This is a genomic window from Nitrospira sp. (assembly GCA_024998565.1).
GTDB lineage: Bacteria > Nitrospirota > Nitrospiria > Nitrospirales > Nitrospiraceae > Nitrospira_A.
This window is the reverse complement of the sequence record JACOEM010000002.1, coordinates 115,344-173,014: the sequence shown is the minus strand read 5'-3', so window position 1 is coordinate 173,014 and position 57,671 is coordinate 115,344. Positions and strand designations below refer to the sequence as shown.

Genomic DNA, 57,671 nt, shown 5'->3' with positions numbered 1-57,671 from the left:
GTCGTAATATTTTGAGACGTGAAAAAGTTGAATCATGGATGGTGACAAGAGCAGCCGCCGGATCGGAGTGACTTCTCGGGCCCCCGCCGCCCGGCACGGCACACAGTGACCGGATGAATCAGGAGTGCGATTCCCATCCTACCATCGCAGATCATCCCCCGCGACGTCGAATGCATTCGCAATATGCTGCACGGGTTCAGCCGTCCCGGAATCATCCTGTATCAAGACGACATCAAATCGGCACGCACGATCATGAATGCGGTGTTGCGCCAGGTACTGCGCCGCGAGCTGAATCAATTTGGCACGTTTGCGGGCATCCACCGCTTCAATCGCACCGCCGTAGGTCCCGGTCCGCCGCCGTTTGACCTCGACAAACACCAGCACCCCCTGGTCATCGGCAACCAGGTCAAGTTCACCCAATGGGGAGCGCACATTCCGTCCAAGAATTCGAAACCCCTGGCGTCGCAGATAGGCCTCCGCTCGCCCCTCTCCCTCATCCCCTAGCAATCGGCGTCGGTCGCGCATCGGTCCAGCGGGCCCTCAGACCTGGTCGACAGCGGAACACAGTTTTCGAGCATCGCCGACAAAGAGATGCTGCACAGGAGCAAAACTCCGGCGATGAATCGCACAGGGCCCGTGCTCCCGGAGCAGACGGAGATGCTCCGGAGTCCCGTACCCTTTATGCTCGGCGAAATTATATTGGGGATACCAACGGTGGTACTCAACCATCAACCGGTCGCGCGTCACCTTGGCGATAATCGAGGCGGCCGCAATGGAGCAGGAGAGGCCATCACCCTTGATGATCGAACGTTGTGGAATTGAGAGCCCGGAAAGAGTGACGGCATCCAACAGCAAAAAGTCCGGTTGGAGCGGCAATGCCTCCAGAGCACGCCGCATCGCCAACCGGGTTGCGTGAAGGATATTCAACTGATCGATCTCCGCCTCCGTCGCAGCGCCAATGCCGACGCCGGTTGCCCGGCGAACGATTTCGGCAAACAGCCGAACTCGGTCTGACTCGCCGACCTGCTTGGAATCATTGAGTCCGGGTAGGCTGCATCGGCGCGGCAACACCACAGCAGCCGCGACGACAGGACCGGCAAGAGGTCCACGCCCGGCCTCATCCAGCCCGGCTATATGCCGGTACCCGCGACACCGAGCCTCCACCTCAAACTCTTCGGTGGGGCCCCCTGTCGTCGGGTTCGGAGTACCAGCCAAACGTGCGCCTCTGTCCTGGTCTCAAGCGGAACACAGCACAAACGATCAACCAGCAGGATGCTGAAAAAGTCCGCCAGCAGCGTTCTCGCATCGTTCAGACCCTCAACGTACCCAGAGGGTACGCGTCGGCCCTTCACTCGCTGCGGCCTTGCTGGACGGCCTTTTTGAGCATTCTGTGTGACCGTTCATTTTCGCCTGACATCTCGAAGCATCTGACGACTACAGGGGCGAAAAAAGCTTTTCTGCAACCTGCTAAGCCTTTGCGGCTGCTGCTGCCGCCTCAAGCTTGGCCGCCGACTGTGCCTTGCTCTCGACCTTAAATTCGCGATCTTCCACCTTGGCGAACTTACCCTTCTTAGTGCGCAGATAGTAGAGCTTGGCTCGACGAACGCGACCTTGACGGACGACATCAACCTTGGCCACATTGGGCGAGTGGATGGGGAAGGTCCGCTCAACGCCGACGTTGTAGGACAGCTTGCGCACAGTGAAGGTTTCGCTATTGAGCGTGCCTTTCCTGGCGATGACCGTCCCCTCATACACCTGGATACGCTCTTTTTCACCCTCGACCACCTTCACGTGGACACGAACAGTATCCCCGATCTCGAACTTGGGCGTCGTCTTCTTGGTTAAGGATCGTTGGATCCGTTCTAGCCGATTCATAGTCCTTCTCCTCCTCTCAACGAACAGGTACCTGTACAAGACTCTCTTGCATCACTTCGCTTAACAACCGTCGATCTTCCGATCCAAGCTCGCGATCCCGCAGGAGATCCGGCCGCTTCAGATAGGTGTTCCGCAACGCTTCCTTCCGGCGCCACAACCGGATCGCCTCATGGTGACCCGATACCAGTACCTCCGGAACCGCCATCCCGCGCACCTCCGCCGGTCTGGTGTAGTGCGGATACTCCAACAATCCCTCGGTAAACGATTCCTCGGCCGCCGACGCCGCATCGCCCAACACGCCAGGGACCAGGCGCGCCGCCGCATCGATCATCACCAACGCCGGCAGCTCCCCTCCGGTCAACACATAATCGCCCACGGAGATTTCTTCGGGTTGCAGCGCCAACCTGACGCGCTCATCCATCCCCTCATAATGCCCGCACACAAACACCACCACCCGATCATCCTGCGCTAGTGACTGTGCGAGTTCCTGCGTAAAGGGCCGCCCTTGCGGAGACGGAATAATCACCCGCAACGTCGTCTCCGGATGAGAAGCCTGATAATGGGCCCGCAGCGCATCGACGGCCTGGAGCACCGGTTCGGCCTTCATGACCATCCCGGCCCCCCCGCCATACGGCACATCATCCGCGGTCTTATGCCGGTCGAAGGTATGGTCGCGCAGGTTCTGCACAGACACCTCCAGCAACCCCTTTTCCTGGGCGCGCTTGAGGATACTCTGACCAAGCACCGGAGCCACCATATCCGGGAACAATGTCAAAACGGCACACCGCATCTTATAGATCTCCGAACCCTTCCGGTAGCCGCACCGTCATGACCCGCCCCGCTACGTCGACCGCAACCACGACTTGCTTCGCGGCGGGAATCAATATTTCCTTCCCATCCTGCCGTACCAGAAAGTTCTGGTTGCCGGACATCGCCACGACCTCCTCCAAGGAGCCCAGTACGGTTCCGGCTTCATCCTGCACGACCATCCCGATCAAATCACATTGATAGTATTGATCGGCCGGCAGCGCCGGCGAGTCTCCGCGGGGAACTTGAATGAAGGCTCCACGAAACTCGGCGACCTGCTCAGGGGTCGTAAACGCTTCGAACCCCATGATCCATGTCGGCCCGCCGGGCCGCGCGTGGGTCACACGGGTATCGAGCGTCTTCCCGGCAGGCCCGAGAATCGTTACCTGCCCGAGGGACTCGAACCGTCCAGGCACATCCGTGAGGGAACGCACGCGCGCCTCACCTCGAACCCCGAACGATCGCTCGATCCTTCCAACAGTCACCAGCTCTTCTTGATCGAGCGTCGCCATGTGATGCCGGCTACTTCTTGCTCTTCGCGCTCTTCTCGGTCTTCTCCGCCTTTGCGGACTTTTCGGTCTCGAACTCTTTCCAGACCCCATGCCGCTTCAACAGCGTCCGAACGGTCACCGTGGGCTGGGCGCCATGCCGCAACCATGACAGCACCCGTTCCGACTTCAACACCGGCACCGCCGGGTTCTTGAGCGGATCGAAAATACCGAGAATCTCCAAAAAGCGCCCATCACGCGGTTTCCGCGAATCGGCCGCAATCACCCGATACATCGGCCGCTTATGTCGCCCTGTCCGTGCCAATCGTAAATGAACCGCCACTAGAACCTCCTCAGAGTAATGAGCGTTCAGCCCTAGACTGTGTCCGCTCGGTTAGGACTCTCTTCTTCACCTCGAATCGATACACACTCGAAACACTCGTGGCCTACTACATGCCTCGAAGCATTTGAGCCAACTGACGCCGGCCTCCCGCGCCACCCGACATGACCTTGGCAATTTTCCTGGCCTGCAAAAATTGCTTGATCAGGCGGTTGACCTCCTGCACACTTGTTCCGCTGCCGCGCGCAATCCGTTTCTTCCGGCTCCCGTTGATCAGCGTATGGTCGCGCCGCTCACGCGTGGTCATGGAGTCGATCATGGCCGCAACCCGCTTCATCTCTTTTTCGGGCAGTCCGCTGTTCGCGAGATCTTTCAACTTTTGGCCGCCGGGCAGCATTCCCAGAATCTGCTCGAACGAGCCCAGCCGATTCATCTGCCCGAGTTGTGACCGGAAATCCTCCAGCGTAAAAGTGCTGCTGGTCAGTTTCTTTTGTGCCGCTTCGGCTTCTTCCCGTGAAAACGTCTCCTGCGCCTTCTCGATCAACGAAAGCACATCGCCCATCCCGAGAATCCGTGATGCCATCCGGTCCGGATGGAACGGCTCCAGGGCGTCGAGCTTTTCACCCATGCCGAGAAACTTAATCGGCTTGCCGGTCACAGCCCGGATTGACAGCACGGCGCCACCACGCGCGTCGCCCTCGACTTTCGTCAGGATGACCCCGGTGAGGCCGACCTGCTGATCGAACTGCCCGGCCATATTGACCGCATCCTGGCCGGTCATGGCATCGGCAACCAGAAGCACCTCGTGGGGGTTCACCGCCTGCTTGACTGCCACGAGTTCGGCCATCAATTCATCATCGACATGCAACCGACCGCCGGTATCGAGCACAATCAGATCGTAGCCCTGCTCTTGGCCGCGCTCTACCCCGCGCTGGCAGATCCGCACCACATCGGCGTGTGAGGCATCGATCTGATCGAATCGATGTACATCGATTCCAAGATCACGCCCGAGGCTGGCCAACTGATCACCTGCGGCAGGACGACGCGGGTCGGCCGCCACGAGTAACACGCGCTTCCCCTGGCTCTTAAACAAGCGGGCGAGTTTGCCGGAGGTGGTCGTTTTCCCGGCTCCCTGCAACCCAACCATCATAATAATGGTCGGGGGCCTTGAGGCGAGACTGATACCGGACCGCTCACCACCCATCATGCCGCGGAGCTCGTCCCAGACAACTTTGACGACCTGGTGCCCGGGGGTCAGGCTTTTCAGGACTTCCTGCCCGACCGCCTTCTCGCGAACGCGGTCTAGGAAATCCTTGACGACCTTAAAGTTGACGTCCGCCTCAAGCAACGCGAGGCGGACTTCCTTCAACGCCTCAGCAATATTGTCTTCGGTGAGCACACCCTGCCCACGAAGCTTCTTGAGGATTCGTTCGAACTTTTCGCTCAACGCATCAAGCACGAGTCACCAAACAAAAAGGCCATCGAAGCCGGGGTCGAGCCAGAGCTCCGATCGCCTCGAAAAACATCACAAAAAATAGCATCGGGCAGTCTATAGAAGGGGTGTGCGTGAAGTCAAGATATTCGGCAGGGATTCCACGCGATGCCCTCCGACCGTTTCATCGCACCACTGTTGAGACACGTGACACAGGGCGCCAGACTCAGTTGCATCAGAACTATGATCGGACGTTCTCCCTGAGTCACGCCCAAGCGCCGAAGGTGCCCGCTATGCGCCCACCCATCTCTAGAAGAGGAGCTTTGCAATCAGCCACATGCATCTACAGCGGCCTCTGGCATGCATTTTGTTGACATCATTTTCCGCTTCCGATATGGTGCCTCAAGTCGACACATGCACCCCGACCAGCGGGAACTAGGAGAGATATCGGATGAGAAAATCGATCGGCGTGCTGCTGATCTTTATCCTGATCGGCGGAATGCTGGGCGGGATTTTCGGGGAAATACTTCGTGTGATGGCCCCGAATGGCGCCATTCAAAACATCTTTGCCAGCAATTTCTCTCCCGGAATCAACCCGCCACTCACCGTCGATCTGGTCCTCCTCAAACTGACGTTCGGCTTCAGCATCAAGGTGAGCCTGCTCAGCGTGTTGGGGATGTTTCTCGGGGCCTATCTCTACAAACAGATGTAGCAGAATTTTTGGAGTAGGCGGAACCGCTAGCCGCCGCTATTGCGCTAACTCCAATGCCTTCAACCTCAACGTTCGAATCCGATTCCGTAACTCCGCCGCCCGCTCAAACTCCAATTTCTTGGCTGCCGCCTTCATCTCAACCTCAAGCCGGCGAACCAACTGCTCCGTGTCGCCCGTCGTTGTATACTCGCCCACTGACTCCGCCGCCAGTTCGAGTTGCCCCTCATTCCCGCCACCCGTTGCATAGTCCAGCAGGGGAATCTGCTTCTTGATGCTCTCGGGTGTAATGCCGTGGGCCGCATTATAGGCTTCCTGGATGTGACGCCGGCGCGCCGTCTCGTCCATGGCGCGCCGCATGGAATCGGTGATCGTATCACCGTAGAAAATCACGCGCCCCTCCAGATTTCTGGCGGCGCGGCCCGCCGTCTGAATCAGCGACCGATGCGACCGGAGATAGCCTTCCTTGTCCGCATCCAGGATCGCAACCAAACTGACCTCAGGAAGATCGAGCCCCTCCCGTAACAGGTTGATCCCGACCAGCACATCAAACACCCCCCGCCGGAGATCGCGGATGATTTCCGCTCGCTCCAGCGTCTTGATGTCCGAATGGAGATAGCGCACCTTCACGCCGAGGTCGTGATAATACTCCGTGAGGTCTTCGGCCATTCGCTTGGTGAGGGTCGTCACCAGCACCCGATTTCCCTTCGCCGCCTCCGCCCGCACTTCGGCGAGCAGATTGTCGACCTGCCCCTTCGCCGATCGCACATCGATCAGGGGGTCCATCAGTCCCGTCGGACGAATAATCTGCTCGATGACCTCGCCCTTGGCATGCTCCAGCTCATAGGGGCCGGGCGTCGCCGACACATAGATCACTTGCTTCAGCATCCGCTCGAACTCGGCAAACTTCAGGGGGCGATTGTCGACGGCGGACGGCAGCCGGAACCCGTAATCCACCAACGTCCGTTTGCGTGAAAAGTCGCCCTCGAACATGCCGCCGACCTGTGGCACCGTTGCGTGCGACTCGTCGATGATCAACAGGAAGTCCTTGGGGAAATAATCCAACAGGGTCGGGGGCGGATCGCCCGGCGCGCGCCCGCTTAAGTGGCGCGAATAGTTCTCGATCCCGTGGCAATACCCCATGGCGCGAATCATTTCGAGATCGAACTTGGTGCGCTGCTCGATCCGTTGCGCTTCCAACAACTGACCGTTCTTCTTGAATGCCGCCACGCGGGCGTCCAATTCTTCTTCGATGCCCGTGATCGCCCGTTCATACCGGTCCGGCGCAATGAGATAGTGGGTATTCGGGTAAATGGCAATCTTCGGTAATTTGCCCAGCGACTTACCGGTCAACGGATCGATCTCATGAATGGCGTCCACCACATCGCCGAACAATTCGATACGCACCGATTTCGCTTCCGACGAGGCTGGAAAAATCTCGATGACATCGCCGCGCGCGCGAAAGGTGCCGCGATGAAAATCTACGTCGTTGCGGGCATACTGAATGTCGACCAGCTTCGCCAGAATTTTCTCCCGCCGCGTCTCCATCCCCTCTTCCAGATAGACCAACATGTCGTGGTACACCTCCGGCGATCCGAGGCCGTAGATGCAGGAGACCGAGGACACGATCAGCACATCGTTGCGCTGCAGCAAGGATGTCGTCGCCGCATGGCGCATCTGATCGATCGCATCGTTGATCGAGGCATCCTTGGCAATGTAGGTGTCGCTCTGCGGGATGTAAGCTTCGGGTTGGTAATAATCGTAATAACTGATGAAGTACTCGACGGCATTGTGGGGGAAGAACTGCTTGAACTCCTGATACAGCTGGCCGGCCAGAGTCTTGTTATGCACGAGGACGAGCGTCGGCTTCTGGACGCGTTCGACGACATTGGCCATCGTGAAGGTCTTGCCGGAGCCGGTGACCCCGAGCAACGCCTGATGCTGTTTCCCGGCCAGGATTCCGGATGTCAGCTTCTCAATCGCCTGCCCCTGATCCCCGCAGGGTTTGAACGGAGCTTCGAGCTTGAACGGAGGCATATGGACTAGATCAACTTTCTAAATCTGCATTCTGTACGTGGTGGATGCGGCGTAGCTATCGATCATCATACCATTCCAGACCTTGATTGGAGGACGACTTCCATGTGAGGGCCGGGTAATAGTGGCGGGCAATCCAATCATGGAGCGCGTTCCGGCAGAGTGGAAGGCGATAGGTGTTTCTATGTCCCGGAAGGGGCCAGCGGACATTCCTAAAGTTTCGTATAGACTGAGCCGGTGGGACGCAGGTCGCTCTTCATGAGGACAATTGCTCCGAGCAGCAACGTACCGATCGTCACCGGCCGCTCCAACAACCCGTTCTGAGCCAGCACCTGCCCGACCTGCCGCTCCCCTTCCTTGATCCGCGCGAGGGTCAAATGCGGACTGAACGGCCGCTCATCCGGCGCGAAGTTCGCAGCCCGGCAACAGGTTTCCACCTCACGATGGATGGCGGCGAGCCGCTGCGCATCACGGCCCTGCTCCCAACTCGCTGATGGCCCCACCCACAGCACCCGCGGGGCCTGCGGGCGCGGGAAAGTGCCCAGTCGTTCGAGAGGAATGGGAATCGCCTGATGCGCTGACATGGACGCTTCGATAGCTACCCGGAGCGGTTCGATCGATTCGTCGGCGGTGTCGCCGAGAAATCTGAGGGTAAGGTGCATCGAATCCGGCCGCACCCAGCTGATCCTCACATGGCGATCAACCGTTCGTTCGAGTTGTCGCTTCATGTCCTGCTCAATGGCGGCGAGCGTCGTGCGCAATTCCCATGGCAACTCAATGGCCAGGAATGCCCGGACCATTAGCATCCTTTCCGGATCAACCAGCGACGGAGCAGATCGAGCGCCGCCTGCGAGGACCGTTGCTTGATCACGGCACGGTCACCGCCGTGAAACCGAAACTCTTTCGTCATCGCCTCGCCCGGCCCGCCGTCGAGCCCCACATAGACCAGCCCCACCGGCTTGCTCTCGGTCGCGCCACCGGGCCCGGCGATGCCGGTCACGCTCACGCCGACGGAAGCGCCACTCCGCTCACGAATGCCCCGAGCCATCGCTGCGGCGACGTCCGCGCTGACTGCCCCATGGCGTTCGATGACTCCTGACGGCACACCCACCATCTCAACCTTGGCACGATTGCTATAGGTGACCGCCACCCGGTCAACGTATGCCGATGAGCCCGGCACCTGCGTCAACCGATGGCCGATCAATCCACCGGTACAGGATTCGGCAACGGCGAGCGTCAGCTTCTGCTCGTTGAGCAACCGGCCGACCACCGATTCCATCGTCTCATCTTCTTCTCCATAGACAATGTCGCCAAGCCGTGTCCTGGCTTCCTTCAACAACTGCTCGATGGTACCAACCCCCTCTGCTCCAGCCGGTCCCGTCAATGACACCATGACTTCCATTGGGGAGGCATAGATGCCGAGTTGAATCGTGCAACCTTTGGGAACAAGCCCGACCAGGGCCTGGTCTACGACCGATTCCGGCACACCGGACGTGTGGAGCACCCGACGAATCATGGGAGTCGCGCTGATCCTTTTCTGTGTGCGCATCCAGGCCTGCAACTGCGGCAACACGCCATCACGCACCATCGGTTCCATCTCACGCGGCACCCCGGGCAAGGCGGCGAGAAACGTGCCCTTCCAGACAAGCGAAAACCCCGGCGCCGTTCCGACCGGATTGGAGAGAATCTCCGCAGCGGCGGGAATCATGGCCTGTCGAAACTGCGACGTGCTCGGGGTTCGACCCCATTCAGCCAACCGTGCGGTCATGGCATCCAACGCGGCCTTTCGTCGGCGCAATCGATGCCCCGTTGCCTGCGCGACTGCCTCACGGGTGAGGTCGTCGATCGTCGGGCCCAACCCACCGGTGAGAATCACCACGCGGACGCGTCGTAACGCGGTCTTCAATACAGACACCATGTCGGAAAGATCGTCACCGACCGTTGTCTTGTAGCGAAGCTCAACTCCGCAGGCGGCGAGGCGCTCGGCAATAAAGAGCGAATTCGTATCGAGACGGCCGCCGAGCAGCAACTCCGATCCGACGGCAATGGTTTCAGCCGTCCAGGTTTTGGTCTGACTCATTCGGGATATACCTTTGCGATAAGCAGAGCGATGAAGAGGGACCGATACTATTCGATCCGCGAGAAGTCCAGTTCGAAGCCGACCTGGCCGCCGCTTGAAGGAAATACCGTGAGCATCGTCTTCGCCCGAGGGTCGAGTTCCGCATAGGGGAATTGTGCGATCACCTTCGCACGATAGGCAGGCTGCTGCGGCCACACCGTCGTACGATCGCCTCTGGCGTCAAATCGAACGGTTGAGGGCTTCACCGTCCTGCCGGCCTGCTCCAGCACAATGTAACTGTCGGCGGCAAAATTGACACGGTCTCCATACAACATCACATTGACCAACACATGCTCGTTTGCCAGGACCTGGGCAATATCCTGTTCGGTCGGCGATAACGCGCGCAGGGCCAGGTGATTGGCCATCACCAGCAGGCTCCCCAGCTTCGTCATGATGAACCCGCGCGGGGCAAGGTCTTCAGTCGCACCGAACCAGGTGTGCAGCTGATCCGGAGAGACACCTTGGCCGGCGGCCAGTTTTCCACGCTCCAGCGTCGCCTGAATCTGTTCGGCCGTCGGCTGGACTTCGATGGCATGGGATGATCCGGCGATCCCCCAGAGGACCATGAAGACGCTTCCTACGAGCCAGATTCCAACCGGCAATCTTCGAACAGCACGCATCGTATGCAGGCAGTATCAGATCGATTTAGGCCTGTCAATTCGAGCCCCGGGCATCCCGCACTCTGTTGACAGCCCCAGAGACGAAATGCTAAAGAGCTAACTCTTATTCTTTTACATTATCAAGAAGTTGCCTGGAGGGTTCGTCATGTCCAGCCCCGAACAAGCACCCCGCCGTCAATACGTCAATTTTACCTTCTATAAGATCGATCCCGCTTGGCGTCGGCTTCCGGAAGACGAACGCACACGCGGAAAGCAGGAGTTTCTCCGTGCCGTCGAAGAGTATCAGGGAAAGGTGCTCGTCATCGCGTACACCACGGTGGGTATTCGAGGTGACTGTGATCTGATGCTCTGGCGCATCAGCTACGAGCTTGAACTGTTCCAGGAAATGAGCACGAAGATCATGGCATCCGGATTGGGCAAGTATCTGTACAATCCCTATTCGTATCTCGCGATCACCAAACGGTCTATTTATGTCGATCACCACACGCATGAGAACCAGGAAAGCAAGCGGCTCACGGTGGTTCCCGGTAAGGCCAAGTACATCTTCGTCTATCCGTTCGTGAAAACCCGCGAATGGTTCCTCCTGACCAAGGCGGCCCGGCAGGGCATGATGGACGAGCACATTGAAGTCGGCCATCGCTTCCCCTCGGTGAAGCTCAACACCACCTATTCCTTCGGTCTCGACGATCAGGAATGGGTTGTGGCCTTCGAGAGCGACAAGCCGGAAGACTTCCTGGACCTCGTCATGGCGCTCCGGGAAACCGAAGGCAGCCGATACACCCTGCGCGACACCCCGATTTTCACCTGCATCCGCAAGAGCCTGAAGGAAGCCTTGGACACCCTAGGCGGCTAACAACGGTTGAGCAGCAGTCTGTGGGCACGGCCTTCGGTCCCTTGATCGAAGGCCGTGCCGTTTCTACCACATGCGCAGGTAGCCCCCACGTTCCTCACTCATGTCCACTCAGGCCCCTTCTTCCGCAATCCCGGATCGCATCGCAGCTGCCTACTCAGCCCTACTTCCCGGACTTGGACAACTCATTCGCGGACGATATGCGGCAGGACTCTTCTACGGCCTGGGTACCGTTCTCCTGATCCTTCTGAGCCTGGCGCTCGGGAGAGTCTCCGGTCGAGCCGCCGAAGTTTTTTTCTTTATGTTGTTGGCCCTTCCCTGGTGGGCCCTTCAGAGCTACGACGCCGCTCTCGGGCCGTCCGAGAGCGGTTCGGACCTTGCCCGCAGCACCCGCACCGCCTGGGTACAGGGACACGATATCCGGTTTCTCGGACTTCTCTTCCTGATCAGTGCTGGGAACGATGCCCTCTTGATCGCAAGAAATCCCGATTACCTGCTGCCGTTTTTTTGTACCAAGTTAGACGGCTCGGCCGGGTTCATCACCAAAGCGCTGTCACCGTTTCTCCATACCCTGGTCGGGTATGGCTTCTTGCAGATCAAGAAATGGTCCCTCCTGATCTATCTGGTCTATGCCGCCTACGGCACCATCAATGCCCTCGTCAATCTGGCCTGTTTTGGCCCCGGCCGGATCCGGAACACCCTCCTCATCGCCCTCATCGTCTTTACGAGTTACGTGATCGCGCGGAGACGGGTCTTCCGACTTTGAGCGCCCCCATTTCAAGCCTCCGACGCGTTTTGACACTCAGGCTGGGGCTGTGTTACCTGTAATAGCCATACCGTTCCACAACATCAGACGGAGCAGCCTCCATGGCCGAAAACAGCGCGGTCTATGCCATCCGCTTTCCTGACGGTTCCGTGACTCTGTATATCGACGAAGAATATGCCATCGACCGGGGCGTCGACCCTGCCAAGCTGGTACGGGTGGAGATTCCTCGGGAATTGTTTGCCAGCGGCAGCATCCAGGAAATCCGTGAATATGTCGCGGTCTACCTTGAAAACAGCCATCAAGGCACGGCCTGAGCGAACCTTTTACGTCGCACGAGGGGCCACACTATGACCGCTTTGCTCACCCCAGAACTGATCGCCTCGACCATCGAGCAGGCCCCGATTCAGGGCCGCATCATGCTCAAGTTGTTGCTGTTGCAGCATTTTGACATTACGGAGGAGGAGATCATCCACATCGCAGCTGATCGACCCGATCCGCGTTGCGTCGCCGGCTCGAAACCGATTCACCAGGTTGTGAAACAGGATGCGCTACGTGATGTGACCAGCCGCCGTGATGAATATCGCCGCCGGGTCCGGTTGAGACGAGAACGGGTCTGGCTTCAGATGGAAGCCATGAAGCGCATGATGGCGCTCGCCGAGGGGTTGATTCGCGCCGGGTCGGACCTGTTGCTCACACAGTATAAGGTGGACGCTGCCGCTGTGACTGCCCTCAAACAAGAGGCCCGTGCGGCAGTTCCCAAGCCGGCGATCCGGCTTTTGAACCGTCGCTGGGATGAAGACGACATTTCAGCCGAAGCATACCAGGAAGCCCGGCTTGGCCTTGAAATCCAGACGCAACTGCGTTTGCTAGAAAAGTACCGGAAACGGTTCGAACTCTCGGAACGGGAATGGAAATCGCTGAATGCCGCGCCCTTGCAGGATCACGAAATCGGGCATATCTGGGGCATTCCTGCCGGAAGTCTCGCCGCGAGGAAGGTCAAACATCTCCACCAGTACCTTCAGGCCGTTCAAACATCTCTCCAACGGTCGTCGGCAAAGGATCTTCCTGCAACTGCGCCGCTTGACATCTGGAAAGAAACCCTCGCCGTCCTGGGGGAACGACCGGTGGAGCGGTCCATTGCCCAGTATGACGGATTGGAGCGAACCGAAGACGCGCTCGTGGAGAAGCTTCGAACCTTCGCGTGGGGCACCCTGGGGGAGGACCTCGAAGGAAAATTCTGGCTGTCACTCGTTCATGGCGCCAGTTCGAATGCCGTCCATTCTGAGAATACCCGCTCGCTCTTCGGCCTGCAGCGCCTGATGGCGGTGCTGTCCGAAATCGATACCAGCCCGGACGCGCTCGAGCAGGAAATGGTGACCCGTACGACCCCGATCAGCAAAGAATCCTTGGCGCTGACCGATGAAGCCGCTCAACCGGTCGTCGAAGAAGTCGGGCAGATGAAACAACATGTGCTGACAAGCTTTATGGGTGAGTTGCACGACGATCTGCGGCGATAGTCGCGTGCTCTGGCAGCGCGCCGGCGCCTGCTTACGACGCTGGTTGCACATCGTCCCAGTTGTTCAGAAAAGTTTTTTCACGTCCTCCTTCTCAGCCTGGAGTGAATTTTGTATAATCCAACTATCATGCTGCCACGCAGAGACAGACGGTCTTTCCGACCTACCGCCATTGGCACCCTGTGTCTGCTCGGTACGTTGACGATGATGGCTTGGGCATTGCCGGTCGGTGTCCCATATGCCGCAGCCTTAGTCGAAGTCACAGAACTCCTGGCCCACCCGGATCACTATGATCATCAAGTCGTCACCGTCAGCGGGCGCGTAAGCAGTTTTCAGCTCGCCACCAATCGCGACGGTCACCCGGCATTCGGATTTCTCCTGCAGGACACCGCAGGAACGGTGAAAGTTGTGGGCCTTGGAAAAGCAGATGTGCGGGAAGGTGATTACGTGGTGGTGGAAGGGATATTCAGTCGTCTTCGTCAGGCCGGCCGCGCCATTGTGTATAACGAAATCAAAGCCACGTCGGTCCAGTCTATGGCCCGGATGAACCCGGACCTGGTCGGTTAAGTCTCTTTCTCGCTTCCTCGCGCTCCCTCCGTGACAAGCTGGCGCTCACCACGCTGAATATCCACCACTCTCACATCGAACCGCAACGTCCGTCCGGCAAGCGGGTGGTTGAGGTCAAGCACAATGACGTCCGGCCTGATCTCGGCGACATAAGGGAATACCACTCGGCCATCCGGAGCCGTCGTTTCCAACTTTATTCCGATCCGCTGCGCCTCCGCCGGAACACGTTCTCGCTGCACTTCAAAAAATCCCTCGGGGTGAATCTCTCCATAGGCATCGACCGGCTCAACGGTGATGACCTTGGCCGCTCCACGCTCCATTCCATCAAGCCCGGCTTCCAGTCCCTGCAAGATCTCATTCTGCCCATGGGTGTAGCTCAGCGGCGCCTCACCGACGGTTGTTTCGATCACGCGATCATCGTCCAGGCGGATGGTGTATTCGACTGAAACGAGATCGCCCCTAGATACGTTCATCAGTCAGCCTCCTTGACCGGAAATCGTCCTGTTCGGGAAACGGACCGCAATGCGTTGGAGACGGTATTGAGACGTACCCTATCACGACGGGATCGTGGGGTCATGGGAATAGCGGGAATGATGCTGGGGTCGGCAGTCGATCCGGATCTGCCCCCAGAGAGTAGGCGGTCCGGTGAGCCGTGATACGAGCCGTGAACTGAGAGGGAACAGCAAGAACCAGTCGTTACCAGTGACGGAACGGACCTGAATCGAGATGGACAAACTTGCCACGCGGATAATATCCCACCCCGCCGCAGCCGAGCCGTAGGGCCACCTCGCGCAAGGTCCGCAGCGGCACACCGGGAATCTGCACATCCACAGCCTGCCCCGACACGTGATAGCTGTGACGCGCCGCACGTGTGCCCATTCTGATGAGCTGCTCGTTATATTCGGGGGAGCGGTAACCGGAGACGATAAGCACTTCACGACGGCCGCCGACCCGCTTTTGAACAAGATTGATGAATTCGATGAGCTGCACGTCCATCGTGGTGGTTTCGTTCGTATGGTGGCAGCGCAGAAAATAATTGAGCGCGTTGAGCGCATCCTGATCGTACGCGCCGGCCTCGTCCCGGTAGGTCACCAACAACCGTTCATCGGTATGGAGGTTGTACAAACTCACCCGTCCATCAGGTAACCGTGACGCCCACGTCTCCGATGGCAAAGCCAGGCGAACCACAGCCAGCGCCATCCCGGCCGTCGCCGCGCGCAACAATCCGCGCCGGCTCAAGAGAGTTGGTGCATCGGAAACCATCGATTGCCCATGACTCGAAAACATACGTACCACTTCGCGCCTTCAAGACATTGCCGACAAGGCTGTGCCCATTGATTTCTTAACCCGTCATGCGTGAAACAACAATTCACGCATGACCATTGTCACAGGATGAAACACAAGCCGAGGTGAGGATCAGTGCCTCGGAGAACAGCAAGGTCAGCGGTGCTCGGAGACTGTTGTATGTACCAAATACCCGTACGATGGTCAACCGTTTTACACACCTGTGCGCTCGCTTGACCGGCGAGACTGACAGGGTTGTATCAACACGGCATACCAACCACGATCACAGTCAACCTGCCGCCACATCATCAATGCTCTGACAGCGAGGCGCGCGGGAACACCCCGAGCGTTCGCCGCGCATCAAGCGTCCGGTCCATCCCGTACTGGCGCAGCCGTCGATACAACGTCGAACGACTGATGCCTAACTCCTGAGCGGCTCGACTCAAGTTCCCCTGCGACAGCGTGAAGGCCTTCATGATCAGATCGGTCTCGATCCGCTGTTGATTCACCTTGAGCGAAATCGAGTTGCCGTCCGGTCGCGCCACCTCGTGCGGGATATCCAGATCCGCCGGAGTCACATGCGTGCCTTCCGCCATCACTATCGCACGACCGACTCTGTTCGACAATTCACGCACATTTCCCGGCCAGGCATAGGCACGCATCGCCTCCAGCGCTTCGCGGGTAAAACCTTCCAGATGTTTATCATAGTGCGCTGCCGCCTGACGCAGGAACGCCATGGCCATCAGCGAAACATCCTCACCGCGCTCCCGAAGTGGAGGCACATTGATATGGACCACCCCGAGCCGATAATAGAGGTCCTCGCGGAACGTTCCTTTTTCAATGGCCTCCTTCAGGTTCACATTCGTCGCGGCGATGATTCGAACGTTCATTTCTATCGGCTGATGCCCGCCCACCCGCTCAAACGTGTGGTCCTGGAGAAAGCGCAATAACTTCACCTGCAAGGCATTCGGGAGTTCGCCCACTTCGTCGAGGAAGAGCGTCCCCCCTTGAGCGAATTCAACCTTGCCCTTCTTTTGGCTCACCGCTCCCGTAAAGGCTCCACGCTCGTACCCAAAAAGTTCCGACTCCAGCAAACTTTCCGGAATCGCCCCGCAGTTGATGGGAATGAACGGTCCCTGATGCCGTAACCCTCTCTCGTGAATCGCGCGCGCCGTCAGCTCCTTACCGGTGCCGCTCTCCCCGGTGATCAGGATCGGCGCATCGTTGGTGGAAACCTTTCGTATCGCATCGAAGATACGGTGAATGCTGGCGCTGGTGCCGAGCATGCCGCTGAATTCTTCAGGGCCTCCTCCAACCATGACACCCCGGGCCTCCCGCTCCAGATCAGCCACTCCTGCGGCCCGCCGGATGAGTTGTGTCAGGAGAGTGATATCCAGCGGTTTCGACAACACATCGTATGCTCCAGACTGAATCGCGCGGACGGCGAGACGGCGCTCCGTCTGTTCCGTGCAGGCGATGACCTTCCCGGCATGGCCGGTTTGCCGCACTTCCTGCAGAACCCGCACGCGGTCCTCGACAGCGGGATCGGAGGAGGATCCTAAATCCAGCAGCATGACCAACGGGGCCTGTTCGTGAATCTGAACCACCGCCGTCCGATCCCATGCGGCCACGAACACCTCACACTCGCTCTCGATCGAGCTGCGCACGGCGGCAACGACCGCCTGATCATCTGTGAGAACTAATACCTTAGGTTTCGCCACGATTCGGCTCCTTTCAGCTGGTGAGACACTGGCACGATGGACGGCTGACCATCGTCGCACTGTCTATGCTAGGCGGTGTCTGAGCAAGTCAGGCGTGGAGGCGTACTACGCGAGCGGGGACGGCGGATCCAGCGAATCGCACATAAAGACATCAGCGCCGAACGCCTTGGTCAGATCAGGCGCCACCCCGTCTCGGGCAGCGGTTGATTGATCCACCATCGCAATAATCGGCACCTGCGGGCAGGTCATCTTGAGTCTGGGAACAGTACTGTACAGCGGCGTCGGTGCAGACGACAATCTCACCACAATCACATCCGGACGAAGCTCCTTCAGGTTGCGCTCCAGATGATGGACTGCCGACGTCATGGTGGCTTGGTACCCGTGCAGGGCAAACCAATCGGCGCACTTGTAACCGGTCGTGACGTCTTCGTACACCACAGCGACCGTGGGTCGCTTCACGGATCGCTGTCCGGTTCTGCCGGTCGGTTGCTCCATCAGTTCACCCGCGTCTGGATGGCTTAGATTGTGGTTTGAACGTCTGCGAGTTGCGTCAGTCGGCGTTCCATTTGAGGGCCCCACCAGGCGAGGTCTTGCAACATCGCGGCTTCGACGGCAGTCAACCGGGTGAGGATGCCGGGCCAACCCGGGCGAAAGGCCCCGGTTCGGCGATCGATACCGGAACGCTCTGCCGATCCCTGTCCCTGTGCGGCCTCAAAGACCGCGAGCAATGTCGTCGTAGTGGAGATCCACGGCTTCTGCATGAAGATGAGGATAGGCCCGGGGAGAGGAGGATGCTATCGGCAGAGGTGCCATTTCTGTGTCACAAATAGACAGTGAGTCACCGTCGTGGTTGCAACGACATGGGCCAGGAGAGGAACTCCATTCTTGGCACTTTATACGACCAACCCATGTTGCAACGCATAGCGCGTCAACTCGGCATTATTCTTCAAATTCATTTTATCCAAAATTCTCGCTCGATACGTACTGATTGTCGTCACGCTCAGATGAATGCTTTCGGCAATGTCACTGACGGTTTGTCCCGAGGCAATCAGACACAGCACTTCGTACTCCCGGTCCGACAACCGTTCATGGGCCAACTTGTCGACCCCGGTCCTGACCGTCAAGGCCAAGGCCTCACCCACCGAAGCACTGACATACTGCCCGCCTGCCATGACTTTTTTCGCCGCATGGACAAGCTCTTCCGGCGCACTCGCCTTCGTGAGATACCCTGCCGCGCCGGCCTTAAACATACGAATGGCATACTGGTCTTCCGGGTGCATGCTCAAAATCAAGACCGGCAACGTCGGCGCCAGTTGCTTCAGTTCCTTTAACACTTCCGGTCCGCTCCGCCCCGGCATACTGATGTCCATGACGACGAGGTCATACGGCTGCTCGCGAACTTGATCCAGCATCTCCTGCGCATTTCCACACTCGGCCATGCTGGCGCCCTCGAATCCTTCTTCCAGAATATCCTTCACGCCGCGACGAAACGACGGGTGATCATCGACGACGAGTATCCGCACGGTCCCTGTTGTTCGCATAGTGCCCTCCATCATGTCCTGTTCCTCCATCTTACCGAGGCAGCTGCAGCGCGATCGTCGTCCCGCTGCCCTCCTTCGTCTCGATCTGTACATCCCCGCCGAGCAGTCCAGCGCGCTCCCGCATCCCCAGCAGGCCGAACGATCGGGCATCCGTAAGGCGATCCGATGGAATGCCGCGCCCGTTGTCGCTGACCTGCAACAGCAACCCTTCGCCCTGATCTTCCAAGCGCACGTGCACCTCGGTGGCCTGAGCATGACGGGTCACGTTGGTCAACGCCTCCTGGCAAATCCGAAAAACCGCGGTGGCATGCGCCGGGTCCACCCGCAAATCTTCATGACTCACGGTGCAGTGACAGGCAACGCCGGTGCGGCGTTGAAAATCGCGGCACTGCCATTCGATGGCGGCGACCAAACCAAGATCATCGAGCACGCCGGGGCGCAACTCCGCCACGATACGTTGCACGGAGGTGATGGTACTATCCACCTGCTCCTTCATGCCTCGAATTTTTTCATCGACCTTGGCTCGATCCCGGGGAACCAACCGCTCTCCCAGCAACCCACCCAGACGGGACAGATCGATCTTCAGACAGGTCAGGCCGACGCCCAATTCGTCATGGAGCTCACGCGCGATTCGTCCGCGTTCCTCTTCGCGAATTCCCTCCATCCGCCCCGACAATGTGCGCAGGCGACGCAACGAGTCCTGCAACTGCGCCTCAGCCCGTTTCCGGTCCGTCGTGTCTTTGAACACGACCACCGCCCCGACAATGTCCCCACGCTCGCGAATCGGCGTGCTCACATACTCAACGGGAAAGCTGGTGCCGTCTTTTCTCCAGAATCGGCTGTCTGCCTCTTCGCGAATCTCGCCCCCCTGAATGGTCTCCACGATGGGACTGGGACGTTCACCGGAAGGTCCCTCATGCCAGTCGGGACGATGGACCAAGACAGAAAACGGTTGGCCGATCAATGCCTCCGCCTCCCAATCGAACATTTTCGCCGCCGCCGGATTGACGAACGTCAGCCGCCCGTCCCGATCGATCCCGTAGATGCCCTCCCCGGCTGAATTGAGTACGACTTGATTGTGATGATGCAGGCGATCCAGTTCCTCTTCCGCCGATCGCCGCTCACTGATATCGCGCATAATGATCGTAAAAAAGAGATCCGATTTCCCCTTCCAGGAGGTCACACTCAGCTCAAGAGGAAATTCGCCGCCGTCTTTCCGACGGCCGTGGAGCTCCAGCGTCCTGCTCGTCAGCTGCACCCGTTCAAACAATCGAACCCGCTGAACATTCCGTTCCAACTCCTCATGGTACCGCTCGGGAATGATCGTCGTCACGGGCTGACCGATGATTTCCTCGGCCGAATAACCGAAGGTCGCTTCGGCGCCCTTGTTCCAGAACGCAACTTTCATGAGCGCATTGACCAGCACGATGGCGTCTTTCGTCGACTGCACGATGGAGCGCAACCGCTCCTCGCTGACCCGGAGCGCATCCTCGATCCGGCGACGTTCGGTCACATCACGAATAATGCCTAAGACCCCTATGACACGACCCTGTCGCATTTGCGGGGTCCCGACAAACTCTCCGGTGACGTACCCGCCCTGCTTCGTGCTGATCTGCATCGAGCAGGTCAGCGGCGCCCCGCGTTCAAGAATCGCCTGCAAGACATCCTGACAGAACCCCGCGTCATCGGGATGCAGCAGAGCCACGAGCGGCTCCCCCATCCATTGCGAACGCGACCAGTTGGTCACCGTCTCAAAAGCCGGATTGAGCGAAGTAATCGTCATGTCCGCCGAGAGCGTGAAAATGATATCGCGCGCCCCCTCCACCAAACTCCGGAATCGATATTCCGATTCAAACAAGGCATCCTGCGCGCGCTTGAGCCACGTAATGTCGTGAAACACCATCACGGTCCCGGAGAGCACACCGGCCTCATCTTTGATCGGCCTGGCATTGATACTGATCCACCGGCCCGGCATACCCTGCGAGGCCCGCAGATAGACTTCGAGCCAGTCGATTTTTTCGCCTCGCAGCGCGCGCGCGAGCGGCCACTCCTCCTGCCCGAACGGCGTCACCGTGTCCGCATGCAAAAACTCATACCGCTCGGCCCATGCCGTCAGAGGAACGTGCACGGGAGAAAATCCAAGGATACTTTCCACCGCCGGATTGGCAACGACCAGCCGCCCTTCGGCATCGGTCACCACCACCCCGTCGCCCATACTTCGCAAGACGGAGTTCACGATCCTGGTTTGCTCATTCAACGCCTGTTCGGATCGCTCAAGCGCATCGGCGCGCTCTCGGAGGGCCTGTTTCGCCTGGGCGATTCCCGCCGATTGCGTCCGGACCGCATTTTCATAGACCCGCAGCAATTGTTCGGCCGCAGCCAACCGGGACTGATGCCGAAGGCCGACCTCCTGCTCCGTTGCGCCGGCCACCGGAGCCGACGACGAATGCGCATCGACACCGGCCTCCGAAGGAACGACCTCGTCACAAGCCAGCAACGAGGTTTTCAGGCTGAGAGCGAGCGACTTGCACAGGGCTGCCGTGTCACGGGGCACCGGTGTCCTGGAGAAGAGAATCACGGCGAAGAGATCCCGGGACGGTAACATCCCGCCGAAACACAATACCGATTTTACCCCGTACTTCAGCACGAACCCTTCCTGCACCGGTACGTAGGGGCTCCCCACCGCATCCGGCACATAAAACACGTTGTACGTCTTCTCCTCCAGATCCACCAACCACTCCCCCTCCGGAGCCACTTCAACACTGGAGGAAAGACCGAACTGGTGCAGGAGTTGGGAAAACATCGGAAACTGTTTGACGAAATCGGCGCTGACCATCGGAATCGATCGGTAGCGATGGGAACGCTCGACGTGATTCCACTCCGCCTCCTCACCGGCCGTGGCCATGAGCGTGAGACATTTGAGGTCGGGGGACGGAGCGATGCCCCCGAGCTGTTCCCGAACCCTCTGCTGGGTCATCGGATTCAACCGGTTGTAGGAAACGGTCTTGAAGCAGCGAACCAGGACACAGTCGCGAGCGCCTGTGTCGGGATTGCCGAGGGTGCGGAACAGATAGTCCACCGCTCGCGATGCGGCATCCTGGAGCGAACTCGATTGCTCGCCAAGCTGACGCAACACGGCAGAGCATTCGGTCATTTCCAACAGGGAAAAGCGAGCCAGACTATACACAGGCGGGCCCTCGGGTGAACGATGGGGGAATACGGATCAACGCGCCACTGGTTGACGTTCGTCCGGAGACACCGACTCGTGAGGGAAGGCGCGTCTCTGCAGAACACTGCTTTGCAAGGCGAGGCACAGAGCCACTCTCGTGGCGAGTCTAGTAAAGGGGACCGGCCATGTCAAGGCAGACGGGCGGGCTCAGGCTGCTCCGGAACGCTCGTGCCGTTTCAAGCGATCGCATCTCACAGCCGTCTCACTCGCGGACCATTGCGGCTAACGGGAGGACGGCCCCTGGGAGAGCGCTTGAGACAACAATGCCACGTCCGATGGATACGTCAGACGACCCAGTGCGACTTCGCGATCGACCCACTGCACCTCTTCGACCTCCCCGTCTGGCACTCCCATCTCCTCGAGCGCCGACATCTTGAACCACACGACCGTCTTGCGAAACCGCCGCCCCTCCCGCTGAAACCAATATTCGGTCGTGGAGAGGTCCGCCTCGATCCGGCAGCACCACCCGGTTTCTTCCAACACCTCGCGCAACGCGGCCTGCGCAGGCGTTTCCCCGGCGTCGAGCCGGCCCTTGGGGAACGACCAGACGGGACGCCCCTTCATATCGGACACCCGGATCAGCAACACATCCCGTTGCCGGAACACGACGCCTCCTGCTGATCGCACCAACCCCGCTTCAGGCATAACCCGTTCTTTCCCCCGCCGCACTCAACACTCCGTCTGACTTACCCCATCTAGCCCCGGTGGGGCAATCCTAGAAACCAGGCCAACAGGCGATCTTGAGCACGATCGGGCAGGATCCATTTCAGCATGGCTCTGAGTCGCGCATCCTTGCCGACCAGATAACGCGCACGCGGTCGCGCGACGGTCAATGCCTCGGCCACCACACGTGCCACCACCTCTGGCGGGATCGCGCGCGCGGCGGCCGCGGCCATGACCTCCTGCATGCGGGACAACGGCTGAGCATACAAAGCCAGTGCCTCCGGTTGGACACTGCCGAGTGTGCGCGTAGCCGACATCGTGGCCCGTTGCCATATTTGAGACCGGATCGCACCCGGCTCGACCAGCGACACCGAGATGCCCCACGGCGCCAATTCGAGCCGTAACGCATCACTCATCGCCTCCAACGCAAACTTCGAGCTGCAGTAGGCGCCGAGAAACGGCGTGGCCGCAAGGCCGGCGATCGAACTGATGTTGACGATCCGCCCGCGCGCCAGCCGCAGCAATGGGAGCAGCGCTTGGGTCACCGCAAGGACGCCGATCACATTCACTTCAAACTGAGTTCGCACCTCTGAGAGAGGCAGGAGTTCCAACGGGCCGGCGACGGAGATACCGGCATTGTTCACGAGGCCTCCCAATCCCGTGTCACGCGTAGCCTCGGCCAACATCGTGCGGGCCGCCTCGATCGACGCCGGATCGGTCACGTCCAACAGCAACACACGGAGACGTGAGGAGGCCGGGCGTGTCAGCGCCTCCCCGTCCTGCGCGTTGCGAACACAGGCCCACACGGTAAAACCCAACGCATCGAGATACCGCGCGCACGCCGCACCAATTCCGGAGGACGCTCCGGTGATCACAATCGGTCCCTGCACGGCCATACGTTCTGGTCTCCACGCAACACTGACTGCCATACATGCCCGGGCAAGCGGATGAGCAAGACGCAAGAATATCACGCGCCTGAGGCAAGAGGCATCATGGGGTCCGGACGATCCGCCACCTCACGCATTTCAGTAGGTAATTCCAGAAATCAAAAAAAGAGATGAGTGTTTTCGGACATTTACCCCACTCATTCGTTCACGCTCTCACAGCACACAATGACGAGCGCAGGCCGATTTGACAATCGTGCATCCTCATCTAGACTTAATTCATGCGCGCGCGAACAACATGCCCCAGAAGCGGCACATTTTCAGGCATGGTTGCGGGAGTCGTCTTCTCCCTCACGGCCCTGCTTTCATTGTTCCCCTCTACCGCCTCTGCAAGCCGAACCCTCATAGTCCCCATCTCCATCGCCACCTACACCGACGACCAAGTCGGCTTCCCGACTTTTGTGATGAAATGGGACGAAGGAGCCCAGCCGGATCCCTTGTCGTTGCGATGGGGGCGGAGTCAGGTTCCCGTCAGAGGGACCGGGATGAGTTCCATTCAGCGGGCCTTTCGCTTTGCCGTCGAACGCCTTGCTCCCTCCGTCCGGCCGACCGGAACCTTGTCCCTCTATGCGACATTTTCTGGGCCATTGAACGCGGAGGGCGCGACTGCAGAAGCCGCCTTGGCCATCGGTTTTCTCGCCTTGCTGAAAGGTGACCACCTGAAACAGGATATTACGATCACCGGCACGCTGGAAGGTGACGGCCGGATCGGACAGGTCGCGCAGGTAGCTGAAAAAACAACGGCAGCGGCGAGGGCGGGCTACCACGTGCTGCTGGTACCGCGAGGGCAGTTTTATGCCCCGCGAGTCAACCGGGTCAGCCTGAATCTCGAATCAAATGTCCTGGTACGTGAAGTGGAGACGATCGAGGAAGCCTACGAAATCATGACCGGGAGAAAGCTCTAGCCTATCTCCCTCCTACAGGGCCGTGCACACTTTCCAGCAAGATTCGACTGACACCTGAATTCGCCACAATAAAAGAGCCATCGATACAGGATCGATGGCTCTTGATCATTCGCGCACCAGGAGCTTGAATCCTACCCGCTCACATCCAATTGTTGATCAAAAGGAATGCGGCCCAGAAACTGGGGTGCGTATGGCCACGCTGGGAAAGGATCTTTTGCTGGGCCCGTTGCAAGGCGACGGCCTTTGACAGCGCGGGATCCTGCAATTGCCTGTAGAATTCAGATACAAGGTCCGTGGTCGTTTCATCATCCGAGGTCCACAAACTCGCCAACGCCGTCCGTGCCCCTGTCTTGACGGCCACCCCGCTCAACCCGAGCGCTGCACGATCGTCCTCGGCAGCAATCTCGCAGGAACTGAGCGTCAACAGATCCAATGGCTGCTGCCGATACTGCTGAAGCCCCACCAGCTGCGACAACCGGTCCATCGTGATCTTGCCGTCATGGGCCAGCACGAACGAATCTCTCGCCTCGGTGCCGACGACCGTGTGCGACGCCACATGAACGATCCCCACTCCCTGGTCCTTGATCTCTTCCTCCAGAGACGGTGCAGAGAACTGCTTGTTCATCAGCAGCTTTCCGCCATACAGCGTTCTGATGGCTTGGACTTCGGTCTCCGCATATCGCGGAGCAGACAGGCCCTCGACCGATTCAGTCAGGCCGACCGACAACAGACTGCCTTTGCGGCGCTGGGCGGCGCTCAAATCGGTCAACGCAAGACTCGGCGTGACGGCCACGGCAAGCGAATCGACGAGAAAATGTCGTCCATCGTGCAAGGCCCCCATCGGAATGGTCCGGAGCGACCCCTCGGCCACCATCACGAGCGTATGAATCCCGGCCCCCTGCAAATCCTGCTGAAGAGGCGCAACGAGCCACCCATGCAACGTCTGCGCAGAAGACATGTAGTTCTGCGATTGGGAATCCTGGATCAACCGTCTGAACGAACGAATTTCTTTTGTCAGCTTCTCTCCCGTCACAGGAACCCTGACCTGCTTCAGCCCATTGGCCGTTTCCAGGAGCAGTTCGAGCCGGTCCGGGAAAGAAATCGGATATACCACCGCCGTGCCGGGCGCCAGCGCGCCGGCGCCTCGATGACTCGCGACCGTCGTCACACAATCGTCCTGGAAATAGTCCTGCAGCTCGGCCGCATGGGAGACCTCAACCGTATCCTTCACCTGAACCAGCAGCTGTTCATTCTGGTCGGGCGTCTTCGCCGCCGCCGCTCTCCGCAACAAGACATCCTCATACTCCACAAACAGCGGCGCAACAGACTCGTAGTACGAGTGGTGCCGCCCCTGATATCCCACGGAATATTCGTAGTGAATCGGCTTCAGCAGCGCCACGGCACGCTGATACGCGGCCAGGGCTTCCTCTTCTTTGCCGTCCGCACGCAACAGCCTCGCCGTCTGCCATTGCCAACGGTACAGCGACTCCGGCGCGTTCACTTTTTGAGCAGCGAAGGTGGCCTTCCGTGAATATTCCAACGCCTCGGGATTGCGGTGTTCCCGCTCCAGTAAGCCACCCAGATAACCCCAGGCGTACGATTGTCCGCGCGCATCTCCGGTGCGCCCGGCCACTTCGCCGGCCGCGGTAAAGGCATCGGACGACTGCCGTAACAGGCCGGCTCCCGGCCCGGCGGAAGCCACGGCCTCCGTCGCGCGGCCTTTCACCGCATCCGATTTTCTGGCCACGCCGGATTTCGCAGCCGTGGCGGCAGACAACTCCTGATACCCAAGACCGATGTTCAACAGACCGGCCGTCTTCGCCTGACCATCCCCCAGCGACCGCACATCCGACCAGGCTTGATCCAAATGACGATGCGCTTCACTAAGTTGTTGGTTCTGGAGCAAAGCCATCGCGCCGTTGATTTGGGCCGTTGCCGCCAGTGCCGGCTGCTTGGTCTCGATGGCAAGGCTCCGGCTTTCCGCATAGACGTCGATCGCTTCGGCAAACTGCCGACGAGCCGTCAGAGCATTACCCAGATCGTTCAGGACCCCGGCAACCAACAGAGGCTTGTTCTCCTCACGTGCCAGCGTCAAGGCTCGGGTCAAATGTTCGGTGGCAGGTTCGTCCTTCCCGAGCACGTGGAAGGTGTTGCCGAGCTGAGCGAGAATCGTTGCCGTGAGGCCGCGTTCGCCGGTCTGTTCCGAGAGTTTGAGCGCGGCTTGCAACGTGCTTTGCGCGCGACGGATCTGCCCTTCCTGCTGAAGCGCATGCGCGAGGTTGATCAACGCCTGGCACTGCTCTTTTGCCTGCCCACTCTCTTCATACCCGCGCGCAGCATTCATCCAGTGCGCGGCGGCCTGGGCAAACGCACCCTGCTGAAACTGTGTCGTCCCCTGTCTCATTTCTTGCGAAGGCGAGATCGACGACGCACCCGAACCGCCAAATAATTCCATCGCGATCCCGCTCACAGGCCAGGCCAATCCGCTCAACGCAAGCACCCCGACGCCCAGCATCGTCAACGGCGAGGAAAGCGCGCGCGTGGCGGAGGGACCAGCGGATCCATGCCCCCGCTTCATGCCGCGCCGAGTGACCATGTTACGCTTCGTAGGCATGACGTCCTCCTTGGGGAGCTAGCACCCCTGCCATGATTCCATAAGTTGTGCCGTCGACTGACCCGGTCTCTGTGCTGTTTGTGTCGCCGGAGCGCCCGGCTCGCCTTCGCTGCCGACCTCCTCCAGCACCACAGGCGCCGCCAGGGATCCGCCTGGTTGCGACGGCGTGACGTCGCGCGAGGCTTGAACAAGGCTGCTGAATGCGCCGTCCTTCCGTGCTGCGCAGCGGCTGGTCAACAGCGGGGCCGGTGGGGCCGGCGCATCCTGAGGGAGCAGCACCGCGGCGCGATTCAAGAACGCCACCGGCTCGACGGGATTAGCCGTATTCACACTTGCCGCATTCGCTGTAGGAAGAGGCGGTAGTCCGCCAAGATTCACACCCACGACCTGGATTTGCGTCACACGTTGATTGAACGGATTCGTCGTCGTGTTGACCTGGGCCCCTGTCGGCACGCTCACATTCGGGGTCACATCGATGGAGGCAGGAATCACTCCTCCGCCACCCGCGACAATCAGAGTCCCAGGCAGGGCTTGGACCTGCCCGTTTCCTGACGCGCCGGAAAAAGGATTGCCGACAAACGGCTGGACACTCATCTCGCCGGCCGAGCTCGTACTGCCGAGAATGACTCGCTGCGCGCTGATTTTTGATCCATTGATCTGAATCCCGCCCCCCATCAAGCCGAGTACGGCCCCGGTCTGGAGCACCGTCGAGGATGAAGATAGGACGATCGAACCGTAAGGGCCCTGCCCAAAAAACCCGAAGGAAACAGGTGAACCGACAGACAACGTCGAATCGAACGCCAGGAGACCGGTATTGGCCGTGAAGATTCCGCCATCACTCAGGCGCAATTGCTGAGCCGTGCTGAAATAGGCGGATCCGGACACGTTCAGTGAAGCGCTGGGGCCGAACACGATCCCGGAAGGATTGATGAAGAACAGATTCGCATTGAGCGCCTGAACCGTGCCATTAATGTTGGATGGCGATCCCCCGATCACTCGGCTGATGACGTTCGACACGCCACCGGGATTCACGAATGCCGCCACATCCCCCGTGCCGACGGAGAATTGATTGAAGCTGTGAAAGAGGTTCGGACCGCTTCCCGGTCTGGTCCCGCCGGTAATGTTCGTGGTATTGCCCGAGGTGCTCAGGGAGGTCCCAAGACCGCCTGGTCCGGAGGGAGTCGCGACGATGTTCGTGGCCTGTCCGTAGGCGATCGACCCCGTATGGCCCAGAAACATCAGGAAGGCGAGTAACCCATGAATGAATAGCGGCAGACCTGCGGGGCGACACGTCATGGTAATTCTCCTCGTGTGATAAGAGAGGAAGGCCTCCTCTCTTACCCTAAACGGTGCACAACTTCAACAAGCATAACCCCTTACTCCGTGAGACGACACATGTAGGACACCATCCATCGGCCCTGGCCATTCGCCCCTAGAACGCCTCGACCACCAGCTGCAGATGAATGCCGTGATCCTGCAGGTTGTTGCGGTCGGTATCGTACCGCTTCAACTGTTTTCCATAGTAGAGTTCGAAATGACTCCCGCGCCAAAAATTCCAGATGACGCCGGCACCCAGACTCGCCAACGTTTTCGGGGGGGTACCGGGCGTCTGGGCCGTCGTTTGCCAGCCATGACCCAAATCGAAAAAGGGCGCAAGAAAGACGGAATCCACACCAGCCTTCGTCGTATACACCGGAACCCGCGCCTCAATCGACAACATAGCGGCATTGTCACGAATCAGCGTGAACTCCCGATAGCCACGCACGCTGTACCGGCCACCGACCGCAATCTGTTCGAGCGGGAACAGGTGATCGTTGGACAATTGCACCACGCCTCGACTCACCAATTGCGTCCGCCACAAGGGGAGCTGGCGGATCCACTGGGCTTCGCCCAACCAGGAGAAGAAACGCGCATCCGGCAGGTTCGGATCACCATTGGCGGTCGCCCCCATCGCGCCGACACCGACGGAGAAACGTGACAAGAGGGAGATCACCTGATCGGCAGAACGCCGGGCATATTCCTGACCGAAGCGGAGCGAGGTCACGCGGAACTTCCCGTTCGGCGACCCGGTGATGAGCTCGAACGGATTCCCGCCCAACGTACTTTCATTCCGGGCATGTTCGCCCGTGAGGGAAAAGGCCAGCTCCTGGTCGGCCGTCCGGATGACGGGATGTCTGACCGAGAGCCCGAAAATTTGAGCCTTGTTCTTGATATCCAACGCATCGAACGGCGATTCCTCAACCCCGAAATCGAACCGGCGATATTGCAGCGCGACGGTGGTGTCACGCGGGCCTACCGGAATTTCGTATTTAAAGTTGAGCATCGGATTCACCCCGGCCGACCGCCCGTATTGCAAACTCAGCGTATCGCCGAAGCCCAGCAGATTCTGATGAGCCAGCGTGATGAACCCTTGCTCCGCACCCACGACCGGGGACTGGTAGTTGTTGAACTCCAGCCAGGCCTTCAACGGGTTAGCTTCCTTCACTTTCACGTTCAGCGTATTCTCTCCCAGGGTCGCGCCCGGCAACAGTTCGGCGTTGATCCGTTCGATCCGGGGATTGGCTTGCATCACGCGCAACCGTTCCTGGAGTGCTTCGACATGCAGCGGAGGACCGGCTGCCAGATTGACCCGGCTCTGAAAATAGGAGGGCCGGAACCACTTGGTATCCTCGACGTTGACCTGCGTAATCTTTCCCTCGATGATCTGCATGGTCAGGACGCCGTCCGCGACATCCTGCTCCGGCACCACCGCACCGGACGTCAAATATCCATGGTTGACGTAGTAGTACGTGAGCGCCAGGCGCAACGATTCCAGGTCCTCCGCCGTAAGCTCGCGATTGGTATAGGGCGAGGTGACGTCAGAGAGCTGTTGCGAGGTGAAGGCGGTATTGCCGATCAGCCGGATGTCCTTCACCATGATCTTGGGCCCTTTGGCCGCCTGATCGAGTGCACTTGGCGGGCGGGGTGCCGGCACCTCAATAGCGGGAGGCTGCGCGGGAGGCGGGACGACAGGCAATTGAGGCAATTTCGGGGGCAACGGACCGAGTTGCGAGCCGGTCTGCGAATAGGCCGGCAATGCCAGCACCCCAAGCAATAGAAGAGCCGTCACACCCGCAAATGTGCGACGCCAGCTCCGAGGCGATCGACAGTGCTTCCGAGGATGGGATGAGCCACCCGACACAGCCCCACCCGCACCAGCCGACAGATTCACCCCTGCGTCCTGCCCCACCGACTTCTTCACGCCAGCCATCAAGGCCTCCCCTCTTTCTTGATGACGGGGCACAGCGTGGCTGTCCCCCTGCCCGCAACAATCCAGACCACCCTCATTGCCCCTGCATCCGCGCGATGTCTCTTGTTGCGCCCATGTGCCTCTCCTCGGGAGAACCGCGTCTGTGCGACAATGAGACAGTCGCGCGATACGTATCTCTTTGGAGAGTCTTACCTGCGAAGGAACTGCTTATAACATGTCTCGAATTAAAATACTCCTGCCTCGAAAAGTTTTTTCGTACTGGTGAAGTCGATCCTCATAAGGGAGATTCCTGAGGGGGCGGCGGAGAGAACGCCGGCGGGGGAGACCTGGCGTTCCAGGTCTGAACTCCCGCAGCCCACTATGAGTGAGCGCGTGGCTCGGCCTGCGACACGATACGGCCGTCGGTCATGTGGGGTGATATCGGATGGATGCGGCGGGCGTGACTCCAGCAGGATGCGGAAAAAGTCCGCCAGCGGCGTTCGCGACACCCGTGAATCGTGAAGCGTATCTCGTCAGGGTCAGAGCGTATGGCTGGTGGCGTATAGCTGAGAGTACGGACGCCCACTCCCGATTTCTGGCCATAGGCGATGCGCTCTCTGCCATACGCTCTTTGCTGCGGACGAGAGACGAACGACGTTTCACGAACAACGGACGAGGGGACGGCCTTTTTGCGCATCCTGCGGGTGATGCTGATACCGACAGGGCGCACGAGTTGATCACACCGTATTGCGCGACAATCGAGTTGTTCCGCAGCCTGCTAGACGGCTCGGCGGGGAAGCTCCCGCATCGACCGCGTGAACCGGGCCAGCTGTTCCCGGAATGAACCAGCCCCCTCATACTCGAACACATAGCGTGTCATATCGAACAGCGGGGCCGGATCCAGGTCCCGGATCATCTCCGGTTTCCATGAGATCTGAAGCCGATTGATCATAGTGATGGGCGTAGGTGTGCCGACCATGCCGAGCGGGACTGTGCCGTAGGTTTGCGAGAAGATCAAAATTTCGCGATCGAACATCGCCGTATTCATGTCTTCGGCAGCGCCGTGTTTCCTGAAATCCTCTTCGAGCCGCTGAAAGGTGGGTGACTGCACCAGCGCTTCCCGAAACGCATAGAATACCTTGACGCCGGCACGTTGCTGATCGTCCATGACATTCACCGCATCGGACACCGTCATGCTGTCCTGCATCTGCGCCTGAGTGAGAATCAGGAGGCGTCTGATTTTGACCTGGCGCCGCGCGGCAGCCTGATTCGCCAACAGATAGTTGGGATACAGGGCTTCCCCCTTCTTCCAAATGTTCCACCGTTCCATCATCGCATCGACGGACTGCTCCGCCGTCTCCATCAGACGGACCGCCTCGGCATTGGCAGCGGCGCCTTCATAGGTAAGGGTTTGCGACTCCAGCTGTTTCAATTCCCTGCCGATTGCCTCGACCTTCTTCGGGAGATACCGGGGACGTTTCGGCACATGCAACATGACATCCACGGCCGTCAGCGCCAGGGTCCAGTATTCTTTCGCCTGTTTCGGGGCCTTGTCCTTTTGCGCGATCAGGAGAAGCTCCACCGGATTTCTGTCGAGCAGCTTCGCGATTTTGATGCAGAGCTCTGGTTTGGGAACCTTGAGCCCGCGCCGCATCAAGTTGGCATCCGGTTGCGCGATGCCAAGCTTTTCGGCCAGCGTATAATCACTGGTCAACGCGTAGCGGTCTTTAATCGCCTCGAAGTACCCGGAAATTTCCGTCATAGAGACTCCGTTGAACATGAATCCTGGGAAGCAACAACCACTCTCATCTCCGCCTCACATCCCTGACCAGGTCTCCACCGAAGCGCCCGTCACCACACCGGCCGGTTCGGCAACACCGGTTCGCCCGCCCGGGCAGGACGGGATGATGCCCTCCTCCAACCACCCGGCCTTGCCCGCAAGTATGTCTTTGGCCAGATGAAACAACCTCCGATCGTCATCCCACAAGGGCGTCGTCAGAGAGAGCAAGGGGGTGGGATGAAATGTTTCTTTGACTCGCAGACAGAAATCTTCAACCAGCGCCCGCGACAAGGCATGCTCCCGGACTTCCGGCTGTGATCCGTACCACAACAAGGCTTCCACGGCAAATAGCTGCAGGCCGGCTGTCACCAGGCTTCTGAGCACCCGTTGATTGCGCGGGAGATTGCGCCGGTCACGGGCGCTGACCCACAGCGCCTTCCGCGCGAGCGCCCGGCTTTGTTGCGACACAAACCGCTCCCACGGAGCCGCATCGGCCCCCGATCGCACACCTCGCCCAAGAAAGGCAATCGGATTGAAGGCTCGCGCGGAGATTCTCGCGAAAAAGGGCACGGCCTGAGCCATGTCCTCGATCCCGCGTTCCAGAAAAGCCCTGCCTTGCGTCACATATTCGCCGAGTCCCTCCCGCGCAATCCACAACGTCAGAATACCGTTACTCCCTTCCCAGATCACATTGATGAGCGCGTCCCGGATCATCCGTTCGATCGGCACCGGCAAGTCCCCATGGAGACGCAACGAATCAGGCGTCTCGAACGCGCGACCGCCGTAGATGCGGAACAGATCCAGCAACGACTCCAACAGCCACTCAGTCGCAAGCACTTTCGCCGCCGCCGACTCCAGCCGTACATCCACCTTGGCGTCGGTCCAGATTCCCGTGATCTTCACGATGGCCTCGAGCGCGAGCACGCGGGACGCCATCACCACAATTTTCGACCCGATATCCGTATGCTCCCCGATCGGGCGGTCGTATTGAATGCGTTGCCGGGCCCGCACACGCGCCAACCGGAGACATTGCTTCAGACTGCCCAGGCAGGCGGCAGGTAGTGTGAGTCGTCCGACCGTGAGGCTTTCCAAAGCGCGCCGCAGGCCTTCGCCCTCTTCTCCCAGCCGGTTGGCCACCGGCACAAAAACATCGCGCAGATGCACCTGCCCATTATAGATGCCTCGAACACCCATGAAGCTGAGGCGCGTGCAGCGGCACCCCGCCGACTGCGTCTCCACCACAAACGCTCCGAATCGCCGCTCTTCCTTGGGGCGATCGACGTCCTGGGGCACCGTGACGATCTGAGCAATGACGACAAGGAGTGAGGCCAGGAACTCATGATCCTCACGAGGCGCGTTCGTCGTGTACAACTTCTCACCCGTGAGCCGATAGCCCACCAGGACGCCGCCTTCATGCACAGGAATCGCGTAGGTTTTGAGATCCCAGATATCACACCCCGCACTCTTTTCCGTCAGCGCAAATCCGGATATGTCTCCTCGTGCCAATCGAGGCAGCAACCGCTGCTGTTGCTCACGATTTCCCACCAGCTTGACCGGTTCCGCCACTCCGATCGAATTGTGGGCCGACAGCAACACGCTGGTCGCCGCGTCATGACTGCCGAGGAGGGTCGCCACTGTGTGATACTCCGACTGCGAAAGCCCCAACCCGCCGTAGCTGCGCGGGATTTTGATCCCGAAGGCGCCGATCGCTCTGAACGCCTCGATTACCTCTTCACCGATCGCGCCTTCTCTATCGATGGCTTCCGGATCTACTTTCTCGATCAGCAGCAGGCGGAGGGTGTCGAGAAATTCCTTCGCGTCCCCGCTCATCGCCGGGATCGATGCAGAGGTAAACAGCGATCTCCGAACGACCCCTTCGAATAGCCCTGCCATAAATCCCGAATAGGCACGCGTATCACGAGCGGCTTCGGCTGCCGCGAGCGACCCCTTGAACATCTTTGCTTCGGTCGTCATACGTACCTCTGCGGCGTGGCTTACTTGGCCTTGCGCCAGGCCGCGCCGATACCGCCGATGCGCGCCGGCCCAACCATGGGCTGACGGGTGTTCGGATCAGCCACCCTCGCGACTTCATCGAGCCGCGCGAGTCGCCGCCCGGCGCGGTCCTCGAACCTGGTCCGCGACATCACCAGACCATGGCGCGCGAACTGCGCGGACAGGTCCCCCCACCGATCCCGTGCCAGCGTCATCACCGCCACATATCCGGCCCGAAGGAGATGGATCCGGTCGTCGTAACTCAGAAAACTCCGTTCGAACAGCAGCGCATCGGCTTCCACCGGCGAAATGGCGAGCACTTCCTTCTCCGGATAGTCCTGCTGGAAGCGCTCCAAGGCTTGCGAGAAACGCGCATCGAAATTGATGCGGGAGGCCTGTTCCCCGATGGACAAAAAGCCCCTGTCCCGCAATCGATTTCCGGGCTTGCCGACGGCCGACTGCGCGTGCCGTGACCGCGCCTTCGGTGCTCGTGCCATCGGATTGATCATGATCATGAAGTCCACATGTTTTTGAACGGCGACCTCGAAGAAGGCCATGCGACCGATGCCGGCATCGATGTAGTCCCGGCCCTGGATCCGGACCGGGCAGAAATAAATCGGCACTGCGGAGGAGGCCGTCACGGCACGTGAGATCGGAACGTCCCGCCAATCCTCGTCGCCGAACAGCACGCCATCGCCTGTTTCCAGATCGATGGCCGGGATGTACAGTTCCTTGGCGAGTCCGGCGAACCGGTCGCTCAACCCTTTGACTTTGAAGATCGCCTCGAGATACTTCGCAAAAGGCTCCAGCGTGTAAATACCGCTCGGCAGCGCATCCTGCGCCTTATCGAGCAAATCGATGAACGTCATCTCTCCATAGTGACGCACATAGAGCTTCAGCAGCGGAACGAGTTGCCGGGTCACCCGCCACACCGTTTTGAGCCCCTCGCCGATGGCAGGAGAAAACACGTTACGATGATCAAAGTAGTAGGGTCTGGTGCCGGACAGGTTCGTGTCCAGAATCTCCTGCGGCCTGACTCCATTGGCCAACAGTGACGCCGCCGCCGCTCCGGCACTCACGCCGACATACAGATCGAGATCGTTCATCGTCACACCGTCCTCGAAGAGATCGTCCAAGGCGGTCAACGCGCCGATTTCGAAGAGGTAGCCGGTGAAGCCACCTCCGCCCAACGCCAGGGCCCGCTTGCTGAAAGACGGTGCCATCGTGGGCTCCACATCGACTCAACGGACAACGGCCATTCATCGATCCATGAAATGCGGCTGCCGCTTCTCCAGAAACGCGGACAGGCCTTCCCGTCTGTCCGCCGTGTCGCACAACTCTCCGAACAGGCGCGCTTCCAAGGCCAGGCCGTCATGAAAATTCAGCTCGACACCCTGGCGGATGGCCCGAAGCGACGCGCGCACCGCCATCTGGCCTTTCGAGGCAATCGTGCGCGCCAGCCCCTGAGCCTGACGGAGGAGATCCTCAGGGGAAACGACCTGCGATACGAGACCAATCGTCTTTGCTTCCTGCGCCGAGATCGGCTCACCGGTCAGGATCAGCTCCATGGCTTTCGACTGACCGATGATCCGGGCAAGTCGCTGCGTGCCGCCGAATCCCGGCATGATCCCCAGATTGATTTCCGGCTGGCCCAATCGGCTCCCTTCCGCGGCAAGCCTGATATGGCAACACATGGCCAATTCCAGTCCTCCCCCCAGACAAATCCCGTTGATGGCAGCGATCACCGGTTTTCCAACCCCTTCGATCCGATCCAAGATGGCCTGGCCCTGCAGAGCCATGGCCTCCCCTTCCTTTGACGAAGCAATCGAGGCCAAGACTCGAATATCTGCCCCGGCAATGAAGAATCGACCCGTGCCGGTCAACACGACCACTGTTACCGCTTCGTCCTTGGCAACTTGATCGAACATTGTGCTCAGCTCGGCAAGGAGTTCAGGTGTCAGGGTGTTAGCGGGAGGATGGTTGATCAACAAAGTGGCCACCGCCCCCTCGACAGTGCAAGAAAGCATCGAACCGGCTGTCGTCGTCATATGAGCCTCACAACATTGAATGGTGGGTATTCCCACATGGATGCGATCGGGAAAGGGACGGGCATACCAATCCTGCCCCGCCGACAAGAGCGTTAATAGGCAAAGAACCCTCGTCCCGCGAGCTGTCCGGTGAAGCCGGCGTCAACCATTCGGCGCAACATCGGCGCCGGCCAGAAGCGTACGCCCAGCGTATCCCGCAATGCTTCCAGTTCGTGCAACACATGGTCGATCCCAAGCTGGTCGGCAACATGCAGCGGTCCTCCCTTCTCGTTGGGAAATCCTGTTCCCGCCACCAACGCCAGATCGATATCTCGCGCCGACGCGACGCCCTCCTGGTACGCAGTCACAGCCTCATTCACCATGGCGAGGAGAGGGCGTAATCTGGTCCATTCCATCCTGGTCTGCCCGCCGCCCTGCCGCACTTGCTGCAGCAGAGTATCGAGGTCCTGATCGCGGCTCCATTCCTCGCCCCCCGAATACTCGTAGAAGCCCCGTCCTGATTTGATTCCCCATCGCCCCGCCTTGACCAAGGCTTCGAGAAGCGGCGCCGGCGCCATCCGGGGTCCGTAGGATCGGTGGAGAATGCGCGCGACCTCGAACGCAATATCCAGCCCGACGGTATCCAGCAGCATGAATGGGCCGACCGGCATGCCGAATGCCACCATGTCCTGATCGATCTCCTTGATGGACACATCGCCGTCTTGGAAGCACCACACGGCTTCATTCAGATAGGGAGAGAGCAGGCGATTGACGAGGAAACCTGCGCATTCCTTCACGATCACCGGCGTCTTGCGGAGACTTTCGGCAAAACCGACGACATCATCGACGGTCTGGGGATCGGTGGCCAGGCCGGGGATGACCTCTACCAGCGGCATCGCATAGGCAGGATTGAAAAAATGAAGTCCGAGCACCTTACCGGGCCTCGTGGTTGAAGCCCCGATGGCTGATATGGACAGCGCGGAGGTGTTACTCGCCAGGATGGCACTTCGCGCACAGACCCGGTCCAGTTCGCGGAACACGCGCTGTTTCAGCGTTATCTCTTCTGAGACCGCCTCGATCACCAGATCGACATCATGGAGAGCCTCGAGGTTCGGCGAGGCCGTCACCAGCAGCATTTTCTCTTCCAGCTGCTCAGGCGTCATCTTGCCTTTGTCCACGCGGGCTTGATATATCGCCCGCACGGATTCGACGCCTCTCCTGGCCAGTGATTCCTGTATATCTGCCAGCAGCACCGGCACGCCGGCATAACTCACCACTTCAGCAATCTGCGCGCCCATGGTACCGGCACCCACCACACCGACTTTATAGATGTACATGGGACGACTCCTGTCGCTCGACACGCACCGGTCACATGCGTTCCAACACCATCGCAGCGCCCTGCCCGCCGCCGACACACAGGGCCACGGCACCGAGTGCAGCGCCACGCCGCTGCATCTCGTACAGGATCGTGATGACCAGCCGGGAACCCGTCATGCCGACCGGATGACCCAGCGCAATCGCCCCGCCGTTCACATTGACGAGCTCCCGCTTGAGTCCCAACACACGTTCCACCGCGAGGTACTGCACGGCAAAAGCCTCGTTCACTTCGATGAGTTCAAGATCGGTGAGGGTGACACCGGCGCGCTTGAGTGCCAACGGGAGCGCTTCGGCGGGACCGATCCCCATACGCGTCGGCTCCACGCCGATGAAGGCATACCCTCTGATGCGGCCGAGCGGGCGACAGCCCAACTCACGCGCACGCGCGGAGGACATGACGATCGCTGCAGCGGCGCCATCGTTGAGGGGGCAACTGTTCCCCGCCGTGACGGTCCCCTGTTCTTTGAAGAGCGGCGGATAGAGCGCGAGTTGCTGCTCCGTCAACCCGACATTCGGCCCCTCGTCTTGCGAGACGACCGCCGGTGCGACATCACGTCCGGCCACCGACTTCGGCACCATCAGAGGCAGAATCTCATCCTTGAGCCGGCCCTCCCGAATGGCTTTGAACGCCCGGCGGTGGCTCTCCACCGCATATCGATCCTGCTCCTCACGACCGATGCCAAACTCCTCAGCCAGGTTCTCGGCCGTCCGACCCATCAATTGGCCGCAAAACGCATCGGTCAATCCCTCCCAGATACTGTCGATCAATTCGGCATTGCGGAGCCGTTTTCCCCACCGCATGTCCCGTGAGACAAACGGGGCGCGGCTCATGCTTTCCACTCCCCCCACAACTTGTGCGTCTGCATCCTCACTTTGAATGTTCTGGTACGCATTGACGAACGGCTGGAGACCGGAGGAGCAGTTGCGCTGCACCGAATAGGCCGGGGTACGCACAGGCAGTCCGGCCATAAGCGCAATCGCACGAGCGACGTTGTAGGCATCACTCGTGTGACCAACGGAGCCCACGATCACTTCGTCGATGAGCCGGGGATCCAGCTTGGCACGCGAGACGGCTTCTCGCACGACCAATTCCCCCATCTTGTGAGGCGGAAGGTCCTTCAGGGCACCGCCGAAGTTACCGATAGGGGTGCGTACGCCGGCGACGATGACGACCTCTCTCATGGTGCCCTCCTCGCAGCCTCACATCGCCTTGCGCGACGACTGCATACCGACCGGGACCGGATCCGCCTCAGCGCGCAAGGCGCGTCGCAACACCTTCCCGATAATGGTGCGTGGCAATTCAGTGCGGAATTCGATAACCACCGGGACCTTGAATCGTGCCAGCGAGCGGCGGCAGTGCTCGATCAGCTCTCTCTCGGTGACGGCACATCCCCCCTTCTGCACGACAAACGCCTTGACCGCTTCTCCGTAATGGTGGTCGGGAGCGCCCACCACCACCGCCTCACGCACGGCGGGATGCTGATAAAGGATGTCTTCAACCTCTCGCGGATAGACAGTCTCTCCCCATGGCTTGATGACATCTTTCTTGCGATCCAGAAAAAAGAAGAATCCATGTTCATCACGCGTGACGATATCTCCGGTGTAGAGCCAGCCGTCGCGCAACACCGCTTGCGTGTCCTCGGTGTTCCTCCAGTAGCCCTGCATCACCTGAGGCCCGCGGACGATCAGTTCCCCCGCTTGTCCCGTAGGGATGTCCCGGATGCCCGTTTCTTCATCCACAATCCGCGCGTCCGTATCGGGAAACGGCAACCCCATCGAGCCTTGCGGATGATCCCCGTGAATCGGGTTGCAATGGGTAGTGGGACCCGCCTCGGTCAGCCCGTATCCTTCTGAAATCTTGACCCCGCTCAACCGCTCGAATCGTTCCTGCACCTCGGTCGGCAGGGGGCTGGCTCCGCAAAGGCAGACCCGTATCGAACGTAAGTCGTACCGTCCTACTTTCGGACAATCTGTGATCATGGCGAACATCACCGGCACGCCCGACACAATGGTGACCCGGTGCTGATGAATCAATTTCACCGCCTCCTCCGCATGGAATCGCGGGAGCAGGACGATCTGAGAACCGGTCGCGACGGCGAGATTCTGGCAAGTACTCAGCCCATAACAATGGAAAAACGGCACCGCGCCCAGGAAAACTTCCTTCCCCTCCTGAAAATCCGAACACCAGAGGCGCCCCTGCATCGCATTGACCACCACGTTACGATGCGAGAGCATGACACCCTTGGGAGTGCCGGTCGTGCCGCCGGTATATTGAATCTGGGCCAGCGCGTCCGGCTCCACCGAGGGTAGAAGCGGGGAATCATCTTCGGCGCGGGGGGATGCCGCGTCGAGCAGTGCAAGAAAATCATAGACCGGGGGAGTCTTCTCGACCGCCACCCAGCGCTTTGCCAACCGGGCCTTAAGCGGATAGAGCAGCCGCTTCACGGTCGGAAGAAAATCTCCGAGGCTGGTGATGATGATCCGTCCGGGCAGACCCGTCTGCTCGCGGACGGCCTGAATGCGGGCATAAAACAGATCCAACGCAACGATGATCTCGCTGCCGGCGTCGGCCAGCTGACTGTGAATTTCACGTTCGACGTACAGAGGATTCATGGGCGCGACAATCGCTCCGGCCTTTAGTACGCCGTAATAGGCGATGACCGCCTGTGGAATATTCGGCAGCATGAGAGCGACCCGATCGCCCCTCTTCACGCCGAGCCGCAGCAACCCATGTGCAAAACGCGTGGTCAGATCGTTCAGTTCACGGAAGGAAAGACGCGCGCCATAAAAGAAGAGAGCGGTCGATTCGGGAAAACATGAGGCGGAGCGACGAAGCAGGTCCGGGACGGTCCATTCCGGATAGGCGGAGGAGAGAGGAACACCCGCATCGTAGCGGCTGATCCACACGCGCTCCATGTGATCCTCCGACCCGCAGCCGGGTCAATGCGATTGTCCGCGCAGTTCACTCGCCAACTGCCGCGCCGGCTGAGGCCGGCTCCGTCGGATACCGGACGCCTTTCGTTCCAGCCCCATCCAAAACCCTTCGAGATAGTCCAGCACCGCGTTCATTCCCAGGCAAAAATCTCTATGCTCTTGTGCGCTCATCGTTGCGCACCCATTCGCCCCCGCTCCTCCGACAGCTTCCACGGCATGCTCCATGGCTTTTTCATGCGCAGATTCGAGTTGGCGGTGGAAGGTGAAATACCTCATGTCCATGCGCGGATACCGAACCTGCTTCAACCGGGTCAACCCTGGAATCAAATGGTCCCACATCGTGATGGCCATGTTCTCAAGACCAAAGGACGCTCCCAACGCCGTCGCGTGGTGCCTGCTGCTATAAAGCCGTTCCATTCCCTGGATATACGCCCTTGTGCTGGGTTTCATGGGTGTGTGCATCGCGTCATGAATGTCGATGCCAATCGACCGGAGGAAATTCCGGTACAGCAATTCGTGGCGATGCTTGACGATGCCGTCGCCGAGTTCCGAGTAGAGGACTTTCGTCAGCTCATCGGCCACGGCCTCATCTTCAGTGTTGACTAATTGAGCGGCAAGGATGCGGGGAAAGAATCGCGCAAAACTATAAAACTCGACGGCAAATTCGTGGAACTCTCTGTCGGTCACCTCACCGGCTTGAAACCGTGTTAGGTAGGTATTATTGATCGCTCCATGCCGGAGCACGTCCGCGCGCACATGTTCGTAAAACGACATCGTGCACCTCCGCGGTCATACCGGGATGTCCCGTCTCGTCCCAACCCAACTGCATGCGAATTTCCTTTCTCATATTCGTCGCCATGGCAAATGATACAAAATCTATATTGAACGATGCAACTATTATGTTATATAGTGTGAGCGTATGTGAATCCTGCTCTTCCCGATCGCGACAATGGCATGAGTCCCTTCCACGTTTTCCGAGGCCGCGTAGGAGGACCCACCATGAAAGAAGCCATCGGTATTGATCACATCACGCTCTGCGTGAAAAATCTCGCCGCCGTCGAATCCCTCTTCACCACCGTACTCGGCTTTCACGTGATTTGGTCCGCTCAGGATGTCGGCAGTGACATGTCGAGCATGGACACCGTGGTCGTTCAACGGGGCGATGCGAAAATCGCGCTCATGCAAGGCCGCAATAAGGCACGTCGGTCCCAGATCTGTGACTTCATCGACAAATACGGCGAAGGGGTTCAGCACATCGCCCTAGAGGTCGATGACATCGAAGCGGTCTGTCGCGAATGGGAATCACATGGAGTCCGATTCTCCGGAGAAACCAAGAATGGCCGGGACGGCTTCGGGCCCCTCAAGCAGCGATTCACCTATCCCCTCTTCCCCGGGTGCGGCCTGTTCCTGGAACTGACCCAACGGCAGCACGGGCTGGAGGAATCCAAGACGTTCGTGCGCGCGACCGTCGAAGCGCTCTATAGAGATATTGAGCGGGATCAAACCAGAGGAATCGAGAAAACAATCATCGACTACGAGACCCTTCCGCTTCCCTTTAAAGACACGCCATCCGAGTCGTTTCAGTCGACGTCGTAAAACATCGAGCCGTCCCTGAGGCATCAGGAGGTTCGTGATGTACTTAGTGAAAAAAGGCGCTCCTCCCAATCAGGCACACGTCGGCGTTCCCGACGGCCTCCATGAGGAAGAGCATGGTCGTCAGGGGTTCAGCGGCCCCTCCTCGCACCTCTACCACCACCATCCACCGACTGCGTGGAGCAGGATCGACGGTCCGCTCCGCCCCCGAGCGTTTACCTGCACCGAGTTGCCGACCGCCGATTACCATTCCGCCGACGGACGCCCAACCCTGGTCTTGCAGAGTCCGGATGCCCGAGTCTCCCTGTCCAGACGTGCGGAAACGATGCCTCACTTCGTGCGCAATGCCGACGGGGACGAAATCGTCTTTGTGCATCGTGGGCGCGGTCGGTGGGAAACGGACTACGGATTCTTGAGTTATGAACCGGGCGACTACCTGGTGATCCCGAAAGGCACAACATATCGAGTCCATGTCGATACGAAGGGAGAGCCGGGGCTGTTTCTCATGGTCGAGACTACGGCGCCTGTCGAAGTGCCGGATCGAGGCCCGCTCGGCCGCCATGCGTTATTTGATCCGGGGGTCCTCACCGCACCGGAACTGGCGCTGCCTCCTGAAGACGCCCATAGTCGACACGAATGGGAAGTGCGCATCAAGCGGGACGGTGACTACACCCGGGTGTATTACCCGTTCTATCCCATGGATGTCGCGGCCTGGAAGGGTGACCTCTGGGTCGCCAAGTTGAATGTCCGGGATTTTCGTCCGGTCATCAGCCCGCGCTATCACCTCCCGCCCAGCGTGCACATGACCTTTCAAGCCGGCGGACTGCTGATATCGACCTTCGCGCCAAGGCCGCTGGAAAGCGACCCGAGCGCACTTCGCGTTCCGTTTTATCATCGCAACATGGACTATGACGAAGTGCTCTTTTATCACCAGGGAGATTTTTTCAGCCGCGCCGGCATTCATCCCGGCATGTTCACGCTGCATCCACAAGGGATTCATCATGGCCCGCACCCGCAGGCCATCGCCGCGAGCAAGACCAAGGAGCAGACGGACGAAGTCGCCGTGATGATCGAATCGCGACGGGCCTTTACGGTGATGCCCGAATGCGACGCCGTTGAACTGAAGGACTATGCGATGAGTTGGAGCCGCCCATGAAACTCGTCAGCTTCCAGGTGCGCACTCCCGTCGGAACCTTCACCAGAATCGGTGCGTTGCACAATGCCTCGATCGTAGACCTCAACATGGCGCAGGCGCGACGACTCACCGATCAGGGCGAAACACAACCGCGCCGCCTCGCCGACGTGCAGGTCCCCGCCACCATGTTGGAGTTTTTGGAAGGCGGCCCCGCTGCGACAGACGCGGCCCGTCGCGCATTCGATTATGCGGTAGGCCATAGTTCCTCCATCGCAGGTCCGGCGGGTGAGACCATCTTTTACGATCCGGCGAGCGTCCGATTGACGGCTCCCCTCCCCAATCCTTCATCCCTGCGTGATTTTATTGCCTTCGAGGAGCACATTGCGGCGACCTCCAAGCGACGGGGACAACCGATCCCGCCTGAATGGTACAAGGCACCCGTGTACTACAAAGGCAACCACCGGACGATCATCGGGCCTGATCATGAGCTCCGGTGGCCGCTCAACACACAGAAACTGGACTACGAACTGGAGTTGGCCTGCATCATCGGACGCAAAGGAATCGATATTGCCGAGCGGGATGCCGTCAACTACATCGCGGGCTATACGATCATGAACGACTTCAGCGCGCGAGACATTCAATTCCAGGAAATGGCTTGCCGCCTCGGACCGGCAAAAGGGAAAGATTTCGCCACCGCCATCGGTCCCTGCATCGTCACCCCCGATGACATTCAGGATCTCGCTGCTCTGCGGATGATCGCCCGGATCAATGGCGAAGTCTGGTCTGAGGGACGCTTCGGTTCAATCCATTGGTCGTTTTCACAAATGATCGAGCATGTGTCGCGAGGTGAGTTCCTGTATCCCGGCGATCTGTTCGGCTCCGGGACAGTCGGCGGCGGCTGCGGCCTGGAGCTTGATCGGTATCTGAAACCCGGCGATGTCGTCGAACTGGAGATTCAGCCGATTGGCATTCTGAGAACGACTATTGCCGCACAGAACTAGAGGAGTACGGGTCATGGTGCCGTCAATCGACAAGTCACCGCAAGCTACCACCCTGGAGTTGATGGAGCGACAGAAGAAGCTCTATGAGGGGTCGGAGATCGACATGAGGCTGGAACATCTCATTCGCGACACCCCCCATCCCACCCTGTCGTCCTGGGATATTCAGCGAATGCTGCGCGACTCGCGAGCGGTGTATTTCGATAGCCATGTGGAAGTGGTCTCCGGCCACCACACGGATGTCTATCTGCGCTTTGAATCCATCGCGCGATTCCCAGATCTCGTGACCATGATCGCATCCAACATGGCGGAGTGGATCATGCAGACGTTTCGACACCATCCGCCGGCAGGAATTCTCACCACCTCATCCGACGCGCGTTTTTTGGCTGAGCGAACCAGCGACATCCTGGCTCCACAGATGCCGCTCCGCGTCGTCCTGACCCCGTTCAATCACGAGACGGGCAAGATCGGCACCGACATCATCCAAGGCACAGTCGAAACGGGAGAACGCTTTCTCTCCCTAAACGACGTGACCACTCGCGGCCTGTGCGTCAGCAAGTTGGGGAAGGTCGTGACGGATCGCGGAGGGCAACTTACCGGCATGATGGTTTTTGCCAGGCGAGACAGCGGGCAGTTCCCCTTGATGGACGAACTCACGGCACGGTTTCCCTTTTACTTCAGCGTGGACCTGGACATGCCGCAGTGGGACGCGTCCGATTGTCACTCGTGCAAGGAGCACACACCCCTGTTGTCATGGCGGGATCTTCCGGCACTCTGAGTACCTGGCCACCTCACTCTGGAGGTCATCATGGACGTGGCGGTCATTGCCAATGAAATCAAACGCGGCGACCTCCTCGATATGTACCACTACCTCCGGTTGACGAGAAGCCTGGAAGACCGGATCAGCGCGCTCTACCGGCAGGGCCGCATCGTCGGCGGCGTCTATACGAGTCATGGAATGGAGGCGATCGCCGTCGGGTATGCCTCGGCGCTGAGGCCGGATGACGTCATTGCGCCGTTTCATCGCGATATGGGCGCGTTTCTCATTCGCGGCTTCTCCCCCGGAGAAATCATCGCCCAGTACCTCGGCAAGCAGGGTGGCCCGACCAAAGGAAAAGACGGCAATGTGCATATGGGCGATTTGAAACGCGGGATGATCGGATTCGTCAGCCATCTGGCCGACAACATGCCGGTCGCCGCAGGCGCGGCGCTGGCCTTCAAGATCAGAGGAGAGTCCCGCGTGGCCTTTGCCGGAACCGGCGACGGAGGAACGAGTCGAGGCGACTTTCATGAAGCCATGAACTTTGCGGCGGTGCGGCGGCTGCCGGTCGTGTTCTTCTGCACCAACAATCAATATGCCTATTCCACGCCGGTGCGGTATCAAATGGCGATTACCGATGTGGTCGAGCGGGCGAAAGCCTACGGGATGCCGGGCGAGATTGTGGACGGCAATGATGTCGCAGCCGTCTACCTCGCATCCCAGCGAGCCATCGCCAAGGCCCGGGCCGGCGAAGGCCCGACCTTTCTCGAATTTAAAACCATGCGGATGCATGGCCATTCCGAACATGACGCAGCCAAGTACGTCCCACGCGAATTGCTGGAGGAATGGAAAACCAAAGATCCCATCTTGAGAGCCGAACGCCTCGTGACACAGTTAGGGTACGGCGATGCGTCGTATTTTCATGAGGTGGGAGAACGAGCCAAGAAAGAAGTCGACGCAGGGACGGAGTTCGCCGAACAGAGCCCCCTGCCGGAAGGGCGGGAGACGCTGGTGGGAGTGTTCGCCACGGAAGACGAGGTGCACCCATGACGACCGCGACGCTCACGCAGGAAGTCACTTACGTAGACGCAATTTCCCAGGCCCTGGATGAAGAGATGAGCCGGGACGAGCGCGTCTTTCTGTTGGGCGAAGACATCGGCACCTACGGCGGGGCGTTTAAGGTCACGGAAGGGTTCCTCAAAAAATATGGCGAATGGCGCGTGCTGGACACGCCGATTTCCGAATCCGGCATTGTGGGCGCGGCCATCGGTGCGGCCATGATGGGATTGCGACCGGTGGTCGAGATGCAGTTTGCGGACTTCATTTCCTGCGCGTTCGACCAGATCACCGAAGTGGCGGCCAAGAATCATTATCGCTGGGGCGCGGCGGTTCCGTTGGTCATCCGGGCACCGTTCGGCGGAGGCGTTCACGGCGGTCCCTTTCACTCCGAATGTCCCGAGGGCTGGTTCTTCCATTCTCCCGGACTCAAGATCGTCGCTCCTTCAACACCCTATGATGCAAAGGGACTGTTGAAGGCGGCAATTCGCGATCCCAACCCGGTTCTCTACTTTGAACACAAGTTCCTCTATCGCCGGATCAAAGCTGCCTTGCCTCAGGAGGATTACATCGTTCCCCTCGGAAAAGCCGAGGTGAAACGAACCGGCCGTGACGTCTCGCTCATCACGTACGGAGCGATGGTCCATCTGGCCCTGGAAGCGGCGGAACTGTTGGGCAAAGAAGGCATCGATCTTGAGGTAGTGGACCTTCGCACCTTGATCCCGCTCGACAAGGAGACGATCTACGAATCGGTGCGCAAGACCAGCAAGGTCATCCTTCTGCACGAGGACAACAAAACCGGCGGGATCGGGGCCGAAATTTCCGCATTGCTGGCGGAAGACTGCTTCGACTCTCTGGATGGGCCGATTCTCCGCATCGCCCCGCCGGACACGCCGGTACCGTTCAGCACGCCGCTGGAAGAATTCTTTCTGCCCAAAGTGAGCGACATCGTCGCGGGAGCGAAGAAGTTGGCGGCCTATTGAACTGAGAACGAAGCAGCGAACCGCTCTGGAGGTCGAAGTGGCGACCGACATTGTGATGCCCCAACTCGGTGAAAGCATCGCGGAAGGGACCGTCGTCAAATGGCTGATCCCTCAAGGCGGAGCCGTCGAAAAAGATCAGCCGCTCCTGGAAGTGGAAACCGAGAAGGTCGCTCTGGACATTCCCTCACCCGCGACAGGGTTCCTCACCGAGGTACTCGTGCCTGAAGGAACAACCGTTCCGGTAGGGACAATGCTGGCCAGGCTCGATACTCAGCCGGCATCAGGCGTCGTCAATCGTGTCGGGGGTGTGACGGTCCGGCCGATGGAGGCAGGACCGGGCGAGCGTCACTACTCGCCAGCCGTTCGACAACTGGCGAAAGAACATGGCCTGGATCTCTCCGCAATCACAGGAACCGGCGAGGGCGGAAGAGTCACGAAGCATGACCTGCTGGACGTGATCGGCAAGCGCGAATCCACCGGCAGCGTGCAAGGGACGTTCGCCGCAACGCCATCCCCGCCTCCCGCTTCCACGCTTGAAGAGATCGTGCCCCTGTCTCAAATGCGAAAGACCATCGCCGAGCGCATGGTCCAGAGCCGGCACACGGCGGCCCATGTGGCGACCTTTTTCGAAGCGGACTTCACCGGCATTGCCGGATTCCGCGAGGGCCGCGCGCTCACCTATCTGCCGTTCGTGATCAGCGCCGTCACGCGCGCTATTAGAGAGCACCCGCTTCTGAATTCCTCCTGGCGGGAACAGGGACTCGTGATCAAGCAGGACGTGCATCTCGGCATCGCCGTGGCACTCGACGACGGCCTGTTGGTTCCCGTCATTCGGCATGCCGATCGCAAAGGACTGAACCAGATTGCCCATGAGATAACAGACCTTGCCGAACGAGCCAGGAGCAAGCGGTTAAGACCAGAAGAAGTCCAGGACGGTACCTTCACCATCACCAACCACGGCGGCTTCGGCAGTCTTTTCAGCACCCCCATCATCAATCAACCGCAGACTGCCATCCTCGGAGTAGGGTCGGTGCAGAAGCGCGCGGTCGTCATCAACGATGCCATCGCGATTCGCCCCATGTGTTACCTGAGCCTCTCGTTCGACCATCGGGTGATCGATGGCGCCACCGCCGACCGCTTCATGGCCAGGGTGAAACAGTATCTTGAAGAGAGCGATTGGGAGAAACTGTTGTGAACGCCAGACACCATGCCGTCATCGTGAGCGCAGTCCGAACCCCCATGGGCAGCTTCAACGGAAGCTACAGCTCAGTCCCGGCAACCAAGCTCGGGAGCCTCGCCATCGCCGAAGCCGTCAAACGGCTCCAACTGCCGGGTGATCGGATCGACGAAGTCCTGATGGGATGCGTGCTCAGCGCAGGATTGGGTCAGGCACCAGCCAGACAAGCGGCCATCGGCGCGGGGCTGCCCCATTCCGTCGGTGCGGTGACCGTCAATAAGGTCTGCGGATCCAGCCTGCAGGCCGTGATGATGGCGACAAGGGCCATCGCGCTGGGAGAGGCGAACATCATGGTGTCCGGCGGAATGGAAAACATGACACGAGCCCCGTTCCTGCTGGAGAAAGCCAGACAAGGCTACCGACTGGGGCACGGCGAGCTGACCGACAGTTTAATCAAAGACGGGCTCTGGGACGTCTACAACCAGTTTCACATGGGGAACGCGGGGGAGTTGTGCGCGGCCAAGTATCGATTGTCGAGACAGGAGGTCGACGACTTCGCGCTGGAAAGTTACGGCCGGGCCCGTGACGCAATCGCCCGCGGCGCCTTCAAAAAGGAGATCGTTCCGGTCGAAGTGCCGCAAAAAAAGGGAGCGCCGGTCCTCGTCTCGGACGATGAGGAACCGAATCGGGTGGATCTGACCAAGCTGCGCCAGCTCAAACCGGTGTTTCAGGACGATGGAGTCCTGACGGTGGGCAACTCCCCCTCCTGCAACGATGGAGCAGCCGCATTGGTCATCATGGCTGAAGAAGAAGCCGCCCGCCTTGGCCTCGCACCGATGGCCCGTATCGTCGGGTATGCCGGTGCGGCACTGGCACCGGAATGGTTCACCATTGCGCCGGTCGAAGCGATCCAGCGTCTGTTGAAACAAACAGGACTGTCGGTCAACGACATCGATCTGTTCGAGATCAATGAAGCGTTTTCGGCCGTCTCCCTGGCGATCAATCGTGAACTCGGCCTCGATCCCAAGAAGGTCAACGTCAACGGCGGCGCGGTGGCCCTGGGTCATCCCATCGGCGCCACCGGAGCCAGGATCGTAGCGACGCTGCTGTATGCCATGGAGGCGCGCGATGCCCATCGAGGGCTGGCCGCCCTCTGCATCGGAGGCGGAGAAGCGCTCGCCCTCATGGTGGAGCGGTGAACCAGAGATCGTTATGACGATCGACGACATCACAACCATCGGGGTCGTAGGCGCGGGACAGATGGGGCGCGGCATCGCGCAGGTGCTGGCCACGGCGGGATGGAATGTCCTCCTCATCGACGCAACGGAGCAGGCATTAGAAGAGGCCATCAAGAAAATCTGGCAGGGGGTCACGAAAGCGGTCGAGAAAGGTGCCCTGCGGGGAGATCAGGCCGGGTCGGCCATGGCGATCATTCATCCGATGAAGCACATGCAACGGTTACGTGAGGCACAGGTGGTGATCGAAGCGATACCCGAAGATCCCGTTATGAAACGAGCGCTGTTCGCGCAACTAGGGCAGGTCTGCGAACCATCGACCCTGCTGGCCAGCAATACCTCCTCAATTTCGATCGCGAGTCTGGGCATGGCCTCGGGTCGTCCCGATCGCGTCGTCGGCATCCATTTTATGAATCCCGTCCCGGTCATGCGGCTGGTCGAAGTGGTACGCGCCATCGAAACCTCCGAGCCTACGGTGCAACTGGCCCTGGAACTTGTTCGCCGCGCAGGGAAAACCGCGGTGGTCTGCAAGGATTCCCCCGGCTTCATCGTCAACCGGGTCCTCATTCCCATGATTAACGAGGCCATTTTTGCGCTGGAGGAGGGGGTTGCGACGGCCGAAGCGATCGACCTGGCGATGGTGGAAGGGACCAACCATCCCGTGGGCCCCCTGGCCTTGGCCGACCGCATCGGTCTGGATACGGTGCTCGCCATCTGCGAAGTGCTCCATCAGGACCTGGGTGACCAGAAGTTCCGCCCCTGTCCCCTGCTGCGCAAGTATGTCGAAGCCGGTCGGCTGGGGAGAAAGAGCGGGCATGGATTCTATGTGTATGGAGAGCAGCCGGTGACTGTGAGCTGACGTTTTCGTTCCTTCCCGGAGGGCCGCATCATGAACGAGCGGAAATCTCGCTTCTCCTCCCTCTCTGGATTAGACATCGAACGGGTCTACGGCCCAGACCATCTGAAGGGGTGGAACGTCGAGCAGGACCTCGGCCAACCGGGCTCATTCCCTTACACCCGCGGCATCTACCCGAGCATGTACCGCAGCCGCCTCTGGACCATGCGGCAATTCGCCGGTTTCGGCTCCGCGGACGATACGAATCGGCGCTTTAAGTATCTCCTGGCACAGGGCCAGACCGGCCTCAGTGTCGCCTTCGACCTGCCGACGCTCATGGGCCTTGATGCCGATGATCAGATGGCACGGGGCGAAGTGGGCCACTGCGGCGTGGCCATCTCCTCTCTCGCGGACATGGAACGGCTGTTCGACGGCATCCCGCTCGATCAGGTCACCACCTCGATGACGATCAACGGACCGGCTGCAGTGCTTTTTGCCATGTATCTGGCCGTAGCAGAAAAACGCGGCATCCCGTTCGACCGACTCGGCGGCACGATTCAAAACGATATTCTGAAAGAATATATCGCGCAAAAGGAATGGCTCTTCCCGCCCGAACCGCACATCGCGATCATCGTCGATACAATCGCCTACTGTGCCGCTCATGTCCCCAAGTGGCATCCGATCAGCATCAGCGGGTACCACATCCGGGAGGCAGGCTCGACAGCCGTTCAAGAACTCGCGTTCACACTGTACGACGGACTCACCTACGTGGCTGCGGCCGTGAAGTCCGGCCTCGACGTGGATGCCTTCGCGCCGCAACTCTCCTTCTTCTTCAACGTGCACAATGACTTCTTCGAAGAGATTGCAAAATTCAGAGCCGCCCGGCGCTTGTGGGCGCGTGAAATGGAGCAACGTTACCACCCGAAAAATCCCCGCTCCCTCCAACTTCGCTGTCACGCCCAGACGGCCGGCTGCTCCCTGACCGCCCAACAACCGATGAACAACGTGGTGCGCACCACCCTCCAGGCCCTGGCCGCGGTGCTTGGCGGGACCCAATCGCTCCACACCAACTCAATGGATGAAACCCTGGCGCTCCCCACGGAAGAAGCGGTGACGCTGGCCTTGCGGACACAGCAGGTCATCGCCTCCGAGAGTGAAACCGTCAACTGCGTCGATCCATTGGGCGGCTCCTACTTTGTCGAATCGCTGACGAACCGATTGGAAGAAGGAGCGCGGGACTATTTCCGAACACTGGATCGGATGGGTGGAATGGTGGCGGCAATCGAACAGGGATTTCCGCAGCGGGAAATCCTCGATGCGTCACAACGGTATCAAAGAGAAATTGAACAGCAGGAGCGGCCCCTCGTCGGCGTCACCGATTATGTGGAACAGGAAACACGTTCCATCCCAATCTTGAAGATCGGACCGGAAGTGGAACAGGAACAGGTCGCGCGCCTGTCCGATCTCAGAAAATCGCGTGATCCCTTCAAGATGGCCGGCTCGTTGGAGGAGGTACAGGAAACAGCCGCCTGCCACCAGAACCTCATGCCGGCTCTGATTGAAGCCGTGAAGGCGAAAGCGACGTTGGGAGAGATCTGCGCCGCGTTGAAGGAAGTGTACGGAACTTATCGCGAGCCGGTGGTGTTATGAAACTCGGAGCATTTGACATATACGCAGTGACCGACGGCCGGTTCCGGCTGGATGGTGGCGCCATGTTCGGGGTAGTGCCCAAGGCGCTGTGGCAGAAATGCTGTCCGGCGGATGAGCTGAATCGTATTCCGCTCCACTTAAACTGTCTGTTGATCCAGGCTCACGGCAAGAACGTCCTGGTGGATACGGGTCTCGGCGATAAGGAAGATGCAAAATTTCACTCCCTGTTTGCAGTGGAGCGAACGCCGACCCTGCGCGACTCGCTGCAGCGCCATGGCCTCACCCACAATGACATTCATCTGGTCATCAACACCCATCTGCACTTCGACCATGCCGGAGGCAATACAGTGACGAACGGAAACGGCCTGCTGCGATCAGCCTTTCCCAAAGCCACCTACTATGTGCAACAGGGCGAGTACGACGATGCCGTTTCGGCGAATGAACGGACCAGGGCCAGTTACCGACAGAACAATTTCTCACCGGTCGCGCAACTGAATCAGTGGGAGTTCCTCCGCGGCGATACAGAACTGCTGCCGGGCATCACCACGATGGTCACGGCCGGTCATACGCGCTTCCATCAGAGTGTCAAAGTCGAGTCGGAAGGCCGGATCGCGTGTTTCCTGGGCGATCTGATCCCGACCGTCTCGCATCTGCCCCTTCCCTACATCATGGGGTACGACCTCGACCCCATGCAGACGCTCGACACCAAGCGCGGGGTGCTGGATCGAGCGTTCGCGGAGGACTGGTTGCTGATATTTGAACACGATCCGCTGGTCCAGGCCGGTCATCTCAGGAAGGATACAGAAGGTCGATATGTGCTGGAAGAGGTGAACGTATGGCACTAGCGACGACACCCATCCGAGTGTTGATCGGCAAAGTGGGATTGGACGGACATGACCGGGGGGTCAAGCTCGTCGTCCGGGCGTTGCGCGATGCCGGAGTGGAGATCATTTACACCGGGCTCCATCAGACGCCGGAGCAGATCGTGACCACCGCCATTCAGGAGGACGTGCAGGCCATCGGTCTCAGTATCCATTCCGGCGCCCACAACTCGCTCTTTCCCCGCGTGCTGCAGTTGCTGAAAGAGCAGGGCGCGGGAGACGTCACGCTGTTCGGCGGAGGCATTATCCCCGATGACGACGTCCCGCGACTCAAAGCCGCCGGTGTGCAGATGTTATTTCGCCCGGCCACGCCGATGCATGACATCGTCGATTTCGTGAAGGGACTTCGAGTCGAGCGTTGAGAGGATATCCGAAATGCGCGTCCTGAAGACCACTGTGAATAAGACATCGGAAGACTTTCGTCGTGCCCAGACACAGTACGAAAGCCTGATAGCCGATTTGAAGAAGCACCTGGCCATCGTGCAAGCGGGCGGACCGGCCGATGCAGTGGCGCTCCACAAGAAACGCGGAAAGATGACGGCACGCGAGCGCATTGCCGCCCTGCTCGATCGAGGGTCTCCCTGGATCGAACTCAGCCCCCTCGCCGCCTTTGGCTTGTATGACAACCAGGTCCCGGCCGCAGGACTGATCACTGGCATCGGCTCCGTATCGGGACGATTCTGTGTCATTGCAGCCAACGATGCGACGGTCAAAGGGGGTACCTACTTCCCCATGACCATCAAGAAACATTTGCGGGCGCAAGAGATCGCCTTGGAGAACCGGCTGCCGGCGATTTATCTCGTCGATTCCGGCGGCATCTTTCTGCCCATGCAGGCTGAGGTCTTCGCCGACAAGGACCATTTCGGACGGATCTTCTTCAATCAGGCGCGGATGTCCGCAGCGGGTATCGCCCAGATCGCCGTGGTCATGGGCATGTGCACGGCCGGCGGAGCCTACGTACCGGCCATGTGCGACGAAAACGTGATCGTCCAGGGAACCGGCACGATTTACCTGGCAGGACCGCCGCTGGTCAAAGCCGCAACCGGCGAAGACGTCACCAGCGAAGAACTCGGCGGGGCCGATCTCCACACCCGCCTATCGGGCGTCAGCGATCATCTGGCGCAGGATGACCATGACGCATTGGACATCTGCCGATCGATCGTAGCCACGCTCGGGCGACGGCCTCCGAGGCTTCGTCGAGAACAGATCGATGAGCCCCTGTACTCGGCGGAAGAGCTCTACGGAATCATTCCTGCGAATCCGCGTCAGAAATGGGAGGTCCGGGAGGTGATTGCGCGGCTCGTGGACGGCAGTCGCTTCCATGAATTCAAAGCAGGGTACGGTGCCACGCTGGTCTGTGGTTTCGCCCGTTGGATGGGTCACCTCGTGGGGATCGTGGCCAACAACGGGGTGCTGCTCTCGGAGTCCGCGCTGAAGGGCGCGCATTTTGTCCAGCTCTGCGCGCAACGGCGTATTCCGCTGGTGTTTCTGCAAAACATTACCGGGTTTATGGTCGGAAAAGATTATGAGACGAGAGGCATCATTAAGGACGGCGCCAAGATGGTGCAGGCCGTCGCGACCGCCGAGGTCCCTAAGTTCACGATCCTGATCGGCGCCTCCCACGGAGCCGGCAACTATGCCATGTGCGGGCGTGGCTATGGCCCTCGATTCCTCTTCACCTGGCCCAACGCACGAACCTCGGTGATGGGCGCGCAACAGGCCGCGCAGGTCCTGGTCACCGTCAAGCAACAGCAGCGCGCGCGTGAACAGGGACGGCTGTCGGATGAAGAACAGCGGCGAATCACGGAGGCCACCCGGCAGCAATATGAGCAGGAAGGCAGTCCCTATTTCAGCAGCTCGCGACTCTGGGACGACGGCATTCTGGATCCCGTGGAGACGCGAAAAGTCCTGGGCCTCTGTCTGGATCTGGCCGCGTCCGTTCCGGCCAGAGAAACCCATGTGCCGGTGTTTCGTATGTGAGGTTCGCGGCGGCTGAGGAGGTACGAATGCATCGATATACGACCCTGACGATGGAATCGCACGGCGACATCCGCTGCCTCACACTCGACAGGCCTGAACGACGCAACGCCTTCGACAGCCGGATGATAAGTGAACTGACTCAGGCGTTCGACGAATCGGCTCAGGAGCCGTCCCTGAGAGGAATACTGCTATCCAGCGCCGGACCGGTCTTTTGCGCCGGGGCCGATCTCCAATGGATGCAATCCGCGTCTCCGGTCCCGAATGCTCAGGCAACAGATGACGCCCAGCGCCTTACCCGCATGTATGGCGCCATCGACGAATCTCCCTGCCCGGTCATCGCCCGGGTGCAAGGGCCTGCTTTCGGTGGCGGGCTCGGACTGATGGCGGTCTGCGATATCGTCGTCGCGGCGGAGGATGCAACGTTCTCGCTCAGCGAGGCCAGGCTCGGGTTGATCCCGGCGGTCATCGCGCCCTTTCTCCTGCGCAAGGCGGGTGAATCGTTTGTTCGCCGTTATGCCCTGACCGGCGAAACATTCACCACATCGGTGGCCCATCGCTTCGGCCTCGTGCATGACGTCGTGCCTCAGAGCGATCTGGACGATCGCATCTCGGAAGTCATCGACGCCATCAGGCAGCTGGCTCCCCGCGCAACCAGGGCAACAAAAGGATTGATCCTGAGGATACGCCCGTTGCCAGATCAAGAGCGCGGGGTGACCTGCGCAGAGGCCAACGCCAGCGCCCGTGGTGCTTCCGAGGCGATTGAAGGGCTCCGCGCCTTTACGGAGAAGCGGCCACCACAGTGGGCCAAGGGACTGGAACAGCAGCCCGCACGGGAGAGAGCGAAGGAACACCATGTTGCAAGCCGGCCTACATAACTCCCGGCGAGCCTCCGTCCGGATAACCGAGGTGTCTCCGCGCGACGGTCTGCAACACGAATCGGAGTTCGTGCCGACCCTGCGCAAAATCGCCTTAATCAATGCCCTGTCACGAACCGGCGTGACTGAGATCGAAGCGGGCTCCTTCGTGTCACCCGCGGCCATCCCGCAGCTTGCGGATTCCGATGAGGTCCTCCGCGCCATCGACCGCATCCCGGGTGTCGCCTATTCGGCTCTCGTTCCGAACGAACGCGGCCTCGAACGGGCGCGGGCCGCAGGCGTCGATAAGATCGCCGTCTTCACGGCTGCCTCGAACAGCTTTACCCGCCATAACATCAAAGCGACCGTGCAGGAATCACTCGTGCGCTTCAGACCAGTGGTGGCGGCAGCGAAACGGGACGGGATGGCGGTGAGAGCTTACCTGTCCACGGTCGTGTTTTGTCCCTATGAAGGCCGCATTGCACCCACGCAGGTGCGGGACGTGATGCAACGACTGCTCGACCTCGCGGTCGACGACATCTCGTTGGGCGAAACGGTCGGCAAGGCTGCACCGACGGACATACGGAGATTGCTCGATACGGTGCTGCCGCATGTCGAGCCGGCTCGCCTCTCGCTTCATTTCCATGACACCTATGGCATGGCCGTCGCCAACGCCCTCACGGCCTGGTGGGACTATGGAATCACGGCGTTCGATGCTTCGGCCGGAGGCCTCGGCGGCTGTCCCTACGCCCCAGGTGCATCCGGAAATGTCGCGACGGAAGATCTCGTCTTCGCGCTGAAAGCCTCCGGCGCCAACGTGCCGGTGGATGAGATGCTGGTGGCCGCCTGTGCGCAACAACTCGGTGACGCCCTGCGGCATCCGCTGAACTCGCGGCTTTCGCAACTCCATCATCGTGAAAGGCCACAGCCTGCATGGCGGGAATGACATGAATCACGCGTGCGTCGGTCGAGTATCGAAACGGGAGGATGTCGAGACTATCACCAGACAAGTGCTGGCCGGTGAAGTCCGGGCTGTGGCGCGCGTGATCACCTGGCTTGAGAACCAGGAGCCGGTTGGAGCCGCCGTGTTGAAACGCCTGACGCCACCGGAGAAGCGCGCCATGGTGATCGGCATTACCGGTTATCCCGGCACGGGGAAGAGCACGTTGATCGATCAACTCATCGCCGCCTACCGCCGCCTCGGCAAGACGGTCGGCGTCCTGGCCGTGGATAGCAGCAGCCCTCTCACCGGCGGGGCGGTGCTGGGTGACCGGATCAGGATGCAGCGGCATGCGGACGATGCGGGGGTCTACATACGCAGCATGGCAACCCGCGGTCAGTCCGGTGGGCTCGCGCGGGCGACTCGCGATGCGCTGCAAGTCCTGGAAGCGGCCGCGTATGACGTGATCCTGATCGAAACGGTCGGCGTCGGCCAGAGCGACATCGAGGTCGTCTCGGTGGCCGGAACCGTCATTGCCCTGGTCGCGCCGGGATTGGGCGACGACGTGCAAGCCATGAAGGCAGGGTTACTGGAGGTCGCGGATATCGTGGTCGTCAACAAAGGGGATCGTGAAGGCGCCGATACTGCAGTACGCGATCTACGCGAGTGGTGCCCGCACGTGCTGCGCACCGTGGCCGTCAAGGGGGAGGGCATTCCGGAGCTGATCGCCATGATCGCCGAACAGCAACGGCTCCAGGATCTCGCACACACACCGGGCTGACAGAACGGCCTGTTGTCGAGAGGATCATCATGCTGGCGGATCGTCTTGCGAGTTATACCCAGGCCCTTTGTTACGACGACCTGCCCGGCGACGTGGTCCATGAGGTCAAGCGACGGATTCTCGACAGCGCCGCCTGTGCCTTCGACGCCTGGAAGGCGACTCCCTGCCGGATCGCACGTCACGTGGCACAATTCGCCAAAGTACCCGGCGGCGCGACAATCTGGGGGACGTCCCACAAGACCCTGCCGGACCTGGCCGCCTTCGCCAACGGCGCGTTGGTTCGCTACCTCGACTTCAACGATACCTATCTCTCGAAAGAGCCGGCCCATCCTTCGGACAACCTGGCCGCAATCCTCGCCGCCGGCGAAATAGCCCATGCTTCAGGCAAGCGGGTCATCCAGGCCATCGCCTTGGCCTATGAAATCCAGTGCCGGCTCTGCGACGCCGCCGCG

55 protein-coding genes and 1 pseudogene (2 of these 56 cut by a window edge) are annotated in these 57,671 nt (G+C 59.8%); 24 read left to right on the top strand and 32 right to left on the bottom strand.

Going from position 1 to position 57,671, the window contains the following annotated elements; all coding sequences use genetic code 11:
- From ftsE to ffh, 8 genes are all read right to left on the bottom strand, one after another.
- Nucleotides 1-36 carry the 5' end (the start) of a cell division ATP-binding protein FtsE gene (gene ftsE / locus H8K11_04540; GenBank protein ID MCS6263003.1) on the bottom strand. The gene continues 633 nt to the left of window position 1, outside the view, so 36 of the gene's 669 nt are visible here — the first part of the coding sequence; the start codon lies at nucleotides 34-36; its stop codon lies beyond the left edge, outside the window.
- A gap of 102 nt (nucleotides 37-138) precedes the next feature.
- Entirely contained in the window at nucleotides 139-525 is a 387-nt protein-coding gene (locus H8K11_04535; protein ID MCS6263002.1) for a YraN family protein, read from the bottom strand.
- A gap of 15 nt (nucleotides 526-540) precedes the next feature.
- Nucleotides 541-1,215, bottom strand: coding sequence for a ribonuclease HII (locus tag H8K11_04530; protein MCS6263001.1), 675 nt, complete (start codon nucleotides 1,213-1,215; stop codon nucleotides 541-543).
- Nucleotides 1,216-1,467: 252 nt separating this feature from the next.
- The gene (rplS, locus tag H8K11_04525) at nucleotides 1,468-1,875 is read right to left on the bottom strand and encodes a 50S ribosomal protein L19 (GenBank protein ID MCS6263000.1); all 408 of its coding nucleotides are present in this window, start codon (nucleotides 1,873-1,875) and stop codon (nucleotides 1,468-1,470) included.
- Nucleotides 1,876-1,891: 16 nt separating this feature from the next.
- Nucleotides 1,892-2,665 (bottom strand): tRNA (guanosine(37)-N1)-methyltransferase TrmD, encoded by a 774-nt coding sequence (gene trmD / locus H8K11_04520; protein MCS6262999.1) that lies wholly within the window; start codon nucleotides 2,663-2,665, stop codon nucleotides 1,892-1,894.
- A gap of 1 nt (nucleotide 2,666) precedes the next feature.
- Complete coding sequence (gene rimM, locus H8K11_04515; GenBank protein ID MCS6262998.1) at nucleotides 2,667-3,194, bottom strand: 16S rRNA processing protein RimM; 528 nt, start codon at nucleotides 3,192-3,194, stop codon at nucleotides 2,667-2,669.
- A 10-nt stretch (nucleotides 3,195-3,204) separates the two neighbouring features.
- Nucleotides 3,205-3,513 carry a 30S ribosomal protein S16 gene (gene rpsP, locus H8K11_04510; GenBank protein ID MCS6262997.1) on the bottom strand — a complete coding sequence of 103 codons (309 nt, stop codon included), beginning with the start codon at nucleotides 3,511-3,513 and terminating at the stop codon, nucleotides 3,205-3,207.
- A 106-nt stretch (nucleotides 3,514-3,619) separates the two neighbouring features.
- Nucleotides 3,620-4,969 carry a signal recognition particle protein gene (gene ffh / locus H8K11_04505; protein MCS6262996.1) on the bottom strand — a complete coding sequence of 450 codons (1,350 nt, stop codon included), beginning with the start codon at nucleotides 4,967-4,969 and terminating at the stop codon, nucleotides 3,620-3,622.
- A 424-nt stretch (nucleotides 4,970-5,393) separates the two neighbouring features.
- On the opposite strand from ffh, the gene H8K11_04500 reads away from it, so the two are divergent.
- Nucleotides 5,394-5,654, top strand: a complete 261-nt coding sequence (locus H8K11_04500) for a DUF4321 domain-containing protein (GenBank protein MCS6262995.1) — start codon at nucleotides 5,394-5,396, stop codon at nucleotides 5,652-5,654.
- Between the two features lie 36 nt (nucleotides 5,655-5,690).
- Here H8K11_04500 and uvrB read toward each other — a convergent pair whose 3' ends face one another.
- The 4 genes from uvrB to H8K11_04480 form a co-directional block, all read right to left on the bottom strand.
- Entirely contained in the window at nucleotides 5,691-7,688 is a 1,998-nt protein-coding gene (gene uvrB, locus H8K11_04495) for an excinuclease ABC subunit UvrB (GenBank protein MCS6262994.1), read from the bottom strand.
- Nucleotides 7,689-7,897: 209 nt separating this feature from the next.
- Nucleotides 7,898-8,485, bottom strand: a complete 588-nt coding sequence (gene thpR / locus H8K11_04490) for an RNA 2',3'-cyclic phosphodiesterase (protein ID MCS6262993.1) — start codon at nucleotides 8,483-8,485, stop codon at nucleotides 7,898-7,900.
- Nucleotides 8,485-9,765 carry a competence/damage-inducible protein A gene (locus H8K11_04485; protein ID MCS6262992.1) on the bottom strand — a complete coding sequence of 427 codons (1,281 nt, stop codon included), beginning with the start codon at nucleotides 9,763-9,765 and terminating at the stop codon, nucleotides 8,485-8,487. The genes thpR and H8K11_04485 overlap by 1 nt, the downstream gene beginning before the upstream one ends.
- A gap of 47 nt (nucleotides 9,766-9,812) precedes the next feature.
- Nucleotides 9,813-10,370, bottom strand: a complete 558-nt coding sequence (locus H8K11_04480) for a hypothetical protein (GenBank protein ID MCS6262991.1) — start codon at nucleotides 10,368-10,370, stop codon at nucleotides 9,813-9,815.
- Between the two features lie 199 nt (nucleotides 10,371-10,569).
- On the opposite strand from H8K11_04480, the gene H8K11_04475 reads away from it, so the two are divergent.
- From H8K11_04475 to H8K11_04455, 5 genes are all read left to right on the top strand, one after another.
- Nucleotides 10,570-11,277 (top strand): chlorite dismutase family protein, encoded by a 708-nt coding sequence (locus H8K11_04475; GenBank protein ID MCS6262990.1) that lies wholly within the window; start codon nucleotides 10,570-10,572, stop codon nucleotides 11,275-11,277.
- Between the two features lie 100 nt (nucleotides 11,278-11,377).
- Entirely contained in the window at nucleotides 11,378-12,040 is a 663-nt protein-coding gene (locus H8K11_04470) for a hypothetical protein (protein ID MCS6262989.1), read from the top strand.
- A gap of 101 nt (nucleotides 12,041-12,141) precedes the next feature.
- Nucleotides 12,142-12,354: a hypothetical protein gene (locus H8K11_04465; GenBank protein MCS6262988.1), complete on the top strand. Its 213-nt coding sequence runs from the start codon at nucleotides 12,142-12,144 to the stop codon at nucleotides 12,352-12,354.
- A 33-nt stretch (nucleotides 12,355-12,387) separates the two neighbouring features.
- The gene (locus H8K11_04460; protein ID MCS6262987.1) at nucleotides 12,388-13,557 is read left to right on the top strand and encodes a hypothetical protein; all 1,170 of its coding nucleotides are present in this window, start codon (nucleotides 12,388-12,390) and stop codon (nucleotides 13,555-13,557) included.
- A gap of 201 nt (nucleotides 13,558-13,758) precedes the next feature.
- Nucleotides 13,759-14,121, top strand: a complete 363-nt coding sequence (locus H8K11_04455; protein MCS6262986.1) for a hypothetical protein — start codon at nucleotides 13,759-13,761, stop codon at nucleotides 14,119-14,121.
- Here H8K11_04455 and H8K11_04450 read toward each other — a convergent pair.
- The 9 genes from H8K11_04450 to H8K11_04410 all read right to left on the bottom strand — a co-directional run bounded on the left by H8K11_04450 (nucleotide 14,118) and on the right by H8K11_04410 (nucleotide 23,455).
- Nucleotides 14,118-14,594: an FKBP-type peptidyl-prolyl cis-trans isomerase gene (locus H8K11_04450; GenBank protein ID MCS6262985.1), complete on the bottom strand. Its 477-nt coding sequence runs from the start codon at nucleotides 14,592-14,594 to the stop codon at nucleotides 14,118-14,120. The two genes, H8K11_04455 and H8K11_04450, sit on opposite strands and share 4 nt — an antisense overlap.
- 223 nt (nucleotides 14,595-14,817) lie before the next feature.
- Nucleotides 14,818-15,408, bottom strand: a complete 591-nt coding sequence (locus H8K11_04445) for a DUF882 domain-containing protein (GenBank protein MCS6262984.1) — start codon at nucleotides 15,406-15,408, stop codon at nucleotides 14,818-14,820.
- 305 nt (nucleotides 15,409-15,713) lie between these two features.
- Nucleotides 15,714-17,126 carry a sigma 54-interacting transcriptional regulator gene (locus H8K11_04440; GenBank protein ID MCS6262983.1) on the bottom strand — a complete coding sequence of 471 codons (1,413 nt, stop codon included), beginning with the start codon at nucleotides 17,124-17,126 and terminating at the stop codon, nucleotides 15,714-15,716.
- A 105-nt stretch (nucleotides 17,127-17,231) separates the two neighbouring features.
- On the bottom strand, nucleotides 17,232-17,585 hold the full coding sequence (locus tag H8K11_04435) for a hypothetical protein (protein MCS6262982.1): 354 nt from the start codon (nucleotides 17,583-17,585) through the stop codon (nucleotides 17,232-17,234).
- 59 nt (nucleotides 17,586-17,644) lie between these two features.
- Nucleotides 17,645-17,887, bottom strand: coding sequence for a hypothetical protein (locus tag H8K11_04430; protein MCS6262981.1), 243 nt, complete (start codon nucleotides 17,885-17,887; stop codon nucleotides 17,645-17,647).
- Between the two features lie 132 nt (nucleotides 17,888-18,019).
- Nucleotides 18,020-18,667: a response regulator transcription factor gene (locus tag H8K11_04425; protein MCS6262980.1), complete on the bottom strand. Its 648-nt coding sequence runs from the start codon at nucleotides 18,665-18,667 to the stop codon at nucleotides 18,020-18,022.
- A 31-nt stretch (nucleotides 18,668-18,698) separates the two neighbouring features.
- Nucleotides 18,699-21,854, bottom strand: a complete 3,156-nt coding sequence (locus tag H8K11_04420) for a PAS domain S-box protein (GenBank protein ID MCS6262979.1) — start codon at nucleotides 21,852-21,854, stop codon at nucleotides 18,699-18,701.
- Between the two features lie 264 nt (nucleotides 21,855-22,118).
- Nucleotides 22,119-22,541: an NUDIX hydrolase gene (locus tag H8K11_04415; GenBank protein ID MCS6262978.1), complete on the bottom strand. Its 423-nt coding sequence runs from the start codon at nucleotides 22,539-22,541 to the stop codon at nucleotides 22,119-22,121.
- 50 nt (nucleotides 22,542-22,591) lie between these two features.
- Complete coding sequence (locus H8K11_04410) at nucleotides 22,592-23,455, bottom strand: SDR family oxidoreductase (GenBank protein ID MCS6262977.1); 864 nt, start codon at nucleotides 23,453-23,455, stop codon at nucleotides 22,592-22,594.
- Between the two features lie 269 nt (nucleotides 23,456-23,724).
- On the opposite strand from H8K11_04410, the gene H8K11_04405 reads away from it, so the two are divergent.
- Nucleotides 23,725-24,408: a hypothetical protein gene (locus H8K11_04405; protein MCS6262976.1), complete on the top strand. Its 684-nt coding sequence runs from the start codon at nucleotides 23,725-23,727 to the stop codon at nucleotides 24,406-24,408.
- 139 nt (nucleotides 24,409-24,547) lie between these two features.
- On the opposite strand, the gene H8K11_04400 is transcribed toward H8K11_04405, so the two are convergent.
- From H8K11_04400 to H8K11_04350, 11 genes and pseudogenes are all read right to left on the bottom strand, one after another.
- Nucleotides 24,548-27,022: a CHAT domain-containing protein gene (locus tag H8K11_04400; GenBank protein MCS6262975.1), complete on the bottom strand. Its 2,475-nt coding sequence runs from the start codon at nucleotides 27,020-27,022 to the stop codon at nucleotides 24,548-24,550.
- Between the two features lie 18 nt (nucleotides 27,023-27,040).
- Entirely contained in the window at nucleotides 27,041-28,318 is a 1,278-nt protein-coding gene (locus H8K11_04395) for a filamentous hemagglutinin N-terminal domain-containing protein (protein MCS6262974.1), read from the bottom strand.
- Nucleotides 28,319-28,454: 136 nt separating this feature from the next.
- Nucleotides 28,455-30,140 (bottom strand): annotated as a pseudogene (locus tag H8K11_04390) (ShlB/FhaC/HecB family hemolysin secretion/activation protein).
- Nucleotides 30,141-31,029: 889 nt separating this feature from the next.
- Entirely contained in the window at nucleotides 31,030-32,013 is a 984-nt protein-coding gene (locus H8K11_04385) for a hypothetical protein (protein ID MCS6262973.1), read from the bottom strand.
- Between the two features lie 54 nt (nucleotides 32,014-32,067).
- Nucleotides 32,068-34,005 (bottom strand): acyl-CoA dehydrogenase family protein, encoded by a 1,938-nt coding sequence (locus tag H8K11_04380; GenBank protein ID MCS6262972.1) that lies wholly within the window; start codon nucleotides 34,003-34,005, stop codon nucleotides 32,068-32,070.
- Nucleotides 34,006-34,025: 20 nt separating this feature from the next.
- The gene (locus H8K11_04375) at nucleotides 34,026-35,246 is read right to left on the bottom strand and encodes a patatin-like phospholipase family protein (protein MCS6262971.1); all 1,221 of its coding nucleotides are present in this window, start codon (nucleotides 35,244-35,246) and stop codon (nucleotides 34,026-34,028) included.
- 36 nt (nucleotides 35,247-35,282) lie between these two features.
- Nucleotides 35,283-36,071: an enoyl-CoA hydratase gene (locus tag H8K11_04370; GenBank protein MCS6262970.1), complete on the bottom strand. Its 789-nt coding sequence runs from the start codon at nucleotides 36,069-36,071 to the stop codon at nucleotides 35,283-35,285.
- Nucleotides 36,072-36,163: 92 nt separating this feature from the next.
- A complete protein-coding gene (locus H8K11_04365; GenBank protein MCS6262969.1) occupies nucleotides 36,164-37,387 on the bottom strand; it encodes a hypothetical protein in 1,224 nt (407 codons plus the stop codon).
- 31 nt (nucleotides 37,388-37,418) lie between these two features.
- Entirely contained in the window at nucleotides 37,419-38,609 is a 1,191-nt protein-coding gene (locus tag H8K11_04360) for a thiolase family protein (protein ID MCS6262968.1), read from the bottom strand.
- 18 nt (nucleotides 38,610-38,627) lie between these two features.
- Nucleotides 38,628-40,343 (bottom strand): long-chain fatty acid--CoA ligase, encoded by a 1,716-nt coding sequence (locus H8K11_04355; protein MCS6262967.1) that lies wholly within the window; start codon nucleotides 40,341-40,343, stop codon nucleotides 38,628-38,630.
- Nucleotides 40,344-40,367: 24 nt separating this feature from the next.
- Nucleotides 40,368-41,135, bottom strand: coding sequence for an iron-containing redox enzyme family protein (locus H8K11_04350; protein MCS6262966.1), 768 nt, complete (start codon nucleotides 41,133-41,135; stop codon nucleotides 40,368-40,370).
- 225 nt (nucleotides 41,136-41,360) lie between these two features.
- Here H8K11_04350 and H8K11_04345 point away from each other — a divergent pair, with 225 nt between their 5' ends.
- The 17 genes in view from H8K11_04345 to H8K11_04265 are tightly spaced (at most 55 nt apart) and all read left to right on the top strand, a layout consistent with a single transcriptional unit that may run on beyond the window.
- Nucleotides 41,361-41,957, top strand: a complete 597-nt coding sequence (locus H8K11_04345; GenBank protein MCS6262965.1) for a VOC family protein — start codon at nucleotides 41,361-41,363, stop codon at nucleotides 41,955-41,957.
- Between the two features lie 37 nt (nucleotides 41,958-41,994).
- The gene (locus H8K11_04340; protein MCS6262964.1) at nucleotides 41,995-43,110 is read left to right on the top strand and encodes a homogentisate 1,2-dioxygenase; all 1,116 of its coding nucleotides are present in this window, start codon (nucleotides 41,995-41,997) and stop codon (nucleotides 43,108-43,110) included.
- Nucleotides 43,107-44,090: a fumarylacetoacetate hydrolase family protein gene (locus H8K11_04335; GenBank protein ID MCS6262963.1), complete on the top strand. Its 984-nt coding sequence runs from the start codon at nucleotides 43,107-43,109 to the stop codon at nucleotides 44,088-44,090. The genes H8K11_04340 and H8K11_04335 overlap by 4 nt, the downstream gene beginning before the upstream one ends.
- 13 nt (nucleotides 44,091-44,103) lie before the next feature.
- Complete coding sequence (locus H8K11_04330; GenBank protein ID MCS6262962.1) at nucleotides 44,104-44,865, top strand: hypothetical protein; 762 nt, start codon at nucleotides 44,104-44,106, stop codon at nucleotides 44,863-44,865.
- Nucleotides 44,866-44,895: 30 nt separating this feature from the next.
- Nucleotides 44,896-45,897: a thiamine pyrophosphate-dependent dehydrogenase E1 component subunit alpha gene (locus tag H8K11_04325; protein MCS6262961.1), complete on the top strand. Its 1,002-nt coding sequence runs from the start codon at nucleotides 44,896-44,898 to the stop codon at nucleotides 45,895-45,897.
- On the top strand, nucleotides 45,894-46,886 hold the full coding sequence (locus H8K11_04320) for an alpha-ketoacid dehydrogenase subunit beta (GenBank protein MCS6262960.1): 993 nt from the start codon (nucleotides 45,894-45,896) through the stop codon (nucleotides 46,884-46,886). The genes H8K11_04325 and H8K11_04320 overlap by 4 nt, the downstream gene beginning before the upstream one ends.
- A gap of 55 nt (nucleotides 46,887-46,941) precedes the next feature.
- Nucleotides 46,942-48,081 carry a 2-oxo acid dehydrogenase subunit E2 gene (locus H8K11_04315; protein MCS6262959.1) on the top strand — a complete coding sequence of 380 codons (1,140 nt, stop codon included), beginning with the start codon at nucleotides 46,942-46,944 and terminating at the stop codon, nucleotides 48,079-48,081.
- Entirely contained in the window at nucleotides 48,078-49,262 is a 1,185-nt protein-coding gene (locus H8K11_04310) for a thiolase family protein (protein MCS6262958.1), read from the top strand. The genes H8K11_04315 and H8K11_04310 overlap by 4 nt, the downstream gene beginning before the upstream one ends.
- Nucleotides 49,263-49,275: 13 nt before the next feature.
- Nucleotides 49,276-50,157, top strand: a complete 882-nt coding sequence (locus tag H8K11_04305; protein MCS6262957.1) for an NAD-binding protein — start codon at nucleotides 49,276-49,278, stop codon at nucleotides 50,155-50,157.
- Nucleotides 50,158-50,187: 30 nt separating this feature from the next.
- Nucleotides 50,188-51,783 carry a methylmalonyl-CoA mutase family protein gene (locus H8K11_04300; GenBank protein MCS6262956.1) on the top strand — a complete coding sequence of 532 codons (1,596 nt, stop codon included), beginning with the start codon at nucleotides 50,188-50,190 and terminating at the stop codon, nucleotides 51,781-51,783.
- Nucleotides 51,780-52,628, top strand: a complete 849-nt coding sequence (locus H8K11_04295; protein ID MCS6262955.1) for an MBL fold metallo-hydrolase — start codon at nucleotides 51,780-51,782, stop codon at nucleotides 52,626-52,628. The genes H8K11_04300 and H8K11_04295 overlap by 4 nt, the downstream gene beginning before the upstream one ends.
- The gene (locus H8K11_04290) at nucleotides 52,619-53,026 is read left to right on the top strand and encodes a cobalamin B12-binding domain-containing protein (protein MCS6262954.1); all 408 of its coding nucleotides are present in this window, start codon (nucleotides 52,619-52,621) and stop codon (nucleotides 53,024-53,026) included. The genes H8K11_04295 and H8K11_04290 overlap by 10 nt, the downstream gene beginning before the upstream one ends.
- Before the next feature lie 13 nt (nucleotides 53,027-53,039).
- Nucleotides 53,040-54,644: a methylcrotonoyl-CoA carboxylase gene (locus tag H8K11_04285; GenBank protein MCS6262953.1), complete on the top strand. Its 1,605-nt coding sequence runs from the start codon at nucleotides 53,040-53,042 to the stop codon at nucleotides 54,642-54,644.
- A gap of 26 nt (nucleotides 54,645-54,670) precedes the next feature.
- Nucleotides 54,671-55,519 (top strand): enoyl-CoA hydratase/isomerase family protein, encoded by an 849-nt coding sequence (locus H8K11_04280; protein MCS6262952.1) that lies wholly within the window; start codon nucleotides 54,671-54,673, stop codon nucleotides 55,517-55,519.
- Nucleotides 55,497-56,444, top strand: a complete 948-nt coding sequence (locus H8K11_04275; protein ID MCS6262951.1) for a hydroxymethylglutaryl-CoA lyase — start codon at nucleotides 55,497-55,499, stop codon at nucleotides 56,442-56,444. Before H8K11_04280 ends, H8K11_04275 begins: the two co-directional genes overlap by 23 nt.
- Nucleotide 56,445: 1 nt before the next feature.
- Nucleotides 56,446-57,219, top strand: a complete 774-nt coding sequence (gene meaB, locus H8K11_04270; GenBank protein MCS6262950.1) for a methylmalonyl Co-A mutase-associated GTPase MeaB — start codon at nucleotides 56,446-56,448, stop codon at nucleotides 57,217-57,219.
- A 26-nt stretch (nucleotides 57,220-57,245) separates the two neighbouring features.
- On the top strand, nucleotides 57,246-57,671 hold the start of the coding sequence (locus H8K11_04265) for an MmgE/PrpD family protein (protein ID MCS6262949.1). 981 nt of this gene lie beyond the right edge of the window; the window shows 426 of its 1,407 coding nt (coding positions 1-426); the start codon lies at nucleotides 57,246-57,248; the stop codon falls past the right edge of the window.

Coding starts and splice junctions, on each gene's coding strand:
- H8K11_04535 (MCS6263002.1), bottom strand. CDS start 525: ATGCGCGACCGACGCCGATTGCTAGGGGATGAGGGAGAGGGGCGAGCG.
- rplS (MCS6263000.1), bottom strand. CDS start 1,875: ATGAATCGGCTAGAACGGATCCAACGATCCTTAACCAAGAAGACGACG.
- trmD (MCS6262999.1), bottom strand. CDS start 2,665: ATGCGGTGTGCCGTTTTGACATTGTTCCCGGATATGGTGGCTCCGGTG.
- rimM (MCS6262998.1), bottom strand. CDS start 3,194: ATGGCGACGCTCGATCAAGAAGAGCTGGTGACTGTTGGAAGGATCGAG.
- H8K11_04500 (MCS6262995.1), top strand. CDS start 5,394: ATGAGAAAATCGATCGGCGTGCTGCTGATCTTTATCCTGATCGGCGGA.
- uvrB (MCS6262994.1), bottom strand. CDS start 7,688: ATGCCTCCGTTCAAGCTCGAAGCTCCGTTCAAACCCTGCGGGGATCAG.
- thpR (MCS6262993.1), bottom strand. CDS start 8,485: ATGGTCCGGGCATTCCTGGCCATTGAGTTGCCATGGGAATTGCGCACG.
- H8K11_04485 (MCS6262992.1), bottom strand. CDS start 9,765: ATGAGTCAGACCAAAACCTGGACGGCTGAAACCATTGCCGTCGGATCG.
- H8K11_04480 (MCS6262991.1), bottom strand. CDS start 10,370: ATGGTCCTCTGGGGGATCGCCGGATCATCCCATGCCATCGAAGTCCAG.
- H8K11_04475 (MCS6262990.1), top strand. CDS start 10,570: ATGTCCAGCCCCGAACAAGCACCCCGCCGTCAATACGTCAATTTTACC.
- H8K11_04470 (MCS6262989.1), top strand. CDS start 11,378: ATGTCCACTCAGGCCCCTTCTTCCGCAATCCCGGATCGCATCGCAGCT.
- H8K11_04465 (MCS6262988.1), top strand. CDS start 12,142: ATGGCCGAAAACAGCGCGGTCTATGCCATCCGCTTTCCTGACGGTTCC.
- H8K11_04460 (MCS6262987.1), top strand. CDS start 12,388: ATGACCGCTTTGCTCACCCCAGAACTGATCGCCTCGACCATCGAGCAG.
- H8K11_04455 (MCS6262986.1), top strand. CDS start 13,759: ATGATGGCTTGGGCATTGCCGGTCGGTGTCCCATATGCCGCAGCCTTA.
- H8K11_04450 (MCS6262985.1), bottom strand. CDS start 14,594: ATGAACGTATCTAGGGGCGATCTCGTTTCAGTCGAATACACCATCCGC.
- H8K11_04445 (MCS6262984.1), bottom strand. CDS start 15,408: ATGTTTTCGAGTCATGGGCAATCGATGGTTTCCGATGCACCAACTCTC.
- H8K11_04430 (MCS6262981.1), bottom strand. CDS start 17,887: ATGCAGAAGCCGTGGATCTCCACTACGACGACATTGCTCGCGGTCTTT.
- H8K11_04425 (MCS6262980.1), bottom strand. CDS start 18,667: ATGCGAACAACAGGGACCGTGCGGATACTCGTCGTCGATGATCACCCG.
- H8K11_04415 (MCS6262978.1), bottom strand. CDS start 22,541: ATGCCTGAAGCGGGGTTGGTGCGATCAGCAGGAGGCGTCGTGTTCCGG.
- H8K11_04410 (MCS6262977.1), bottom strand. CDS start 23,455: ATGGCCGTGCAGGGACCGATTGTGATCACCGGAGCGTCCTCCGGAATT.
- H8K11_04405 (MCS6262976.1), top strand. CDS start 23,725: ATGCGCGCGCGAACAACATGCCCCAGAAGCGGCACATTTTCAGGCATG.
- H8K11_04400 (MCS6262975.1), bottom strand. CDS start 27,022: ATGCCTACGAAGCGTAACATGGTCACTCGGCGCGGCATGAAGCGGGGG.
- H8K11_04395 (MCS6262974.1), bottom strand. CDS start 28,318: ATGACGTGTCGCCCCGCAGGTCTGCCGCTATTCATTCATGGGTTACTC.
- H8K11_04385 (MCS6262973.1), bottom strand. CDS start 32,013: ATGACGGAAATTTCCGGGTACTTCGAGGCGATTAAAGACCGCTACGCG.
- H8K11_04380 (MCS6262972.1), bottom strand. CDS start 34,005: ATGACGACCGAAGCAAAGATGTTCAAGGGGTCGCTCGCGGCAGCCGAA.
- H8K11_04375 (MCS6262971.1), bottom strand. CDS start 35,246: ATGGCACCGTCTTTCAGCAAGCGGGCCCTGGCGTTGGGCGGAGGTGGC.
- H8K11_04370 (MCS6262970.1), bottom strand. CDS start 36,071: ATGACGACGACAGCCGGTTCGATGCTTTCTTGCACTGTCGAGGGGGCG.
- H8K11_04365 (MCS6262969.1), bottom strand. CDS start 37,387: ATGTACATCTATAAAGTCGGTGTGGTGGGTGCCGGTACCATGGGCGCG.
- H8K11_04360 (MCS6262968.1), bottom strand. CDS start 38,609: ATGAGAGAGGTCGTCATCGTCGCCGGCGTACGCACCCCTATCGGTAAC.
- H8K11_04355 (MCS6262967.1), bottom strand. CDS start 40,343: ATGGAGCGCGTGTGGATCAGCCGCTACGATGCGGGTGTTCCTCTCTCC.
- H8K11_04350 (MCS6262966.1), bottom strand. CDS start 41,135: ATGTCGTTTTACGAACATGTGCGCGCGGACGTGCTCCGGCATGGAGCG.
- H8K11_04345 (MCS6262965.1), top strand. CDS start 41,361: ATGAAAGAAGCCATCGGTATTGATCACATCACGCTCTGCGTGAAAAAT.
- H8K11_04340 (MCS6262964.1), top strand. CDS start 41,995: ATGTACTTAGTGAAAAAAGGCGCTCCTCCCAATCAGGCACACGTCGGC.
- H8K11_04335 (MCS6262963.1), top strand. CDS start 43,107: ATGAAACTCGTCAGCTTCCAGGTGCGCACTCCCGTCGGAACCTTCACC.
- H8K11_04330 (MCS6262962.1), top strand. CDS start 44,104: ATGGTGCCGTCAATCGACAAGTCACCGCAAGCTACCACCCTGGAGTTG.
- H8K11_04325 (MCS6262961.1), top strand. CDS start 44,896: ATGGACGTGGCGGTCATTGCCAATGAAATCAAACGCGGCGACCTCCTC.
- H8K11_04320 (MCS6262960.1), top strand. CDS start 45,894: ATGACGACCGCGACGCTCACGCAGGAAGTCACTTACGTAGACGCAATT.
- H8K11_04315 (MCS6262959.1), top strand. CDS start 46,942: ATGCCCCAACTCGGTGAAAGCATCGCGGAAGGGACCGTCGTCAAATGG.
- H8K11_04305 (MCS6262957.1), top strand. CDS start 49,276: ATGACGATCGACGACATCACAACCATCGGGGTCGTAGGCGCGGGACAG.
- H8K11_04300 (MCS6262956.1), top strand. CDS start 50,188: ATGAACGAGCGGAAATCTCGCTTCTCCTCCCTCTCTGGATTAGACATC.
- H8K11_04295 (MCS6262955.1), top strand. CDS start 51,780: ATGAAACTCGGAGCATTTGACATATACGCAGTGACCGACGGCCGGTTC.
- H8K11_04290 (MCS6262954.1), top strand. CDS start 52,619: ATGGCACTAGCGACGACACCCATCCGAGTGTTGATCGGCAAAGTGGGA.
- H8K11_04285 (MCS6262953.1), top strand. CDS start 53,040: ATGCGCGTCCTGAAGACCACTGTGAATAAGACATCGGAAGACTTTCGT.
- H8K11_04280 (MCS6262952.1), top strand. CDS start 54,671: ATGCATCGATATACGACCCTGACGATGGAATCGCACGGCGACATCCGC.
- H8K11_04275 (MCS6262951.1), top strand. CDS start 55,497: ATGTTGCAAGCCGGCCTACATAACTCCCGGCGAGCCTCCGTCCGGATA.
- meaB (MCS6262950.1), top strand. CDS start 56,446: ATGAATCACGCGTGCGTCGGTCGAGTATCGAAACGGGAGGATGTCGAG.